A 54,601-nucleotide genomic window follows, 5' to 3' on the forward strand; every position below is an offset into this window, starting at 1 on the left:
AAAAAGAAAAGCCGCGTAGCTTTCGCCACGCGGCCCGGCAAAACGCCGATTTCAGTGAGGGACAGGCAGACAGGCATCCGGTCCATGGCAGGCCCGGTTGCAAGCGGGGAGGGGGCGGACATCCGCCCCGAAATTCTTGGAGTGACCGCAAGAAGATGCGGTCATGTATGCTGCGAAGCGCTCAGAGCTTCGGCGGCTGATAGGGTTTCGGCAGGTGCTTCGGGCGCGCCGTCGGCGTGACCGTGCCGGTGATGACAGGCTCCTCGGCTTCGATGTTCGCCAGCTGCGGGATCTCGACTTGCGGCTTGACGATCTCGATGGCGCCGCGTGTCGTTGCCGTATTCTCGTCGGCCACGGTCGTCGTGCCGCCGTCGGTGAACTGCTTGTCGAGCAATTGGTAGGCGACGAGTGCACCTTCGCGGGCCCGCTGGCCGAGCGCCTGGAAGGTTGCCGCGCCCTTGTCGCAGACCTCAGGCTTCTCGACGCAGAGCGAGGTCACATAGTCATAGGCACCGCTGGCTGCGGTCATGGCTGCACCCATGTCGAAGCCGGCGCCGTCTCTCTCCTCGGCGGGCGGTGCCGCAAGGAAGGACAATGCGACCAGTGTCGCGGTGCAGTAGATTGATCCTTTGATCAGAAACCACATTGTCTTCACCAAAATCCCTGTTGCCGGTCTTTGCCGGAACGGTCCGGGTTACGCCCCGAACTCATGGAAGCGACCCTAGGTTCGATTCGCGAAAATCGTTTTTCGAAAGCCGGTCGGCTTTGATGTGAATTCGACTAAAATTTGAGTGATCTCTCCGTTTCGGGACGCTTGCCTAGAAGTTTAGCGATCCGCGTTAAGCATAAATGTGGCTGCGACCCGACAATCCACCGCTTCTGGCGGGGCCAGGCCACCACAAGTCTTAACGGCCATTCGAAAAGTTGAATGATATCAGCGCTTACGCACCGTTAACCATGTTTGGGAATGCCTCATCCCGATGTCCCGTTTCGGGTCGGATCGGCCCGGTAAGACCCGTTGCAGGCCTCTGCCTTATCTATTCCTTAAGCGCGTCCGGCCTATCTTCAGGCCGATAAATCAGATGAACCGGTTGCGGATTTCTGGCGTGGTTGTAATGCGTAATATGTCGGATGCACTGACGGTAACGATGGACGGGCTCCTTGCCCGCCTCCTGTCGCGTCATGCTGCCGGCCGCCCCGCCGAACGGTCTGAGATCGTCGCCCTGCGCAATTTGACGCTCGCCATGTCGCCGGCCTTCGTCGCCCTTCCCGCAGGCTTCACCTTTCTCCTCGGCCCCGCCACCGGGCTGCCGATCGGTTTTGCCCTGGCGACAGCGCTCCATCTTCTCGCAGCCGTCGCGCTCGTCTGTGGCCGTCGCCTCGGCGCACGCAGCGCGGAAGCCCGTCTGCCGGCGGGCGAGCAGATCGTGGGTGACCCTTACGAATTCTGCCCGGGCCTCTTCCTGACGCTCGATCCGGCCGGCATCGTCACGAGTGCAGGTGGTCGCGACCGCCAGATGTTTCTCTCCTTCCTGCGCGAACCGCTGTCGCGGCCCTTCGTCGAGCAGGTCCATGTTTCCGATCGGCTGGCGTTCGCCCAGGCGCTCGACGAACTGCGCCTCGGCGCCGATGTCGTCGTCACGGATCTGCGCCTCGATCGCCCGGTGATCGGCCTCGACCAGGCCCAGTTTCTCAATGTCCGCCTCGACATGACGGCCGTGCGCGCCGATGATGGATCGCTTGCAGCCGTGCGCGCCCAGATGCTCGACATCGCAGGCGAAATGGCGATACGCGATGCCGTCACCCGCAAGGAAGAAGAGGCGACTGCCGCCCACGAGATCAAGAGCCGCTTTCTGGCGGCCGTCAGCCACGAGATGCGCACCCCGCTCAATGCCATCCTCGGCTTTTCCGACATTCTGATCGGTGAATATTTCGGCAAGCTCGAAAACGACCGTCAGCGGGAATATGTTCAACTGATCCGCCAGTCGGGCGCTCATCTCCTGTCCGTCGTCAATACGATGCTCGACATGTCGAAGATCGAGGCCGGCCGCTACGAACTCATGCTCGAGGATGTCGATCTCGCCGCATCGCTGACGGAATGTGAACGCATGCTGTCGCTGCAGGCCCAGACCAAGGGTCTGAAGCTCACCAGCCGCCTCCCCAAGGGCCTGGGCGGAATCACCGCCGATGGACGGGCGCTCCGCCAGATCGTCATCAATCTGCTTGGCAACGCCATCAAGTTCACCGATGCCGGCGGCGCCGTGACCATCGATGCGGTCCGGAGCGGCAACGAGGTGACCGTCAGCGTCAGCGATACCGGCATCGGGATTGCACCGGAAAAGATGGCGCTGATCGGCCGCCCCTTCACACAAGTGCAGAACGATCTCAATCGCAACTACGAGGGTTCCGGCCTGGGGCTTTCGCTGGTAAAGGGATTGACGGCCCTGCATGGCGGCACTTTCCGGATCGAAAGCCGGCCGGGCGAGGGCACCGTGGTCATGGTGAGCCTGCCGGTCGACGGCTCGGGCGCCAGGGCCGCAGACGAAACAAACATGGTCGAATTCCCGCCACGCCTGGCGGCTGCGGGGAACGAGAACAAGACGGGTGGGATTGCGCCGGGGCATGACGAAGCGAAAGCGAAAATCGCCTGAGAAGAAGAAGGCGGGCAACACGGCTCTCCGCGTTCTTTCCAGGGGGGGAGGTGCGCTGGTGCGCTTGGCCGGCCGCTATCCGCGTGCCGTCGGCGGCGCCTTCTGCTTCTCGCTGATCTTCGGCACCATCGCCGCCAACGCCCTCTGGTATCAGCCCGGCCAGCATCCATCGCCCTTCCTGCGCACCCGCAACGCCGAGGACTTCACCGCACTCGCGGGCGTGCCGCGCGCGCCGCTGCTGAGCGAGCAGGATCCCGAAACCGTCACCACCTTCCGCATCGAACGGGAGAAGACGGCTGCCGATGGCGCTCCGGTCGAGACGACTGCCGTTCAAGATCCAGCCGTGGAGGCCGCCACCGCCGCGCGCCCTGCCGGCCTGCCGGCCAATGCCGAAGAAGCGGCCGGTCTGATCCGCCGGGTTCAGGGAGAACTCCTGCGCCGGGGTCTTTATGACGGCGAGGCCGACGGTGTCATCGGTCCGCGCACTGAAACCGCGATCGCCGTCTTCCAGAAGACCGTCGGCATGGAAGCGAATGGCCTTGTAACCCCGGAGCTTCTGGCCGCCCTGACCCTGGATCGCGGCGTCACAGCCGCCGTGCCCGCCCAGCGTCCGGTCATGGATATCGATGCCGGGGGCGAGGACCCGGTCGCCGCCGCGATCCGCAGCGCCGAAACCAGGCTCGTCACCGCGCCGCGCCGCCCTGTTGTCCCGGTCCAGGCCCTGCCGCCCAAGGCCGTCGAACCGGCCGTTCCGCCTGTCGTCCAGCAGGCGAATTTCGATCCCGGCCTCGTCATGGAAATCCAGCGTGGCCTGTCCAACATGGCCTACAGGAACATCACCATCGACGGCATTCCCGGCGACGACACCCGCGCCGCCATCCGCCGCTTCGAACGCCATTACCAGCTGCCGGAAACCGGCGAACCGAGCGCTGCGGTCCTGAAGAAACTCAAGGCCATCGGCGCGCTCTGATAGCCTGGCAGGGCCACCTTACTCGTTCCAGGGCAAAATGACCTTGCCAGCGCTCGCCCGGGCTGTGAAGCCTGCGGCGTGCAGGCTCTCACCCGCCTCGATACGCTCATAGAGACCCAGGTAGCGCCGGGCCATCACATCTGCGGTGAAGTTTTCGCGAAAATGCTGATGAATGGCGGGCCCGTCGTACCGATCGAGGTCGCCGATCGCCTCCACCAGAGCCTCGCCACTGTCGGACAGGCAGCCCGCAAATTCGGGAACGATTTCGGGGATCGCTCCATAAGGCGTGGCGAAGATCGGCAGGCCGAAATACATGCCCTCGATAATGGCCAATCCAAAGGGCTCATGCCATCGCACAGGAAAAAGAAGTCCGGCAGATCGCCCCAGCACAGCCGCCTTCTTCGCGTCGTCCACCATCCCGTGAAAGCGCGCATTGGCATCCAGGGTCAGGCGGAAGCCCATCTTCAGGTTTAGCCGGTGGCCGCCGAGAACCTCCAGCGGTCGACCCGCCCGGCGTGCAATACGGATGGCCCTGCGCACATTCTTAACCTTCCAGGCGGCCTTGGCCAGAAAGGCGACTGAACGGCCACGGCTGGAAAAGTCCGGCTCTGGATAGACGCTTGGATCGAGGCCGTTATGCACAAAGGTCATGCCCCCGTGGCGCAGAGCATGATTGGTCGAGATGAAGATGGAGTTGCGGTGGAAATGCGTGCCTCCCGCATTGCCGTGCACGGTCTGGCAGGCCTTGCCGTCGAATTCAGGATCAAGCCCCATATGGCTGTGAAGCACATCCGCATCTTTTGGGATTTGACCCTCGAGGGGGCGTTGGGGATTGAGGACGGAAACCGGTCCGTAATTCCACGACGAACCCGCCGGCGCCAGCAGGTGAACGGTATGGCCCATTTGTGAAAGTGCCCGACCGAGACCTTGGATGACTCGTTCTATGCCGCCATAACGACGCGCCGGGATGTGATTATGCGTAGCAAGGACAATATGCATGGAAGCCTGCGGTGTAAGCACCAAGGTCTACCATGCTGATCGCCCTGTCCGCAATCACCGCAAGGCGCCCGCCCGCGGGCCAAGGGCCCTATGAGCCTTTCGTCTAGGCGAATTTTCATAAGCCCTAAAGTAATCCAACATTAATCATACCAGCGCTATTCTTCTCCGATTGGAGGAGGAAGATCCATGACCGCTGCGATGTCCGCGCATCTTGACGACGACCCGTATTCGGCAGGGGCGGCGCCTGCACCGCGACCGGAGGCCGACGCCGCGCTTCTGCGCGGCATTGTCCAGCGCCTGGCCGAAGAGGCCTCCACGCTGGGTGTCGACCTTGTCGATATCGCTGGCGCCATCCAGGATGTGGCCGGCATTTCCAAACGCCATGCCGTCACCTTCGACGGCATCACCCGCACGGCGCTGTCGATCGCCGAAACCAACCGGGACGTCGCCGTCACCCTGCGCGAGACCGACCAGACGGCCGGGGAGGCGCGTCGCATGCTGACCGACAGCGCCACGCGGCTGACCGGTGCCGTGGACAAGATCGATCACATGGTGTCGACGTCAGAGGAGATCGGCACCGAGATCGGCAGCTTTTCGCAGTCGCTGGCCGAGGTCGACAAGGTGGCCGAGGAGATCGGCACGATCGCCCGCCAGACCAACCTTCTTGCGCTGAACGCTGCCATCGAGGCCGCCCGCGCAGGCGAGGCCGGCAAGGGCTTCGCCGTGGTCGCGGCAGAAGTCCGTGCTCTGGCGCTGCAGACCTCGCAGGCAACGGGCGCCATCCAGGAAACATTGAACCAGATCCGCGTGAAGATCGTCCGCCTCACCGAAGCCGGGCGTGGTGCAACCGCCAGCGCCCGCGACGTGCGCGAGACTTCCCAGGCGATGAACGCGTCCTTTACCTCCATGGAACAGGTCATCACCCGCATCCTTGACGGCTCCTCCGCCATGGCCCAGACGACCGATCAGGTCGACCGCCAGTGCTCGGAATTCGTCGCCACCTTGAGCGACATGTCGGCCGAAGTCCGCCAGTCCGACCATCACCTCCAGCAGACCGCCGGCCGCGTCGACAAGGTCGTGGCGCTCTCGGAAACACTGATCCAGCTGACGGCGAGCGCCGGCATCCGCACGGCAGACAGCGAGTGGATCGACACTGCAGTTGATGTCGCCGCCCGCATCTCGCAGGCGTTCCAGCAGTCCGTGGACAGCGGCCGCATCCGCCAGTCCGACCTCTTCGACCGCAACTACCGCCCGATCCCGGGCACCGATCCCGTGCAGATGATGACCGCGTTCACCGAATTCACCGATCAGGTCCTGCCGGCCATTCTGGAGCCGATCGCCGGGTCTTCGGAGCGTATCGGTTTTTGTGCGCCAGTGGATGAAAACGGCTACCTGCCGACCCACAACAAGAAGTTTTCCGCCCCGCAGCGTCCGGGCGACACGGTGTGGAACACGGCCAATTGCCGCAACCGCCGCATCTTCAACGACCGCGTCGGCCTCGCCGCCGGCCGCTCCACGGCGCCCTTCCTCGTCCAGACCTACCGACGCGACATGGGCGGCGGCAATTTCGTCCTGATGAAGGACATTTCCGCCCCGATATTCGTCGCAGGGCGCCATTGGGGTGGCCTGAGACTGGCTGTGAAGGTTTAAAGCCTCCGCCAAGTCCAGGGGACGACGCGGCACGCGCCCTGAAGCGCTCCGGCAATGCCGGGGCGTCGACGGATCGAAACGAGCCCTCGACGCTGTCCACCCAATCGCCTAAACCGCTGCCATGCGTATCCGCTCCGACATCTTCGTCTCCGCACTCACGCGCCGCGTCTTCTCCGACGGCGGTTATGCCGCTGTCATGCGCAAGGGTTCGGAGGCCTCAGGCGCCATCTTCGTTCGCCAGCGGTTCCGGGATGGACTGGAGACGCTCTATGGCCCCGCACCCCAGGCCATGATCGATGACGAGACACGCGACGACCGCATCTTCGAGCCGCGTCTCCTGCGTGCCGAACCCGAGGCGATCGAGGCCGTGATTGCCCGCGAGCAGAAATTCGACAGTGATTTGTGGCTGGTCGAAATCGAGGTCGAGGATCTCGGAACCTATCTGACACTTGCAGATCCGGCACGTTGAGCGATCCTGCCGGTCGTTCAGGGGCAAGGTAGGTACAAGGCCGGCTGAGGCGCCGACCCGGCACAGAAGCGGCCGTACGACCGTCTTCTGCTGTCGACTGTCCGATTCCTAGGCCTTGCGCACCCTCGGCATCTGGCGCCCGTAGTCGTCAACCACAGGCTGATGCTTGGCCGAGGCCTGGTTTGCGGCCGTAAGGCCCATTGCCGGCTGAGCTGCCGGCTGGCCCGGTGCTTCCGGGCTGAGGTCCTCGCCGGCAAACGTATAGCGATCGGCGCGGATCCAGCTGTCGATCCGGGCTTCCGCCTGATCGGGGTCGATACTGAAGAGCAGGTGTTCCGCGCGGCTTTCGCCATTTTCCCGGCGGGCGAGATGCGGATAGATATGTTCGAGGACAAAGATCGCTTCCCGATCATCCATCGCCACGCCCGAAAGTGTCGTCGCGAGCTGTCGGCCGGAAATGTCGAGCAGGATGCGCTCGGCCAGCCAGCGGCTGGAGGAAAGCAGATCGGCAAGCGTGGTGGCGAAGAAACCGCCGTCATGCGACCGCGCGAAGCGCACGAGAAGCGCCGTCTGCAGCGGTGTCGCCTGGCGCCGGCCCAGCCGGTCGCTGGCGGCCGGACGCTGCTGATAGGCCATGCGCTTGATCGTCTGGCGCAGTGCCTCTTCACGGCTGTGATCGCCGGGCGTGGCCGCCTCGGGCATGGCTGGCTCGACCTTGGCGACAATCGTCTCGCTCAAAGCTGCCGTGCCGGCTTTGGCGCCCGGCAGATCGGCCATGGTGAGATCCGTCATCACCCTGTCGAAGCTCGACGGCTTGGCCGGTTCTTGCGGTGTAGCCTTCGTCTCGTCGGTCCGGGCTTTCTCCGGGCGCGGCGGCAGCGCGTGGCGCAAGGATACGAGCGCGTCGATCACGGTCGGCGACAGCCGCTCGCGCTTGACGATGGCGCGCGCATGGTCGGCGCCTTGCGTGCGGGCGATCATGATCAGCATGTCGTCGGACAGCGCAGGGGAGGCGGCGAGGAAGGGAGCGGCGATCGCGATCGGTTGGCTGGCGATGAAAGCGGCGATCGAGAGCGGCAGGCTCGGGCTCTGCGAGAGCGCAGCGACCGCTTCGCGGCGAGCCTCCACCGACGAGCCGGCAAAGAGCGGCTGGAACAGTTCGGCAAATTGTCGGAGTTCGGACCTGCCGGGGAAGGAGAGCGCCTGGAAACTCGTGACCGTGGCCATCAGAACGACATCCTTGTTCCGCGCGCCGGCCGGCTTCTCAAGCTCCCTGAACTGTTCGCTCACCACAAACCCACTCCAACGCAATACAGATGTGTGTGAGAATAGAACGAATTTGTTAGCAAGCTGTTAACTAACCTATGGCTTCTTGTGAGCAGGCGGATGGTCGAGGTTGATGATTCGCCGCATGTTTCCGATATTAGGCATATGCGTACCCCGGCCGTGGGGTGAACCGCGACAGGGGCACGCGTCTGAGAAAGGCGCAGATGATCCCGGTGCGTGTGAGACTTTCCGCTGCATGAACCGGATGTGCCGGCCCTCTTGAACAGAGGGCAGGGCGAGATGACGTCTCGACCCTCTCGATCTTTCTTCTCGAAAGGAGACGAGCATGGCGGATATCATCAGGATTTCGGATCGGCTGAACGACTCGCGCCGGCCGACCCGTTCGGGCGATCAGAAGGCCGAGATCCTCTTCTTCACTGGCATCCGCTACGAGCGGCTGGACCAAAACTCCATATGGCCGCGGGTGGAACTGCCAACCTTGCCCGTATTGCCCGCGCCGCAGGGACCCGTCTTCGGCCCCGGCCGTCGCCCCGGCTGACGGGGGGCTTGCCGCCGCGTCTGAATGCGGCCGCACGGCTGCCGATTTCGGCCGCGACCAGGCATGGGGTGCGCCGCCAATTGCTGCGCTGTTTCCCCCAGACGATGCTGCGCTGGCTTGGCCGCACGGCTTGTGTGCAATCTGCCGACATCGGAGCCGGCGTTCATAAAGTCTAAATTACCAATATTTTATAGAATAAATTGCGGAGCCGCATCAGGTCCGCGGGCGATGCCTCCAGGCCTTGTCTCGAAGCATCTCTGATGTGGAGCCGCGTTGAAGTGCCATGCTGGTAAAAGTTGCCAAGGACCGAATCCGCAAAGGCATGTTCGTGGAAAGCGTTGCCTGTCCCAGCCTCGAATTTGCGCGCCGCCGGTTCCTCGTCAAGACCGACGCCGAACTTGCCGCCATCCGCGCAACCTCCGCACTTGATGTGTCGATCAATGTGCAGCTCGGCCTCGATCCGGACGGGCGCAGGCCAAAGACCGGCAAATCGACGCCGCCGGCGGATATGGTGCGGATCGAGGCGGTCCGCAGCGAAACCTCCCAATCGGCGATGGCCTTGCGGGCGAGTCTCGGCAGTCTCGCGGTCGGCGGCTCGCTGGACATGGCGGACCTCTCGCAGGCGGCGGAGATCAATGCCGGCATCTGGTCCGACAACACGGTCATCGCGCTGGAAGTCACCCGATTGAAGAGCAAGGACGAGACGACCTATGTCCATTCGCTTGCGGTGAGTGGCTTGATGACGCTTCTCGCCCGATCGCTCGGGATGGACGAGGAAACGACCGGCATCCTGGGCGTCGCCGGCATGCTGCACGACATCGGCAAGCTGCTCATTCCAAACGAGATCCTGACCAAGCCCGGCAAGCTCACGGATCAGGAACGCCGCCTCATCCGCAATCATCCCGAAGCCGGTTATCACCTGCTCAGGTCCCATCCGGACCTGCCTCCCGTCGTGCTCGACATATGCCGCCTGCACCACGAGGCGCTGGATGGCTCCGGCTATCCGCTGGGCCTGAAGAAGGAGGATCTGAGCCTGCCCGTGCGTTTGAGCACGGTCTGCGATGTCTTCGAGGCGCTCACGGCGGTCCGGCCCTACAAGCGCCCCTGGACGTCCACGGAAGCGCTGGACTGGATGTTCGAAAGGCCCCAGATATTCGATCGCAAGCTGGTCATACGGCTTGGCAGCGTGCTCACCGATGCGCCACTCCAGTGAGCCGGCATGCCCTCAGCGGCCCGTGAAGGGGAGGCATTCCGCTTCGGCGAGAAAGGCCTCGGCTTCCGGCTCGTAGCTTGCCTGCGGGGCAAGCACCCGCAGCACAACATAACCCTCCGTGCCCGGATGTTCGACGAGGATCGTCTCGGCCAGTGCGGCAATCGGTGTTTTCCTGAGCTGCGCGACCTGGACCGGCGTGGCCACCAGAACGTCGAGATCGCCCGCCACCGAGGTGCGGTCATTCATCGAAAAGACCTCGTTGGCATCCCGGTCGTAGATCGCGACCGACCAGAAATCGACGTCGCCACCCAGCGCCACCAGCGAGAGCGGCTGGCGCTCGATGTCGAAATGGCAGACGGCGACGCGCAGATAGGGATCGATGCTCGAGAGCCCGACGCTGTCTGGGCTCGCCGAAAGTGCATGGAAGACGAAGGGCACGCCCTCCGAGGTCACCCGCGTATAGGCGTCGCGACCGGTGAAATGCGGCACGCCGAGAATGATGATGATGTGCAGCAGGATAGCGCCGAACAGGCCCGTCACGGCAGCATAGAGAAGCTTGTTCATTGGCCGCACCCGATCTGCTCGATCACCGGCATGGACAGCCCGGAAAGCCCCGTGGAGGCGGCAGCCGGGGTGTCGAGCAGCGTCAGCACGAGCTGGAAGGCACCCGTATCGGGAATGGCGAGCCAGTTGCCGGCCTTCGCCGTGCGCGAGATCACGATGTCGAACGAGCCGTCGCGGCGTCTCAGAACCGTCTGCGAATTCTTCGCCGTCGGAAGCTCGGGCCCGGCATTCAGCGGATTGCCCTCGGCATCCGCCGCATAGAGCGTCCAGAGCCTGGTTGTCGGCGTACGCCCGCTCATCCGGTAGGAACAGGTGCCCGTCAGCGTCAGGCCCTCGGCATCGCGCAAGGCCGTGAATTGCAGCCCCTCCGCCGACCCGTAGAGCAATCGTCCGCCCTTGGCCCGATGCGCCTTGGCATAAGGATCCGCCGATGCCATCTGCGCCGCCGGAAAAGCCCGCCAGCCGGCCACCTCGATCGCTCCGAAACCAACAGAGGCATTCAGCATCGAAAGCGCCGAAAGCACCCCGCCCGCAAAGGCGATGATGAGGGCGATGGCGATGATGAGCGGAGCACGAAACACGGGCGGGACGAAACCTCGGGAAGCGGGCGCCAGGCGCCATGCGATGGAGCCCGAGGCGTATCACTGATTCGGGGGTGAGGGAAGTTTGGGGGCGTGGAGTGAATGGAAAGCAAAGGTAGGGCAATAGCCCCTCATCCGCCTGCCGGCACCTTCTCCCCGCGAGCGGGGAGAAGGCCGAGACCGAGACCGCTTGCTCCATCCTCTCCCCGCCTGCGGGGAGAGGGCAGGGTGAGGGGCTTTTACCCCACTGAGTGCGGCCTGACGGAACCTTCGCTCCGAATGTCCTAACGCAAAACCCCCGCCGCCAGCGCCCGCTGGATCCCGCGCACATCCGTGCCCTTCTTCAGCGTCTTGGTCACCGGCGCCTCTGCGCCCGAAACCCAGATCTTCAACTCGCTGTCGAGATCGAACGTACCGGCGGTCTCGACGGAAAAACGGGTGATCGCCCGGTAGGGCACCGACATATAGTCCACTTTCGAGCCGGTGATGCCCTGCACGTCGATCAGGATCAGTCGCTTGTCGGTGAAGACGAAGACATCGCGGATAACACGGAAGGCGAGCCCGACCTGCTCGCCATCGATCAGGACGCCGTCGAGGCGTTGAGCGAGATCGGTCGGATCGACGCTCGATTCATGGCCAAGCAATCCGTCGAACAGTCCCATCATCATCCTCCACTTGTGTCGGAGCGGAAATGGGGAGGCGCGACGGAGCCGTCAAGTTCGATGCCGCCGCGCTTTCGCCTACACCTTCTCGCAGAAGGCGATTCGGTTGCTGAACGGATCGGTGACCGTCATCTGCAATCCCCAGGGCGCCTCTTCCAACCCCGGTTTCAGATAGCGATAGTCCTTGGCCGTAAGTTCCGCATGAAAGACCTTCACACCGCGCATCCAGGTGAAGGCCTTGGCGCCGGGCGATGCGTCTCCCGCATGTTCCGACAGATGTAGGATGCAATCGCCCCGCGAAACCTGGCAATACAGCGGAAAGTTCTCGCCGAAGCGGTGCTCGAAATCGACGGAAAAACCGAGATAGTCCCTGTAGAATTCCATCGCCTTGTCGACGTCGAAAATGCGGAAGATCGGGATCGGCGGCTGGAAGGCCGCTTCCGTGTCTTGTTGCTCGTCCGCCTCGATCCGCGCGGCGAGAATGTTCCATTGGTCGACACCCAACTGCTTTGCAACAAGTTCCAGAGCGAGGGAGTAACTGACGTCGAGCTTGGATTTCGCCAGTTCAGCCTTGAGCGTTCTGGCCATCAGTTTTGCGTCACGAAAGTCGCGCATGGTCTTTCCGTCCTCGGTGGCAACAGTCAAACCAGTGTCCGCGTCTGCTGATCCGTCGCCAGTTTCCGGAGAGGGAAAGGATGAGAATGCCGTCTGGTGATGCGTTCACCATAGCGTTCGCAAGGGAACGCCGCGGAGCGGCAGGCTGCATCGGCCTTTCGCACAAGCTAGGCCGCATCTGGCCCGGACGCAAGATGCAAAATCGGATAGCCGGCCTTCACCCGCCCGCCGCCATGCGCTATCTGGTCATCCGACAACCAATCTTGAGGAGGATCATCATGGGCAAGCGGATCGTATTCACCGGCGGCAGTGGCAAGGCAGGGCGCCATGTCGTGCCCTATCTCCTGGACAAGGGCCACAAGGTGCTCAACGTCGACCGCGCCGTGCTCGACGTGGCAGGCGTACATACGCTTCTGACCGACGTGACGGATGCCGGCCAGGTCTACAACGCGCTGTCCTGCCATTTCGGCTATGACGGCTATGAAGAGGCCGGCGGGCCGAAGCCGGTCGATGCCGTCGTGCATTTCGCCGCCGTCCCCCGCATCCTCATGCATCCCGACAACACGACTTTCGCCGACAACACGGTCTCGACCTATAATGTCATCGAGGCCGCTGCCAAGCTCGGCATCCGGAAGGTCATCATCGCCTCGTCGGAAACCACCTATGGCGTCTGCTTTGCCGAAGGCGACAAGGACTACCACGAGTTTCCGCTCACCGAGGACTACGACACCGACCCGATGGACAGCTACGGTCTCTCCAAGGTGGTCAACGAAAAGACCGCCCGCGCCTTTGCCATGCGCTATGGCATCGACGTCTATGCGCTCCGCATCGGCAATGTCATCGCCCCCGAGGAATATTCGGCATTTCCGGGCTATCTCGCCGACCCGCCGTGCCGCAAGCGCAATGCCTGGTCCTATATCGACGCCCGCGATCTCGGCCAGATTGTCGATCTCTGCGTGAAGAAGGATGGCCTGGGCTTCCAGGTTTTCAACGCGGTCAACGACACGATCACCGCGACGATCCCCACCCGGGAATTTCTCGCCAAATATGCGCCGAACACGCCGATCACGGGCGATCTCGACGGCTTTGCGGCGCCGCTTTCCAACGCCAAGATCCGCGAAGTGCTGGGCTTCAGGGAAGAGCACGACTGGCGCAAATACGTCAACGTCTGACGGCTGGAACCCGTTGCGGCCGGTCGGCCCTCCGATGCGGAGGGCCCGGCCGATGACGGCGGAGTTGGCGGGGGCGCAGCCTAAAAAAAGTCCCCCCGAATCGGGAGGTCTTTTGTATATGAGGAATATAGAAAACCCCTCGATCCATGGGGGGTGCAGCCGCGGCGCCAGAAGGTGACGTCTTGCCCGAGAAACGCATGGAAATCGCCAACATCGCGCAGACGGAGATCTGCGGGCGAAACTACGTTTCCTTCGATGTCGCGATGAACGGCCATGTCATCTCGACGGTCGATGCGCCGCTGCTGTCGGGGCGCATTCTCTGGTCCCATGCCGCCATTCACGGTTTCGGTGATTTCGATCGCTGCGAAAGGACGATGCTGGAGGCCGAGATCGACCGGGCGCTCGGCGACGAGGCCCCGCGCGCCGAGGACCACCTCTTGAAGCACTGATCCGTTACGGCCTCAAGCGATCCGGCGGGGTGAAGTCATCAGCGGATTGAGCCAAGGTGGCGGCAACCCGCCGATTGCGGCAGGCATCAGCCCTTCAGAAAGGCCAGTCGCTCATCTGTGCGTCCCGGCTGCACTTCATGGATCTCTGCGTCGACGACAGCTTCCGCGACGAAAGGGTCCTGTTCGACAATAGCCTTGATCTCGGCATGATCGGCGCCATGAGCGAGGATCATGCCTCCCGCCTGAGGTTGCAGGCTGCCGGCCACGAGAAAAAGCCCGCGTTCGAAGCCTTGCTGGAGCCAGGCATTGTGGGCGGCCATGAGTTCGCCGGCCTTCGCCCTGTTCGTGGAAAAGCGCAGGAAAATGATGAACATGCGAACCTCCTGAAAAGTGCCGGGTTATTGCGGCGTTGAATGCGCAGCCTCGGTGGTGGCGACGTCCCGCAGCCAGAATTTCATCGCCGCAACCTCGCGCTCGAGGAAATCCCTATCCTGGAAGGCGTTGTAGAGGGTTGCTGCCCCCTGGCTGCGCGACAGCAATTCCAGCGCCAGTTGATCCGCCTTCTCGACCTGGCCGAGGGCGCTGAACTGAATGGCGAGCCATTCCCGAAACAGGGTAAAAAGCCGGACGGCATCGGGCTGGGCAGGGTGGGCGAGCTTGGCCAGTTCACTGGTAAGCGTCCCGATCGGACAGCCATGCTCGCGGATCTTCTCGCCATTGACCAGCAACAGGTGGATGAAGCTTTCGATACGGCCAGCGGGGTCCGGTGCCTGGCGCTCCCAGCGGGCCGTCATGCCTGCCCTGTCGGCGAGCCGCTTCATGATCACCGCTTCCAGGATGTCGTCCTTGCTTTTGAAATGGTGATAGAAATTGCCGCGGGATATGCCGACCGCTGTCGCGATATCGGCAAAGGATGTGTGATCGAACCCCCGTCGGTAAAACAGGTCGTCGGCCGTGGCCACGATCATCTCGCGTGTCGCTCTTTGTGTCATCGTTTTGCCGATCGTCCCTGATCGCTAGGTCGCTTGTCCTAGTCAGAGAATTAGGACGAATGACCTAATTCGTCAAGTGCCTTGAGAATCACCCCACCCCCTGCCAGTGTCCGTCATTGCCATGCCATGGGAGGCCCGATGCTCGTACTCTTTCGCAAGACGCCGATCCTGGGCGCGCTTCTGGCGCAGGTCGTCGCCCTGCCAATCGTCGCGGCCGCCACGGCGCCGCTCTCCACCATGGTCGAACGTCTGCCATTGATCGGGCTTGCGCTGCTTTTGCAGGGGCTGGTCGCTGCGGGCATCACCCGTGTGCTGGGACTGGCGCGCTGGTGGCTGGTCATCGCCTTTCTTTTTCCGCTCGCCATGGGCACAGCACTTCTCGTCGGCAATCTGCCCGCCTGGCCCTTCGGCCTTGCCTTCCTTCTGCTGGCACTCGTTTTTTCCAACACGACCCGTGGTCGCATACCGCTCTATCTGACCAATACCGAGACGGCCTCCGTCCTCAGGGACGTGATGAAGGATCGCGAGGCGACGCGCATGCTCGACCTTGGTTGTGGCCTCGGCGGCGTCGTGCGCGCGCTGGACGGCGAGGGAAGGACCGCCCGCGGTGTGGAGAATGCGCCGGCCGTCTATCTCACGGCAAGGCTGCTCTCCGCCGTGACCGGTCGGGGTGAGATCCGACGCGGCGACCTCTGGAAGACGGATGTTGCGCAGGAAGACATGGTCTACGCCTTCCTCTCGCCAGCCCCGATGGCCGCCCTCTGGCAGAAGCTCAAGACGGAGATGAAACCCGGCAGCCTCTTCGTCTCCAACAGTTTTCCCGTGCCCGATGTAGAACCGGACGAGATCTGGGAACTGCAGGACGCCCGCAAGACGAAGCTCTTTTTCTATCCGATCTCGGCAGCCGTCACTCCCATGGAGTGATGACGCAAGCGCTGGAGGCGGGCTTGGATTTTGCCTCGATCCAACTGATCCGGTCGCCCTCTCACGCCACCACGCGCTCCGCCTCGTTCTCGAGGCTGACGCGCCAGGCGTTGCGGCCATCGGCCTTGGCGGCGTAGAGCGCGCGGTCGGCGATATCCAGGAGTCGGTCGAAGTCGCCTTCGGCCTCGACTGCGCCACAGGCGGCGCCGACGCTGATCGTCACATGTTTGTTGCGGTCGCCGGTGAAACCATGCGCGATGCCGAGCTGGCGCACCGCACGGCGCAGGCTTTCGGCAAGGGCCGGTGCCATGTCGGCGTCGGCGTCTGCCAGGATGGCCAGGAACTCCTCGCCGCCATGGCGGGCGAGATGGGCCTCGATCGGCAGCGAGCGGCGCATGGCGCGCGCCACGCGCTTCAGGCAGTCGTCGCCGGCCCCATGGCCATAGGCGTCGTTGAAGGCCTTGAAGTGATCGACATCGGCGACAAGCAGCACGACGCGCTGCGCCATCTGCGGGCTCTCGGTCCTCAGCCGCGCCAGTTCCATCTCGGTGCCGCGACGGTTGGCGAGCCGGGTCAGCGGGTCGGTGACGGAGAGCCGCGCAAGGTCCTTGTTCTGCCGCGACAATTCCCGTTTCAGCGCCTCGTTCTCCTGCACCTTCACATGGCTCGTCATCGCCTCCACTTCGAGCTGGTAGGAGGCGAAAAGCGTCATGATCACGGTCGGCATGTAGACGGCCAGATGCTGGATCACGTAAGCCGGCGTCGAGCCCTCCAGGAACCAGATGGCCGAATAGTTGAGGCAGAAGGTAAAGAGGGTGGCGCGCAGCGCGGGACGGAAGGGCGAGGCGGCGGCAATGGTAACCGCCATCTGGAAGCTGGCGGCGGCATAATAATAGGTGAGCACGCCGGGGCTCGAGCTCGAAACCAGGATCACGCACCAGGAGATGTTGGCGAGCAGGGCCACCAGAATGGCAGCGACTTCCTTGCGTTCGATGGGGTGCCGGCCATTGATGTAGAACAGCAGCCCGATCGCGATCGGCAGCATCACGCCGAAGCGCAGTATTGCCGACAGAAGCGTGACATCGCCCAGCAACCAGAGGTCGAACAGGAAGCAGGCGAGATAGAAACCCAGCACGCAGATCACGGCCGCACGCAGCATGCGGCTGCGCACTGGCGCACGATCTTCCAAAAAGGCCAGATATTCGTCCGCCGTCATGCGGGACCTTGCGGAAAGTCCGAGCCATCTCATCATGGATGTCCAATCACCGATTGAAATAAGTCACCTTCGAAAACGCGGTGAAGCTAGCCTCGACCCCCTTAATTTGGGGTGAAGGCAATGTGCCAATACGAGAAATCATCGATGAACAAAGGTGGGATGATGAATCCGCAGTAAACAATCGGCCTTGGTTCCGCCGTGATGCGGCAAAACCTGTTTCAATTCAGGATGGTATCGCAGCTTCGCTCGCGGATCGCCCGGTCAAGGGCCGAATCGGCCGCATGCAGGTGGCGACCGCAGGCCGTGTTCTCGACCGTTCGTTAACTTGCAATTATCTTAACGTGTGGTTGCGCCGGTGCTTTCTGGCTCGGCCACGACCTGTGCCGTGCCGGCGGCGGGAAGGGAGAGCGCATCTGCCGCTTTCAGCCGAAGGGCCAGATCGCGGATGAGACGCGTCGACTGGGCCGAGAGCGAGCGCGGGCGTATCATCGGCGGCAGGGCATCCGGATTGGCGGCATCGGCGACCTGCGGTTGAGCCTGCTTTTCCGGCATGGGCTGGTCGACGCCCGGAATGGCTTTCAGATCGATGCCCTGATGGGCGTAGTCCATCAGCTTCTTGAAGGTCATGGCCGGCAGGGAGCCGCCCGTCATGTTGTTCGTGGAGGTGTAGTCGTCATTGCCGAACCAGACGGCGGCCGTGTAGTTGCCGGTATAGCCGACGAACCAGGCATCGCGATAGGCCTGGGTCGTGCCGGTCTTGCCGCCGGTCAAAACCCCATCGACCGCGGCGCGCCGCGCCGTGCCGATATAGGGGATCTTGGTCATCATCTGGTTCATGTAGGTCGCAGCCTGTTCGCTGAGGATCTGGGCTGCCTCCGGGGTGTCGCGTTCGAATTCGTAGAGCACTTCGCCGGCATAATTGCTGATCTGCGCGATGCCGTGGCGTCGTGAGGCCTTGCCCCCGGCCGGCAACACGGCATAGGCCGTCGCCTGATCCATGACGGTGACTTCCGCCGTGCCGAGCGGGATCGTCACGTCCTTCTTGATCGGCGTTTCGACGCCCAGGGCCTTGGTGGTCTGGATGATCGCGTCGATGCCGAATTTTTCCTTGGCGAGGCGCACGGGGATCGTGTTGATCGATTTCGCCAGTGCCGTTTCCATGGTCACGCGGCCGGCATAGCTGCGGCCGTAATTCTGCGGGCTCCAGTTGCCCCAGGAGATCGGCCCGTCGACGACGATGGTCTGCGGCGTATAGCCATTCTCCATGGCCAGCGCGTAGGTATACATCTTGAAGGAGGAGCCCGGCTGGCGCAGTGCGCGCGTCGCGCGGTTGAACTGGCTTTCGCCATAGTCCCGCCCGCCGACCATGGCGCGCACCGCCCCGCCGTTTTCGATCATCACGACCGCACCCTGGCGCACATTGTAGCTCTCGCCATACTCGCGCAACGACGAGGCGACGGCCTCTTCCGCTGCCTGCTGCAGGCCGAGATCGATCGTGGTGCGCACGACCAGCGTGTGGTCCTTGAAGGTCGCGGCGATGCGCTGCACCTCCTCGAAGGCCCAGTCGAGGAAGAAGTCCGGCGCTTCCTTTTCGTTGCGGTCGATGACACTGGCCGGATTGCGCCGCGCAGCGACCACCTGGCCCTCGGTCATCAGCCCGCTCTGCACCATGTTGCTCAACACGTCGTTGGCGCGTGCACGCGCCGCCGGCAGGTTGACATGCGGCGCATATTTCGCCGGCGCCTTGAACAGGCCGGCAAGCATCGCCGCTTCCGCAAGCGTTACTTCGGTGAGGTTCTTGCCGAAATAGAACTGCGAGGCAGCCGCCGCGCCGAAGGTGCCGCCGCCCATATAGGCGCGGTCGAGATAGAGCGACAGGATCTCCTTCTTGGAGAGGTTCGCTTCGAGCCAGAGCGCGAGATAGGCTTCCTTGATCTTGCGCTCGATGGAGCGCTCATTGGTGAGGAAGAGATTCTTGGCGAGCTGCTGCGTTAGCGTCGAGCCGCCCTGGACCACTTCGCCGGCCTTGGCATTTTCGCTCATGGCGCGGGCAAGCCCGACGAAATCGATCCCGAAATGCTCGAAGAAGCGCCGGTCCTCGGTCGCGAGCACGGCCTTGATCAGATGATCGGGCAGTTCGTCGACCGGTACGGAGTTTTCATGAATGATGCCGCGATGTCCGATCGTATTGCCGTAGCGATCGAGAAAGGTGACGGCGAAATTGTCGTGATTGTGCCAGTCCTGCTTGGTTTCCTCGAAGGCGGGCTGGGCGAGCGCCAGAAGCAGGACCATGCCGGCCGTGCCGAGCGTCATGGCTTCGCCGGCGATTTCGAAGCCGAGTTTCTTCAGGCCCCGCACCCGGAAACGGCGAAAGAAAATCGTGATCTCTTCCCAGGCCTCTGTCAGGTCATAGCCCGCATTCCACAGGGTGGAATCGAGCCAGCTGTCGATCTTGAGGAAGACATGGCGCTTGAGCTTCGGCGCCCGGTCGCGTTTGCCGGCCGTGTCATCACGGTCCGTCCTGGCGTCCTGATCGGCAGCGCCGAGGCGCTCCATGGGCTCCAGATCGTCAGGCTTGTCGCTGTCGGCCACCGTGGCTTTTCCCGAAAACTTGTTGTCCGCTCCTTGACGTGCCCGCCGATAAGGATCAGGACCCATGCGGATTGCGGGCAGGTCGTCTTATCTGAGTGATGGGCGATTTGTCGCGAAAGGACAAGCGGTTTCGCGGGCCATGGTGAACCGGCACCGCCCGGGCCTGAGCTTTTGGCCAGGGACGTTGCAAGCCTGCACCGGCGATAGCAGGCCAGCCGCCTCGACCGCAGAAGACACCGGCGCCGGCCACATGACAGAGCCGCGCGAAACGACAGTCAGTTGAACGAGACGATGACAGAAAAACCCTTCTGGAAGACCAAGACGCTCGCCGAAATGAGCAATGCGGAGTGGGAAAGCCTGTGTGACGGCTGTGGCCTCTGTTGTCTCAACAAGCTGGAGGACTGGGAAACCGGCGAGGTTGTCTTCACCTCGGTTGCCTGCAAGCTGCTCGACGGTGACAGCTGCCGCTGCTCCGACTATGAAAACCGTCAGGCGACCGTGCCGGACTGCATCCAGCTGACGCTGCAGGGCCTGCGCGAAATCCAGTGGCTGCCTCCCACCTGCGGCTACCGCCTGGTTGATGAAGGCCTCGACCTCTACTGGTGGCACCCTCTGGTCTCGGGCGATCCGGAAACCGTGCACCAGGCCGGCATCTCGGCCCGCGGCCGCACGATCTCGGAAGAGGGGCTCGATGTCGAGGATCTCGAGGATTACGTGGTCGATTGGCCCATGCGGGTTGGCGAGGAGCGGCGGTAGGGATCGGTCGCCCAGGCTTCTTGAAGGCTCTTTTCCACCAAACCCGGACGTCGAGGCTTCTCGGATGGTCCTCAGAGTTGCAGTATTCCGGCCTTGTCGCCATGGTTGCTCAACAAGACGAAAGATAAACAAAAAAAATTTGATGTTTTTATATGTTTAGCCGCCGAGCTGCTCTTATTTAGAAAGTGTAAACTGCTTACCGCCAGAATCTACACTGTCAAGATTGGGGGGTAAAAGTGCCTTGCCATGTCTGTGACCTTTATCGCGAGATTTGGAGGGGACAATGTTGGGTTTCGGAACTGGCGCGGATGCGAAGGCCGTACTTGAAGCAATGAGCAAGTCACAGGCGATCATAGAGTTCAAGCTGGACGGCACAATCCTGTCGGCCAATCAGAGCTTTTGCCAGGCGCTTGGCTACCAGCTGTCGGAGATTGTTGGCCAGCATCACCGGTTGTTTGTCGATCCGAAAGAGGTAGCTTCTGCAGAATACCGGGAATTTTGGGCGCGGCTCGGCCGCGGCGAATTCGATCGCCGCCAGTACAAGCGTATCGGCAAGGGCGGCAAAGAAGTCTGGATCGAGGCCTCCTACAATCCGGTGACTCGCGGCGGGAAGCCTTACAAGGTGGTCAAGTTCGCGACCGACATCACCGAGCAGAAGCTGAAGAGCGCCGAGGAAGCCGGCAAGCTGGATGCGATCTCACGCACTCAGGCGGTCATCGAATTCACGCCCACAGGCGAGATCCTGACCGCCAACGAGAATTTCCTATCGACGCTCGGCTACCAGCTTCCAGAGATCCAGGGCAAGCACCATTCCATGTTCTGTGATGAGAGCTACACAAACAGTGACGACTATCGCAAGTTTTGGCCGAAGCTTGCCGCAGGGGAAGCTGTCGCCGACGAGTTCATGCGCATTGGTAAGGGCGGCAAGCGTGTCTTCATCCAGGCCTCCTACAACCCGATCTTCGACATGAACGGTCTTGTCTTCAAGGTGGTCAAGTTCGCCACCGATGTGACCACCCGCGTGCAGAATGTTGATCAACTGGCCGGTGCGCTGAACGCCATGTCGGAAGGCGACATGACACTGACATTAGACAAGCCCTTCCTGCCGACGCTGGAAAAATTGCGCGTCGATTTCAACGGGACCTCATCGAAGCTCCGTAGCACGTTGCAGACGATTTCGCAGAACGCTGGCGCGATTGCCGCCGCCTCACAGGAGATCCAGTCGGCCTCGAATGATCTGTCTAAACGCACGGAACAGCAGGCCGCCTCCGTCGAAGAGACGGCGGCAGCGCTTGAGCAAATCACCACGACAGTATCCGACTCCAGCCATAGGGCGCAGGAAGCCGGCAGTCTGGTCCGCAAGACCAAGATCAATGCCGAGAGTTCTGGTAAAGTCGTCGGCCAGGCTGTCGATGCCATGAGCCGGATCGAGAAGTCGTCGTCGGAAATCTCCAACATCATAGGCGTGATCGACGAGATCGCCTTCCAGACCAATCTTCTGGCGCTCAATGCCGGGGTTGAGGCCGCCCGTGCTGGGGACGCCGGCAAAGGTTTTGCTGTCGTCGCCCAGGAAGTGCGCGAACTCGCACAGCGCTCGGCGAAGGCTGCAAAGGAGATCAAGGAACTTATCAATGCCTCGAACGAGCATGTGGAGAGCGGCGTTTCACTGGTCGGCGACACCGGCAAGGCGCTGCAGGAGATCGTCAGCCAGGTGGTCCAGGTCGATGGCAATGTCGGCGCAATCGTCGAGGCATCAAAGGAACAGGCGACGGGCCTGAAGGAGATTAACACCGCGGTCAACACCATGGACCAGGGAACGCAGCAAAATGCCGCTATGGTCGAGCAGACCACGGCAGCCGCCCACAGTCTGGCGCGCGAGGCCGAACAGCTGTTTCAGCTTCTCAGCCAGTTCAGAATCGGCGCCGGTTCTACTCAGTCCAGAGGCGTACCCGCTGCCGCCAACACCCAGTCGCGCCCGCATCCCGCTCCGGCCCGCCAAATGACTGCCAAGGTCGCCAAGGCATTCAACGGCAACGCCGCATTGAAGGCCGGAGACAGCTGGGAAGAGTTCTGAGCGTTTGCTGTCGCGTGCCAGGTGCACAAGGGTTGGACCTTCGCCCGTCTTGGTCAAGTCGTTGGCGGGTCCTACCCCCACAACTCCGCCCGCATCCACGGTGCCGGTAGCATCAGCCGCCCGGCAAGATCGGCCTCTGACCCGTCCAGCCGCTGCCATTGCCAGGCTTGTCCCCATTCGGCGGGCAGGGGATAGGGCGGGACGACACGGCTTTCCGGCCGGAAGCCGCAGCGGCTGTAATAGGACGGGTCACCGAGCACCAGGACCTGCGCCACGCCCTCGGCCTTGAGGCGCGCGAGACCTTCGGTGATCAGCCCCTGGCCGATCCCCGTTCGCTGGTGCTGCGGATGCACGGCAATCGGCCCGAGAAGGGCGACGTGTTCGGCCGCGCCCTCCAGTCGGCCGCGGGTGAAGAGCGCGTGACCGACGAGTGTCTCCCCGGCAACGGCCGAGAGGGAAAGAACGGCAGGGTCAGCGAGCAGCGCTTCGACAAGGGCTGCGAGATCTTCCTCCGGGAAGGCCGCGGCATAGAGGCCGGGGATCTGCGGTCTATCGGCAGGCTGGGTTTCCTGCAAACGGAGGGTGTCGGTCATGGAATGTCCTCCTGGGAAATGGCGGGTTTACTGCCTAGGCCGGCTTCCGCCGTGTTGCAAGTCGAAGTGGCGAAGCGGCCATCCGGTCAGTCCGGCTGTGCCGAGGCGGACACGGCGTTCAGAATGGCGGCAGATAGAATGGACACCAGCCGGTGAAGCGGCCCTGGTCATCTCCGGCTCTTGTTGATCGCATGGCGATATCCGACGTCCAGACAGGAGATCAGTAGCCGGGATCCGGGACCTTGTGCTCTCGGGCGCGCCTTGCATCGCCGCCTTCTGATCGCCCGGAGACCGGATTTGCGCCTGCGCCGCGGCGCCCGGGGGTTGGCCGGAGCCGCCCTTGAGGCGGCATGTCCGAAAATCTTCAGCCCTACCCCTTGACCCTCCCATGATGGGAAGGTCCATGTATGGTGGCAGGGGTGACCATCATGAACATGCAATCCAGGCCGGATACGGCCAAGACGACAGTCGAAACGATCCTTGTGCCCGTCGAGGGCATGACCTGCGCATCCTGTGTGCGACGGGTGGAAAAGGCCGTGGCGTCAGTACCCGGCGTCGAAGAGAGCGCTGTGAATTTCGCCAGCGAAACCCTCTCCGTCACGCCGGGTGCCGGCTTTTCCGCCGGAGCGCTCATCGCGGCGATCGAAAAGGCGGGCTATGAAGCCAAGACCGAGACACTGGTGCTCGAGGTCGAGGACATGACCTGCGCCTCGTGTGTCTCGCGGGTCGAGAAGGCGTTGAAGTCCGTGCCGTCAGTCGAGACGGCGAGTGTCAACCTGGCCACGGGTGAGGCCGTGGTCACGGTGCTGGGCGGGATCTCGGCGATGCCGGCTCTCGCCGCTGCCGTCACGAAGGTGGGATATGTCGTGCGGCTGTCGGGTGGCGCGGAAACCGCGTCTTCCAGGAGCGATGCCGCTACGGACGATCCGCGCCATCCGGCTGGCTCCGCCAGTGCAGCCGGCGATGGCCGCGAGGCGCGGCGCGAGAGGGAAGTATCAGGGCTGAAACGCGATTTCCTTATTGCGCTTGTGCTGACCCTGCCGCTTTTCGTCATGGAAATGGGGGCACATCTCTATCCGCCACTGCATCACGTGCTGATGGGCCTTTTTCCCGGCAACACGCTGTATTTACTGCAATTTGCCTTGGCCACCGCAGTGCTCGCCGGCCCCGGCCGGCGCTTCTATGTGAAGGGCATTCCGGCACTCCTGAGGTTGGCGCCCGACATGAATGCCCTGGTCGCGATGGGAACGGGGGCCGCCTATCTCTATTCGCTGGTGACGACCTTCGCGCCGGGCCTGCTGCCATCAGATGCGCGGCATGTCTATTACGAGGCGGCGACCGTCATCGTCACGCTGATCCTGCTGGGTCGGCTGCTGGAGGCCCGTGCCAAGGGTCGAACGGGCGCCGCGATCCGCAAGCTGGCCGGATTGCAGGCGAAGTCGGCGCGCGTGGAGCGGGACGGTGAGACACGCGACATTGCGCTGTCCGAGGTGGCGCTCGGCGATGTCGTCGTGGTGCGGCCGGGCGAGCGCATTCCGGTCGACGGGCGTGTGATCGACGGGGCAAGCTCGGTCGACGAGGCAATGATATCGGGGGAACCCATACCGGTCGAAAAGGGCCCCGACGCCACCGTCATTGGCGGCACGGTCAATGGCTCCGGCTCCTTCCGCTTCGAGGCGACGGGCGTCGGCGCCGACATGATGCTCTCGCGCATCATCCGCATGGTGCAGGAGGCGCAAGGGGCAAAATTGCCGATCCAGAAGCTGGTCGACGAGGTCACGGCCTGGTTCGTGCCTGCCGTCATCGGCATTGCCATCGTGACCTTCCTCATCTGGCTGATCCTCGGACCGGAGCCTGCCTATACCCATGGGCTCGTTGCGGCCGTGGCCGTGCTGATCATTGCCTGCCCTTGCGCCATGGGGCTCGCCACGCCGACATCGATCATGGTCGGGACGGGCAGGGCGGCCGAACTCGGCGTACTCTTCCGCAAGGGGGAGGCGCTGCAGAGCCTTGCGCAGGTCGACTGGGTCGTGATGGACAAGACGGGCACGATCACCGCTGGAAAGCCTGAGGTGAGCGAGATTGTCACGGCGGAAGGCTTCGGCGAAACCGAGGTGCTGAGACTCACGGCAAGTCTCGAAGCGCGGTCCGAACACCCGCTGGCCGATGCCATCGTGCGCGCGGCCGAGGCGCGCGGAATTGTCCTGTCTGCCGTGGAGAGCGTCGAGGCTGTGGCGGGCTTCGGGGTCACGGGGATCGTGGAGGGGCGGCGAATTGCAGCCGGCGCCGACCGGTTCATGGTGAAGCTGGGCGTGATGCAGGAAGCCGGCCCCAATTCCTCCCCACAAGGGGGAGGTGCGATCACGGCCGACCTCACGGCCGCCGTGAGCCGCTTGGCCGATGAAGGCGCAAGCCCGCTCTATGTCGCTGTCGATGGCAAGCTGGCGGCGGCAATTGCGGTCGCCGATCCGATCAAGGAAACCAGTGCACGGGCGATCGCGGCGCTGAAAGCCCGTGGCCTGAAGCTGATGATGGTGACCGGCGACAACAGGCGCACGGCTGAGGCGGTGGCAAAAAGGGCCGGCATCGATGCTATCGTGGCGGAAGTGCTGCCGGCGGGAAAGGTGAGTGCGATCAGGGACCTGCAGGCAAAGGGTGGCAAGGTCGCCTTTGTCGGCGACGGCATCAACGATGCCCCGGCGCTGGCGACGGCCGACACCGGCATCGCCATCGGCACGGGCACGGATGTGGCGATCGAAAGCGCCGATGTGGTGCTGGTCAATGGCGATCTGATGGGCGCGCTGCATGCCATCGAACTTTCAGACCGGGTCATGGGCAATATCCGCCAGAATCTGTTCTGGGCCTTCGGCTACAATGTCGCGCTGATCCCGGTTGCCGCGGGCCTGCTCTATCCGCTGTTCGGCGTGACCTTTTCGCCTGTTCTCGGGGCGGCGGCCATGGGGCTGTCGAGCGTGTTCGTGCTGACGAATGCCCTGCGGCTGAGGACGGCGAAGGTGACGGGGTGAGAAGGCCCACTCGCCTCCACAAGGGGGAGAGTGGTCTCGGGAGCGTTTGTGCCGTCTCGGGGAGGGCCGCGATATGGAGACAGGACCATGACGATGAACATCGGTGAAGCCTCCGCAGCGTCAGGCGTTTCGGCCAAGATGATCCGCTATTACGAGGAAATCGGGCTGATCGCGCCAGCCGGGCGGACGGCCTCCAACTACCGGATCTACGACGCCGACAGCGTCAACCGGCTGCGCTTCGTGCGCCGGTCGCGCAGCCTCGGCTTCTCGCTGGAGGAGACGGAGCGGCTGTTGAAGCTCTGGGACGACAAGGCGCGGGCGAGCGCTGAGGTGAAGGCCCTGGCGCTGAGCCATGTCGAGGAGCTGGAGGCGAAGATCGCCGAGATGCAGGCCATGCGGGACACGCTCGCCCATCTGGCCGAGCGCTGCCAGGGCAATGAGCGGCCGAGCTGCCCCATTCTTGCCGATCTCGAAGGGCGGCCGCTGCGGCAAAGCACCGCCGCAAACACGGCGGACAAGGACTGCTGCGGGGATTGACCTTGCCCCTGTGGGAAGGCTGACAATCAACAGCACACGAGATGCGCGACGCGCGGAAAGGAAAAGACCGTCATGATTGGACAAACCATCTTCAAGATCGAGGACATGACCTGCGGCCATTGCGAAAAGACCGTGGTGAAGGCACTGGCGGAAGTCCTGCCGGGCAAGGCGGTGAGCATCGATCTCGCCGCCCGCAAGGCCTTTGTCGAGGGCGATGCCTTGCTCGCCGAACAGGCGATCCGCGAGGCGGGCTATACGCCGGTGCGGGAGGTGTGACGCGGGAGGTCGTGGGATCTAGGCCGTGCAATTGGGCCGTCGCCAGGAGCTGCTAGCCCGTCGGAAACAGGGAAGACTGCCGGCAGCCCCATGTTGCAACGGCCGCAACGGCCGATATTGCGCCGATCCTCTGTCGCCTTCTGCCCAGCTTGCGTTGCTGCTGAATCTCAATATATATGTATAGACGTATATATTTCAGGGGAGCTGTCATGAGCAAGGACTACGTCGCCATCACGAAACAAATCTCGAATGGGATCAGGACCTTGCGCAAGGATATCCCCGAGGTGATGCAGGGCTTCTCGGCCATGGCAGGGGCGGCGACCAAGGATGGGGCACTCTCGAAGAAGGTGAAGGAACTGGTCGCGCTCGGCATTGCGATCTCGACCCGCTGCGACGGTTGCATCGGCTTCCACACGGAAGCGCTGATCAAGCTCGGCTGCACCAAGGCCGAATTCGAGGAGACGCTGGGTCTGGCAGTCTATATGGGCGGCGGGCCTTCGCTGATGTATGCGAGCGATGCGATGACGGCCTGGGAGCAGTTCGGCGGGCCGGAAGACTGAGAGAAGGACGGGTGGCGGCCAGGGTGACCGCGGCAGACCTCGGCGGAATTCTGGCCGGTCGCGTCATTTTTACATGCTAAATTAGGGAAATTTTCGCACGCCTCGCGGATGAGTGTTCCCGGCGCCGATGTGGGGTCGGCACCGGACCGGGAATGACATGCGTGAGTGAAGCAGAGACGACAGCCGACCAGACGAGCGCGAGCGCCAAGCGCGCCGGGCAGGGCGGCTCCAAGGGGCGGCTGGACTGGCTGTTGCGCATGCCATCCGAGGTGGAACGCGCCCATGAACGGGACTTCGGCGCCGGGCGGGTGAAGCACTTGCGTCACGCCATCATCGTCGGCCTGATCGTCTACAATATCTTCAACCTGACCAGTCTTCATCTGATGGCGGATATCCATCCGTTCACCGTAATGATGCGCCTTTTCGTGCTCATGCCGGGATCGCTGGTCATCTTTGTGCTGGTGCCGCGCGTGCCGCCGGCCTTGCGCGAATTGCTGCTCCTGGGCGGCATGTTCGTCGCGAGCCTTCTGCCGCTTTACCTGTTCTACATCTCGCAATCCGACCATGCGAGCTACACGCTCGGCGAATTGCCGCTCGTCCTGCTCTTCGGCAACATGCTGCTGGTGCTCCGGTATCGCTGGGCGCTGCTCTTCACCACCGTCACCTGCCTGACGGCGCTCTGGGTCCTACACGCCAAGCCGGGTCTCGATCAGAATCTCGTCTTTCCGCTGACCGTTCAGGTGGTGACCGGGCTCTTCTTCACGCTCTATGGCAACTGGCTTTTCGAGAGGCAGCGATGTCTCGGCTATCTCGCACAATATGACGCGCGGAACCGGGCCGACAGGGCCGAGCGCCGCGGCGACGCATTGCGCGACCTGACCCTGACCGACATGCTGACCGGTATCGCCAATCGCCGGCACCTGGACGAGACGCTCGACGTCTGGCTCACCGACCGGCGCGACGTCTTGCTGATGATGGTCGATGTCGACCACTTCAAAGCCTTCAACGACCGCTTTGGCCATGTCGCGGGCGACGACTGCCTGCGCCGCATAGCCTCGGCCATGCAGGCCTTTGCCGCCCGGCACGACGGATTTGCCGCGCGCTATGGCGGCGAGGAATTCACCCTGCTCTTTGTCGTGGATACGCAGACCGACGGCGCCATCCTTGCCGATCGGCTGGTGCGCCTGGTGCGCGACCTCTCCATCCCGCATCCGGCCCGCCCCGACGGGATTGTGCACATCACCGTCTCGGTCGGCTATGCCGATACGAGGGAGGGCGGTGTGCGCGATCCGCGCGATCTGGTGACCCGGGCGGATCTGGCGCTGTATGAGGCGAAGCGTGCGGGGCGCAACAGGTCGAAGGCGCGGTGAGGGGGGTGTTGTTCAGCAAACGGAGGTACTGCTAACGTTGCCGTCTCACCGGGAGGACAGCATGGGTTCGCTTCAATTCGAGGGTGTGTTTGCCAAGTTGGCACGAGCGAGCGAGCTAACTGCCATTCTGGAAGGCGAGTTCGACAAACACACTTCGATGTCTTCGGTCAAAACAGAATCAGATTTTGAGCTTGACGGTCGGCGATGGGTGCTGAGGGCAAGCAGTGATGGAGAGTTGCCTGCAATATTCGCCGTTATGACTGGTGAAATTGTCCATCATTTAGCGTCGAGCCTCGACCATTTATTCGCGGCTTTAGTAAGTTCCAGTGGCCGGGAGATCAGGCGGGATCACTATTTTCCGGTATACGTAAATCATGCGGACTATCTTGCCCGAGTTGATAAGCGCTCACTTTTAGACGGACTGCCAGAACACGTCGTCTCGAAAATAAAAGAAGTTCAGCCATTCACATCGGATACGCCAAAAGATACGGTCTTGGCGGCTGTCAAGGAGCTAAACAATCAAGACAAGCATCGCCTGTTGGTCGTTCTGCATGCGGCCGCCACAATAGCAGACAACCTTGAACTCGGCCACGACGAGCCCTCTAACCGAACTCCAAAGATAACCGGTTTCTGGACGCCACCCCAGTTGGTACCCCTCACGCCTCGGATGCAGAAAATCTTTGCTGTGGATCTTGCAGATCCAGCGCCGTCGTTTTGGGCTAAGCCAAACATTCGCCGTTACCTCATACTTGCAAACTGCGGCGAAGCTAAAAATGTACCAGCCATCAGAACCTTGCGCGCGCTGATTGCTGGAGTAACCCATACCGTTGAGATGTTCACCAACTAGATCAGGCAGAATAGGAAAATAATCCTTGACACCGTGGCGGTCGTCGGGTAGGTTTGTTGCATGATCGGAAAGCTGTGGCCGCGGGCCCTTGGAGCGGTTCGGCAGAGGTTTTCGAAGGTCCGCTGTGCGGGCCTTTTTTCGTTTCGGAGGGCGCCATGCTGGAATGCGATCCTGATATGGTCGAGGCACTGCCTGATGTCATCGAGGTGAAGGCGGCAGGGGCGGGGGATCTCGAAACGCTGCTGTCCGAATTTACCACCGAGATGCGCGCCCAGTTCGATCTCTTCCGCCGGTTGCGGGCCGGAGCCGAGAGCCTGCTCGACGGGGCCGACGAGGGGCTGGCGAAGCAGGCGCGGGCCGATATCAAGGCGGCGACCGATGCGATGGCGCTGATCGTGCGCACGCTGGAAAAGATCGATACGCTGTTGCGCCAGCTCGAGCGCGACCGGCTGGATGCCGAGGAGCGGCTGCTGGAGGCGCGCGATCCGGAGGTTTTGCGCCGTGAGGTCGAGGCGCTGATTGCAGCACGGGTCGAACAGGCCGTGGCCGGGCGACTGGATGCGGCGGTCGCGGTGCGGCTGGCGCAGGTTGCCGGATTGGCCGAGGGGCGGGGGCCGCCGCTTTAAATTGATCGCATCTCTCTGCGTCATGGCGATGGATTGCCTGGCCAGACTTCGGATTTCGCACGTAAGGGGATCGATTCTGTTGCCACACGGCCAGCGGATGCTTCCAGGAGACTGCCGATGACGCCGAAGTCCCCGGGAAGGCTGGAGCGGGATCGGGAGGCGAAGGGAATGGCGGCGGCAGCCGCTCTGGCCGGCGGTCTGGCCGATCAAGTTGAAGCCCTCGTGAATGACGTCGACAGGGCGAGGTCGGGCCTTGCGCAGCTGGCCGACCACATTGCGCCGCTGACGCAGACGCTGGCGGCGGCCGATGGAGGCCAAGCCTTCCCGACCGGTTTCGCCGGGCCCTCTGGCCTGGCGGCTACCGCTTTATCCAGACTGACGCCATCAGATCTCGCATTCCTCGCGCGGGACTGGCACCTTCTGGCACGGCCCGAGCAATGGCCGCCTGATGGCGTCTGGCGCAACTGGCTGATCCTTGGCGGGCGCGGATCGGGCAAGACGCGGGCTGGGGCCGAATGGGTGCAGGCCAAGGTTTTGGCCGCCGGCAAGCGAACGGATTTGCGGATTGCGCTGGTGGCGGAAACCCTGGGCGATGCGCGCGAGGTGATGATCGACGGCGCCTCGGGACTGGCAAGGATCGCACGGCGGATGCGGCCGCAGCTGGAGATTTCTCGGCGTCGGCTGGTCTGGCCGAACGGGGCGATCGCGCAGATCTTCTCGTCGGAAGACCCGGAAAGCCTGCGCGGGCCGCAGTTTCATCTCGCCTGGTGCGACGAGCTCGCCAAATGGAAACATGCCGACGAGACCTATGACATGCTGCAGTTTGCCCTGCGGCTGGGCGATGACCCACGCCAGGTGGTGACGACGACGCCAAGACCGGTGCCGTTATTGAAGCGGTTGATGGCGGATGAGGCAACGGTGCTGACGCGCATGGCGACTTCGGCCAATGCGGCGCATCTGGCGCCGGGCTTTCTGGCAGCACTCTCGGCCCGTTATGGGGGCACGCGGCTGGGGCGGCAGGAGCTGGACGGCGAGCTGATCGAGGACCGGGCGGACGCCTTGTGGAAGCGGGCGCGGCTCGACGAGATCGTGGTGAAGCTGTCGGAACCGTTGCGAAGGATCGTGGTCGCGGTCGATCCGCCGGCAGGCGGTGCCCAGGCGTGTTGCGGTATCGTCGTGGCGGGCCTGAAGGAGAATGGCCAGGCGGTGGTGCTATCAGATTGTTCGGTGGAGGGGACAGGGCCGGCCGGCTGGGCGCGGGCCGTGGTCTCGGCCTACAGGCGTTTCGAGGCGGACCGGGTTGTGGCCGAGGTGAACCAGGGCGGCGACATGGTGCGCGCCGTGCTGGAGGGGGTCGAGGCGCGGCTGCCGGTGACGACGGTCAGGGCGACGCGCGGCAAGTTCCTGCGCGCCGAACCGGTGGCGGCTTTATATGAGCAGGGTCGCGTGCTGCATGCGGGCCGGTTTCAAGCGCTTGAGGACCAGATGTGCGACTTCGGTCCGGAGGGATTGTCGACCGGGCGGTCGCCGGATCGGCTCGACGCGCTGGTCTGGGCGCTGACGGCACTGATGCTGGAGGGGGGCGGGGAGCCGCGGATCAGGGGCGTATGATGGATATCAGCTGACCCGGTCGGCGGAATGGCGATGCCCCTTGAGCCGGTCCGCTCGACAACAAAAAACCGGCGCCTTTCGGACGCCGGTCTCACGATGCAATGCGGTGGATCGTTTTACTTGGCAGAAGCCGTCGGCTGGCCGGGCTGACCGGACTGGCCGGGCTGACGGACCTGGCGCCATTCGTTTTCGAGGCGCTGCAGGATGTGAGCCGGGATCGTTGCCGGTGCGGCGGTCTTCTGGCTCGTCGAAGTGGTCGTCTCCATCTCTTCCCTCCTCGGGTTTGGGCGTCTGGGCTCCAAACGTTGATGTGGGGCGAAAGTTCCACAGCGTTAAACCTTTGTAAATGTGAACGGACCGAGCTCTAAACGATTGAAATTTCTTCAATCGTTTTAATTCCGAAGATTTTTTTGCGGTGGCCGTGCCCCAGGGCGCAACGCGGGCCGCTCCCTTCCCGACATCAAGGATTTCACCATGCGGATCGACCGGCGAATCGTCTTCGCGGGACTGCGCAATGCCGTGTTCGGCGGGCGCTTGTCTCAGGCGCAGGTGGAGGGCGTGGAGGCGGTGCTGACACGATTTTCCGCGCGTGGCTGGGCCGATCCACGCTGGCTGGCTTACATGCTGGCGACCGCACATCACGAGACGGGTGGCAGCATGCAGGCCGTGCGCGAGACCTTCGCGGCAACCGACGAGGCGGCGGTGGAGAGGCTCGAACGGGCCTTCCGCGCCGGCAGGCTGCCGACGGTCAAGACGCCCTATTGGCGGCGGGATGCGCAGGGGCGAAGCTATTATGGCCGCGGGCTGGTGCAGATCACCCATCGTGAGAATTACCAGACGATGAGCCGGGTGACCGGGCTCGACCTGGTGGCCGAGCCGGATCTGGCGTTGAGGCTCGACGTGGCGGCGACAATCCTGGTGGTCGGCATGACCGAGGGGCTGTTTTCGGGCGCACGCCTGGCGGATTTCTTCTGCGGCATGAAGGCCGACTGGACCGGGGCGCGGAAGATCGTCAACGGGACGGACCGGGCAGGCAAGATCGCGGTGACGGCGAGGACCTTCGATGCCGCGATCCGGGCGGGGCTTGTGGTGTGAATGGCGGTGTGCGTGGTGATGTGGGCGCATTGAGCGGGGGGCCGTGCGGTGCTATCGGCTTTTGCGCTGCAACAGATTTCAAGAGTGTCCCATGATCCGCCACATCGTCTTCTTCACCGTGAAGCCAGAGCATGTCGAGGCTGTCCGGGCGGGGCTGTCGATCCTGACCGAGATCCCGCATGCGGATCGGCTCGAGATCGGCACCAATGTGAAAACCGACGGTTTTCACCAGAGCATCGATCTCGTGGTCTATGGTGAATTCGCGGATGAAGCCGCGCTGGCCGCCTACAAGGCGCATCCGCTGTACGAGGAGAGCATCCGGCGCGTGAGGCCGCTGCGCGAGGAGCGGTTTGCCGCGGATTACGTGATGGAAGAGGCGGTGCGGGAACGGCTGTGATTAGGGTGGGAGGAAACCAGGCTGCAGCATCACAAGGACACCGCAGCCGTTGACGCGGCTCAGCTTGCCCTCAGGTCCACGCGGCCGAGATCGGCCGCCTGGGTGTTTAACGCGTCCAGGGCGACCGGCCAGCTGGTCTCGTCGATCTCAAGCGCGGTCCTGAGCCAGGCAAGTGTCATGTGCTGGGTGACAGCGAGGCGTTCGGGATCTTCGTCATCGGTTTCCTTGGCGTCGTAGCCGGCAATGCCGCCAAGGCCATGTTTGCCGCCGAAGAGCGTGAGCAAAGCATCGGCACCCGGGGCATGGCGATAGGGATCGACATGCCAATCGGCGCCGCGGGGCGTCAGATGCGGATTGTCGTCAGCGTCGCCAACGACGACCAGGGTGCGGGTGGTGAGCGTCGAGAAATCCGGATTGAGCGTGGTGTAGTTCTGGCGGGCGTGATCGCTGAGGCTGTCGCCGCCGAGGCCGGGGGCGGCGAGAAGCACGCCGGCCCTGATGCGCGGCTCCGGCTGGCGGACGCGGGTGACGGCGGGATCGGCGGTGTCGGTGAGGCCGGCGCCGAGTAGCATGCCCACCGTCTGGCCGCCGAGGGAATGACCGACCGCCGCGATGCGGTCATGGTCGAGCCGCCCGGCGAGCATGGGGGCTGCCTGTTCGATGGCCGTGAGCCTGTCGAGGATCAGCGTCATGTCATCAAGGCGCGACTGCCAGAAGAAGGGATAGCCGGGTGCATCCGGACCGAGGCCGGCGACCTTGGAATTGGCATGGGTCGGCTGGATGACGACGAAACCATGGGCGGCGTAGAAATCGACCAGCGGGCCGTAACCGTCCTTGGACGGGATGTAGAGCGAAGGGCCGTGGCCATGCGACAGAAGGATGATCGGGAGATCGTCTCCGGTCATGGGTGCCGTGATGCGCAGCGCGAGCGGACGGCTGCGGCCTGACGCAGACAAGGTGACCGGGTTGATGGTGATGGTGGTTCGGGGCCTGGGCGTGGGGATGACGCGCGCTTTGGTGACGAGATCGTTCATGGGGAGCCTCCGGGGACTGGATCTTGGGTGGCGATGGGTCTAGAGAGTTAATCGGAACGGCGTTCCGTATGCGGAATTCATATACGGAACAGTGTTCCGTTTAGCAAGGGCTGGCCGCGATTTTTCGCGTCAGCAGGAGACGGCGCATGAGCGCAGGCATTGAAAACGACGAAAGCGATGGCCCTGATGCAGGCGCCCCCCGGGTGCGCGCCGATGCGCGGCGCAATGAAGACGCGGTGCTCGAGGCGGCCAAGGCAATCTTTTCGACGAGCGGTGTGGATGCACCGGCGCGCGAGATTGCAGGCCGTGCCGGCGTCGGCGTCGGCACGCTTTATCGGCGTTTTGCCACGCGCGCCGATCTGGTGATCGCGGTGTTCAAACGCGAGGTCGACGATTGCACGGCGCAGGCGGCCGTGCTTGCCGCAAGCCACCCGGCCGGCGAGGCTCTGGCGCTCTGGCTGCGCCGCTACACGAAATTCATTGCCACCAAGCGGGGTCTCGCCCAGGCCCTGCATTCCGGCGATCCGGCCTTTCAGGGCCTGCCCGACTATTTCCGTCAGAACTTCGAGCCGGCGCTGACAGGGCTCCTGGACGCTGCCGTCGAAGCGGGTGCGGTCCGACCGGGCATCGAGCCCTATGAACTGCTGCGCGCCATCGGCAATCTCGCCTCGGTCAAGGGCGCCGAACCGGACGGCGAGACGCCCGTGATGGTCGAGCTGCTGATCGACGGTTTGCGGTTTGGCGCGCCGAAGGCCGGTGCTGCGCAAAAGGCGTAGGCGGTGCTGGCGGCCTTGCCGTCGCCGATGACGGGCGGCGCTGAACGGTGGCGGACAAACCTGCCGGCACATGCCGCGTGATCGATGATCCAATGAAGGCGGTGGAGCCCCCTCTGCCGCCGGCTGACCCCATCCTCGTCTGAAGGACAATCCGATGAGACTTCCCTTCCGTATGCCCTGGGCGCAGGTCCGGGATCGAACCACTGTGCCAGTCGAAAAGGCGCTGCATCCGCGTCCCGGAACGGCGCTGTCGCTGATTGCGGGCGAGGGCGAGGCGCGGTGGACCGGGCGGAGCTACGCGGCGCTGGCCCGCGAGGGCTTCATGAAGAACCCGGTGGCGCATCGCTGCGTGCGTCTGGTGTCGGAAGCGGCAGCCAGTATCGGCTTTCTCGCCTATCAGCGCGACGGCGAGCGGCCGGATCACGCGGCGCTTGCCCTTCTGGCGCGGCCGAACGGGGCAATGACCGGGGCGGATTTTCTCGAAGCGCTCTATGGCCAGCTGCTGCTCTCGGGCAATGCCTATGTCGAGGCGGTGGCCGTGGGGGCTGGCGGGGCGGCGGAATTGCATTTGCTTCGGCCGGACCGGGTGAACGTGGTGACCGGCGCGGACGGCTGGCCCTCGGCCTATGACTACCGCGCGGGAACGCGCGCCCGGAGGATCGCACTCGACGGTCTCCTGCATCTGAAGCTGTTTCACCCGCTCGACGATCACGAGGGCTTTGCGCCGCTGGCCGCAGCCCAGGTGGCGCTCGATCTCCACAATGCGGCAGGCCGCTGGAACAAGGCGCTGCTCGACAATTCGGCAAGGCCTTCGGGTGCGCTGGTCTATCAGCCCAAGGAGGGCGGCAATCTGTCGACCGACCAGTATCAGCGGCTGAAGGTGGAGCTCGACGAGGGTTATTCGGGACCCATGCGGGCGGGCCGGCCCCTGCTGCTCGAAGGCGGGCTCGACTGGAAATCGATGGGGCTCTCGCCCAAGGACATGGATTTCGTCGAGGCGAAGAACGGGGCAGCGCGCGACATCGCGCTCGCCTTTGGCGTGCCGCCGATGCTGCTCGGCATTCCCGGCGACAACACCTATGCCAATTACCAGGAGGCCAACCGCGCCTTCTATCGCCTGACGGTGCTGCCACTGGTCACCCGGACGGGGGCGTCGCTCTCGGTGTTTCTGGGCGACCTGACCGGCGAGGGGCTGAGGCTGGTGCCGGATCTCGACACGGTGGCGGGGCTTTCTGCCGAGCGCGATGCGCTCTGGGCAAGGGTCGGGGCAGCGGGGTTCTTGACGGAGGAGGAGAAGCGCGAGGCGGTGGGCTATTGAGCGCCCCTTCTCCTCTCCCCTCTGTGGGCGCGGTTGCAAGATCGAGGTCTGAGCCCGATCAGGGCCAGACTTCGGCAGCGCTCGTCGCCCTGTTCGACGCCGGTGCCTGGAAAGGGGAGTTCCGGCGGCGGCTGCCGCTGACGCGGACGTTTCGCACCATGCAGTTTGGACAGCGGCCGCCAAGCCTCTCAGCGCGGACTGAGGCGTTGGCGAAGCGCGAGCCTTCAGGCCTTGCCGTTCTCACCGGTCGACGGCGCCGGGGCAAGGAACATCGGTGCCAGCGACAGCCGGCGGCGCACGGCGGTGATCCCTTCGCGCCGCACTGCATGCAGCCTGTGGCCGAACTCGGTCATGGCGGCTTCGAGCTTGATGTCGCAGGCTTGCGAGCCCGAGCGGCCATAGAAGAGATAGGCGAGCCCGATCGAGAGCATGGCCATCAGGCCGGCGGCGATCAGGACGTCGGAGAGGAAATGCGCGCCGAACGCGATGCGGTTGAGCGCGGTCAAGGCGGCAAACAGGCTGAGCAGGACGAAGACGCAGCGGCGCCAGACAACAGGCACGAAGAAGGCGAGCGGGATCAAGCAGACGACCACGGCGGCCTCGCCCGACACGAAGGAGCGGTCGTCGAAGAAATCGCCACCGAGAGCCCAGGCATGGATGAACGGATCCTGGCCGCCGAATTCGAGGGTATTGCGGGGCCGGGGTCGGTCGAAGAAGGGCTTGAAGAGGCCGTTCACCAGGAGCGCCGGGCCGAGCAGGAAGAGGCTGGCGAAATAGAGCGTGAAGCGCGGCGGGAAGAGGGATGGGCGCGACGGATAGATGAGCTTCAGCACCAGGCCGAAGACAAGCACGATGGTGAGCGTCAGCGGGAAATACTGGCCGAAGGCGCGGAAGGTGTTGAGTTCGCCCATCCGGCTGGCCGGAAAATCCTCGCCCTCGACATAGAAGATCCGGCTGATGGCGATGTCGATCTGCGGAAAGGTGACGAAGACCGCCGACAGCGTCAGCGTCACGAGCAGGGCGAAGAGAAGCGGCTTTTCCTGAACCGTACCGCGCGGCGCGCGCGCATCCTGTGTGACGAAAACCATGACCATCCCCCGATGTGTTTTACCCAGGCGATAGATGGCCCGGCTCGGTGAAGGCCGTGTGACGGAACGATTGTCGTTTTGTGGCAAATGCCCGCCTGGGAGGTCATGCACGCCCATGATCGACGGGTGTCTGCAAACGGCTCATGGCGGACAGATGCCGGTGGAATCGACCTCCGGATTGGCGGGGCCGGCCGCACTTGAAGCACTGGTTGAAGAGGCGGAATCACCGTCTGAACGTCGGCCGCCAAGGGATTCAACGGATTCGACAATCGTGGATCGGAGCCAGAGCGACCAGCTGTTCTGATTGGAGAGGAGGCGCCGGCCGCAGCCTTGTGGGCGGGATCGTTCCGGCCGGCGCCGCATCAAAAGCTAACTGCGAAAGATGAACAAATGACTGATCTCGGCCATGACGGCGGCGTGACTTCCGCGCGTCTGATCGGTGCCGTCGCGGGCTCCGCGATTTCGCTGGTCTACCTGCTTCCCAAACATCGACGCGAGGCGGCCGTGCGCTTCCTCACCGGGGTCGCCTGCGGGCTGATCTTCGGCGGTCCGGCGGGGATCTGGGGCGCGGCGCGGCTCGGTCTCGAGGGGCGGTTGTCGCCGTCGGAGACCATGCTCGCCGGTGCCACGCTGGCCTCGTTTACGGCCTGGTGGGGGCTGGGTCTGCTGGTACGGCTGACCGGACGGGCAGGGGACAAGGTGGGCGGTTGATGCGTTTGCCGCGCTCACCCTGAGGAAGCCCCTGCGCACAAAGCCCGCTGCCGCTTCTCCACCTTCCCGCCGGCGCCGACAAACAATCAACATTACGAGGAGACGAGCCATGCAGGTGACGGAAGCGGCAGAGGCGCCGCGGTTTCGCTATGCCGGATTGACGCTCAAGGGCGTTGGCGGGGACGGACGGTTTTCGGGCTATGCGAGCCTGTTCGGCGAGGTGGATCTTGGCCGCGACGCGATCGAGCCCGGGGCATTTTCCGCCTCGCTGGAGACGCGGGGGGCAGGCGGCGTGCGCATGCTCTTCCAGCATGATCCGGCTGAGGTGATCGGCCGCTGGACCGTCATCCGCGAAGACGAACGGGGGCTTTATGTCGAGGGCAAGCTCGCAACCGACGTGGAGCGTGCCCGCGAGGTGCATGCGCTGATGAAGGCGGGCGCGCTCGACGGGCTGTCGATCGGCTTTCGCGCGGTGAAGGCGAGGAGCGACCGCAAGACCGGTGTCCGGCGCATTCTGGAGGCTGATCTCTGGGAAATCTCGGTGGTGACCTTCCCCATGCTGCCGACGGCAAGGGTCTCGAATGTCAAGCATCAGCGGTTCTACCGCGACAGGGAAACCGAGCTCGTCCGGCTGATGCGCCGGGCGGCACGGTCGATGGCGAACAATCACTTCACGAAAGGATGAGCGAGATGGAAGACGCGATGATTGCAGGCGAAGGCATGATGGGAGCGGCGGGCAAAGATGCCGTCGCCGCGGGCGGGGCAGGCGGCAGGCGCGGCAAAGGCGGGCCGGCCAGGCTGGCACCGGAGGTGAAGGCGGCACCCGATACGGTGACATCGGCCTTTGCCGAATTCATGACGGCCTTCGAGGCCTTCAAGGAGGCCAATGACGAGCGGCTTGGCGAGATCGAGGAGAAGCTGACAAGCGACGTCGTCACCCGCGACAAGGTGGAACGGATCAACAAGGCGATCGACGATCAGAGCCGGCTCATCGACGAACTGGTGCTGAAGAAGCGCCGCCCGCCGCTCGCCCGCCCCGGCCGGGACGAGGCCGGGCTTTCCGAACACAAGGCAGCGTTTGAGGCCTATGTGCGCCGCGGCGATGATGCAGCATTGCGCGATCTCGACCAGAAAGCCCTGTCGGCGGGCGTTGCCGGCGATGGCGGCTATCTGGTGCCGCCGCAGGTGGATGAGGAGATTGGCCGCAGGCTGCGCGTCATCTCGCCGATCAGGGCGCTGGCGACGGTGCGCCAGGTTTCGGGCTCGGTCTTGAAGAAGCCCTTTGCGGCGACGGGCTTTGCCTCCGGCTGGGTGGCGGAGACGGCGGCGCGCCCGCAGACTGGCACACCGGAACTGGCCGAACTCGCCTTCCCGACCATGGAGCTCTATGCCATGCCGGCAGCGACACAGGCGCTGCTCGATGATGCGGCCGTCGACATCGAGGCCTGGATCGCAGCCGAAGTCGACATCGCCTTTGCCGAACAGGAAGGCCAGGCCTTCGTCTCGGGCGACGGGGTGCTGAAGCCGAAGGGTTTCCTCGCCTATGACAAGGTCGACGATGGTGCCTGGGAATGGGGCAAGATCGGCACCATCCCGACCGGTGCGGCCGGGGCTTTCGCCGCAAGCGGCGCCTCCGACGTGCTGATCAACACGGTCTATGCGCTGAGGGCAGGACACCGCCAGAACGGCACCTTCGTGATGAGCCGGCGCAGCCAGGGCGCGGTGCGCAAGCTGAAGGACGCAGACGGCAACTATCTCTGGGCGCCGCCGGCACGGGCCGGGGATCCCGCCTCGCTGATGGGCTTTCCGGTCGCCGAATCCGAGGACATGCCGGAGATCGCGGCCAATGCGACGGCCATCGCCTTTGGTGACTTCCGCGCCGGCTATCTGGTGGTCGACCGGGTGGGCGTGCGGGTGCTGCGCGATCCCTATTCGGCCAAGCCTTACGTGCTGTTCTACACGACCAAACGCGTCGGCGGCGGCATTCAGGACTTCGAGGCGATCAAGCTGGTGAAGTTTTCGGCGTAAGGGTTTTACCCTCCCCTTGAGGGGGAGGTGGGGGCTGCGGCGACGACCAACTTGCACAGTTGAAGCTTGCCCCTCATCCGCCTGCCGGCACCTTCTCCCCGCTGGCGGGGAGAAGAGCGTGTTCGGCTGGCGGCGGTGCCTCCTTCTCCCCGTTAACGGGGAGACGGTGCCCGAAGGGCGGATGAGGGGCCTGTGTTCTCTGCAGGCATCCACCTTTCCCAGTTTCAAAGGACATCTCATGACCATCATCGAACTTACTCCACCCGCGCTGGAGCCGCTGACGCTTGCCGAGATCAGGGCGCATCTCAGGCTCGAAGGCGAGGAGGAGGACGCGTTGCTCCTGGCGCTTGCCACCGTGGCGCGCGAGCATCTGGAGCGGGAAACCGGGCTGGTGCTGGCGGCGCGCGAGTTCCGGCTTTGCCTCGACGACTGGCCGGAAGACGGGATCGTGACGATCCCGCGCGGGCCTGTGCAGGCGGTGACGTCGGTGACGGTCTATGACGGCGACGGTGTGCCGCAGGCTGTCGATCTCGACGGGCATCTGCTTGACGGGCAGGCGCGACCGGCAAGGCTTTGGCTGAGGCACCTTCCGCAGCCGGACCGGGCCATGAACGGGATCGAGGTGGAGTTTTCGGCCGGCTTCGGCGAGAGCGGCGCGGACGTGCCGGAGACGCTGAAGCGGGCCATGCTCTTGCATGTGGCGGCGATGTTTGCAGCCCGGGGCGTCGTGGCGCCGGACGCCCAGCCGGCGGTGGTGCCGCCGGGTTATGACCGGTTGATTGCGCCCTTCTGCCGGCGGGGGCTCTGATCATGGCGATGATGGATATCGATGCCGGGCGACTGACGGCGCGGCTGGTGCTGGAACGGCCTGAAGTGGTCGAGGACGGTCAGGGAGGGGCGGTGACGGCTTTCGCCGAACTCGCCCGTGTCTGGGCGCTGATCGAGCCGCGCGGCTTTGCCGAGGAGGAGAAGGGGCCAGGGCTTGCCGCGACCGTGACGCATCATGTGACCGTGAGGGCGCGCGGGGATCTCAACCCGGGGCAACGGTTCCGCAAGGGCGCGCGGGTCTTCGAGATCCTGGCGGTGCGTGATCCGGACGAGACCGGGCGATACCAGCGGGCGCTTTGCCGCGAGGTGACGGGATGAGCGGAGCGCGCAAGGAAACGGCACTGGAGGCGACGGGTGCGCGGCTTGCCGAAATGCTGCGCCGGGCGCTGGCGGATCGGCTGGCGCGGCGGATGGATGGGCTGTCATTGGGCGTGGCCGAACGGGTGAATGGGGCTCGGCAGGTTGATGAGCCAGGGTCGACCGGGGAAGAGGGAGCGCGCAGATGACGAATGCGGTCAATGCCTTGCTGGCAGCACTTCAACAGGCGGTGAAGGGCGATGCGGCGCTGATGACGGCGCTCGGACCCCAGGGCTTGTCCGACCGCACGGTCCGGCCGCAGCGCTTTCCGGCGCTAGCGGTCGCCACGGTCGAGGCGCGGGATTTTTCGACCGGCGAGGCGGAGGGGGAGGAGATCCTGCTGACGCTCGAGGCCTGGAGCGCCGTCTCGCGCCGCGAGGCCGAAGGCCTGGTGATGGCGGTCCGGCGGGTGACGGACGGATTGCCGGAGGGACTAGAGGACTTCCGGCTGGTGAACCTCCGGCATCGGCGCACGGTGAGCCGGCGCGAGGTGAAGGCGGGCCTCTTCGTCGCGGAGGCGAGTTTTCGGGCGGTGCTGGAGTGAGGTGGCAGGGCCGCCCAGGGTCCTTGGAGGCCAGGCCCCGCACCTCATGATGAGGGGCTGATCGCCGCCGGGCCCTTGCGTGCTCGTCTTGCAATCACCGCCAATGCCAGGATTGCGGCAAAACCCGTTGCGGCAAAGAGGGTGGCCAGCAGAAGGCCGGTATCGATGCCGGCGCGGTCGATGACGGCTGTCATCAGAACGGGGGCGGTGGCATTGGCCAGATTTTGCGGCAGGGACAGACGCGCCGACTGACGGGCAAAACGGCTTGCGGAGAAGAAGGCGAGCGGCAGGGTGGCGCGGGCGAGGGTCGCGACGCCCGAGCCGAAGCCGTAAAGCGCGGTGAACAGGAGAAGGCTGGACGGTGTGCCCGGGGAGAAGATCAGGAGCACGGTCGAAGCCGTGAGCATGGCGGTGCCGGCAAGGCCGGTGGTGATCGGCGAGGAGTGTTTGCCGAGCACGAGATCGAAGGCGCGGGCGGCAATGCCGAAGACGGCGCGCAGCGAGCCGAGTTGCAGCGCCAGCGCCGGGGTTGCGCCCGACAGCTCCAGAATGTGCAGGAGCTGCGGCGACAGGCCGAAGGTCATCAGGCTGGCAAGCGACGTCGAGAGTGCGATCAGGAGAAAGGTGACGGTGGCCATGCGGCGGCTCAGGTTCAGCGGTTCCATCGCGTCGGTGGCGCGGTCCTGTTCCGAGCGGGCAATCGCGATCCGGCCGATGCCGAGATGCACGGGCAGCGCGATGACGAGTTGCGCGCCGGCTGCAGCGAGAAGCGCGCCGCGCCAGCCGAAGGCCTCGCCGGCGAGTGTCAGGAGTGGCCAGCAGACGGCCGAAGAGAGGCCGGTAAAGATCATGAGGATGCCGATGGCGCGGCGCGCCTCGCGCCCTTCGCGTTCGACGACGGCGGCAAAGGCCGGCACGGTCAGCGCAAAGGAGCCGCCGGCGCCGAGGATCAGCCAGGCGATTGCATAGGTGAGAAGGCCGGTGGAGAGGGCAAGAAAGACGAGGCCTGATGCCATGAGGATGGAGCCCATGGCGAGCACGCGGGATGCTCCGTGGCGGGCGATCATCCGGCCGGTCCAGGGACCGAGAAAGGCCATGGTCAGCATCATCACGGTGAGGCCGGCAAAGGCCATTTCGTTGGCGAGCCCGAGATCGGCGGCCATGGCGCGGCCAAAGACGGCCGGCATTTCATATGTCGTGCCCCAGCCGAGGATCTGCGAAACCGCGAGCGCTGCGACGAGGGTGGTGCGGGGGACGTTCATGACGAGACTCAAGGAGAGGTGGCATGTCGGCGGGCTGTTTCTTCTAGGCCGGTTGTGGGGCGGGCGATAGGGCGAAATCGTCGGGCGGGCTGTGTTGGGGCAGGCCGCGTATTGTCGCCCTTCATGCCGAGGCGCCTGATCAAGGCGAGGACCTCCAAGCATCCGTCTGATCGGAGACCAGGGCCCTTCGAGGCCCGCCGAAGCCTTCGATTTTCCGCGCTCCCGCAAGCGGGGACATGGGCCGCCCCACGGGCCTCGCCCCGACAAGCAATCACACACATCATCAAGGAGAAACGCCATGGGCGCGCAGAAGGGCAAGGATCTGTTGCTGAAGGTCGAGGATGGGGCGGGGTTTGCGACAGTCGCGGGCCTGAGGGCCAGGCGGCTGGCATTCAATGCGCAATCGGTCGATGTGACCGATAGCGAGAGCGCCGGGCGCTGGCGGGAGCTGCTGGAAGGCGCCGGTGTCAGGCGGGCCGGCTTGACCGGTTCCGGCCTGTTCAAGGACGCGGCTTCGGACGCGCTCGTGAGGGCGGCCTTCTTTGCCGGATCGATCCTGACCTTTCAGGTGGTGATCCCTGATTTCGGCACGGTGACGGCGCCCTTCCAGGTGACGGCGCTTGATTATGCCGGAAATCACGACGGCGAGGTGACCTTCGAGATCGCCCTGGAATCGGCCGGCGCCGTTTCCTTCGCGGCGCTGTGAGGCAGTGATGCGGGGCTATGGAGCGGACGATCTGTGCGAGCCGGTGACGGTGAACCGCGCCAACCGCCATCGCGGCGAGGTGGAGGCGACAATCGACGGCGAGCGGCGCATCTTGTGTTTGACACTGGGTGCGCTTGCCGAACTGGAGACGGCCTTCGGGGCAGACAGCCTGGCCGATCTCGCGGCGCGGTTCTCGAGCGGCAGGCTGAGGAGTGCCGATCTCACGCGGATTCTCGCTTGCGGATTGCGCGGCGGAGGCAACCGGCTGTCGGATGCCGATGTGGCCGAGATGGCGGTCGACGGTGGGGTCGCGGGTGCGGCCAGCGTGGTCGGCGACTTGCTGGCGGTGACCTTTGGCGTGGCGGCGGATGCGGCCGGGCCGGAGCGGCACCGACGCGGCGAGGGCGCCACCTCCCCTTGAGGGCCGCAGGCGGGGCGGAGGTGCAGCCGTTTCCCTGGGACGCGGCGATGACGCTCGGCCTCTCCCGTCTGCGGCTTTCTCCGGAGGCATTCTGGCGGCTGAGCCTGCCGGAACTTTCGGCCATGGCAGGAGCCTTCGGACAGCCGGCGGGCCTGTCGCGCGGTGACGTGGCGGCCTTGATGCGACGATTTCCGGATTGAGGCCGAGAGGAAAAGACCGGGTGCCCGCCAGCGACGGGTGGCCTCGCCCTTCGAGGCCATCGCGGAGTTGGCGCGCCGCCGGGTCTCCAAGAAAAGACAGGGATGCGGGCGAGCGCCATGTGCCGTCTTGAAAGGAAAATTCCATGACCGATGACGATATGCTGGCGCTTTCCGTCGATCTCGACGGCTCGCAAGCGCTGGCCGTGCTGGACGATCTGGAAAGCCGGTCGGCGAGTTTCGGCCGGGCGCTGACGTCTGCGCTGAAGGGCGCGACATCAGGGGGCAAGGGGTTGGAAGACGTGTTGCGCAGTGTCGGATCGAGGTTGACCGACATTGCGCTTTCGGCGGGATTGAAGCCGCTGGAGGGCCTGCTTGGTGATGCGGCGGGCAGTCTGATCGGCAGTCTCACTTCGGGGCTGGGATCGGCGCTCGGCACGGGCCTGACCGCCTATGCAGCGGGTGGCGTGCCCGGGCGGGTGATGCCCTTTGCAGAGGGCGGCGTGGTCGCATCGCCGACCTATTTTCCGCTGGCCGGCGGAGCCGGGCTGATGGGCGAGGCAGGCGCGGAGGCCATACTGCCGCTGAAACGCGGCGCCGATGGCGCGCTGGGCGTGGCCGCCGAGGGGGCGGGCGCCGGTACGGTGATCCATTTTCAGGTGACGGCGAGTGATGCGGCGAGTTTTGCCAGGAGCGAGGGGCAAATCACGGCAATGCTGGCGCGCTCGGTCGGGCGCGGGCGGCGGGGGCTGTGACGGGCGGTCGCGGAAGGCAGCAGGAGTTTGGCGCGCATGCGGCCCTTCGGGTTGTCTCCTCGCGAGCGTGGGAGAAGGAGAGGTCGGCGGGGCGACGGCCCCGGCGCGCGCATTGGCGCCCTCCTTGCCAGCACCTGAATGACACGGATTCCAAGCATTTTTCTCATCAATCCATTGAACGGAGACAGGCATGGCCTTTCACGAACAGCGTTTTCCGCTGCGTCTGTCGCTGACAACGAGCGGCGGGCCGGGGCGGCAGACGGATATTGTTTCGCTCTCCAACGGACGCGAGGCGCGCAATCGGCGTTGGCGGTTTTCGAGGCGCCGGTATGATGTCGGGACTGCGATCCGGTCGGTCGCGGATCTCTACGCGGTGCTGGAATTCTTCGAGACGCGGGGCGGGCAATTGCATGGGTTTCGCTTTCGCGATCCGGTGGATTGTTCCTCCGCACGGCCGGGAGAGGGCGTAACGTCGCTCGATCAGTGGATCGGGACAGGCGACGGAGAAACGGCGACCTTCCAGCTCGTGAAGGCCTATGGCGACGGGGCGGCAATCGAGCGGCGGCCTGTGGCCAAGCCGGTGGCCGGTTCGGTGCGGATTGCGCTCGACGGGGTGGAGCAGACGGAGGGTTTCACCTGCGATGTGACGAGCGGCATCGTCGCCTTTGCAGGCGGACATGTGCCGACGGCGGGCACCGAAATCCGGGCGGGCTTCGACTATGACGTGCCTGTTCGTTTCGACACTGACCGGATCGAGATCGATCTCGAAGCCTTTCGCGCCGGCCGCATTCCCGCCATTCCGCTGATCGAGGTGATGCCATGAAACAGCTCCCGGACGCTCTGGCCGCGCATGTGGCGACGGGCGAGACGACGCTCTGCCGGGCATGGAGTGTGACCTGCCGCGACGGTTTTCAGCTTGGCTTTACCGAGCACGACCAGGTGCTTTCCTTTGACGGCACGGTGTTCGAACCGGGTACGGGCTTTGCGGCGACGGAGGCGAGTGCGGGACGTGGGTTGGCGGCACCCGGTGCCGAAGTGCGAGGCGGGTTTTCGAGCGATGCGATCACGGAAGAGGATCTCGCCGCCGGGCGGTATGACGGGGCGCGGGTCGAAGTCTTTCTCGTTAACTGGCAGGCGGCGGAAAACCAGCATGCGCTCCTCGCGATGCAGGAGATCGGCGAGGTAAGCCGGGCGGGGCCGGGATTTTCGGCGGAGCTCAGAAGCTTTGCCCATCGCCTGCAGCAGCCGGAGGGGCGGATCTACAACCGCCGCTGCGATGCCGATCTGGGCGATGGCCGCTGCCGGGTGGATATGGCTGTGGAGAACCGGCAGGTGACGGGGGTCGTGGCGCAGGTGCTGTCGGCCGATCGGCTGACGGTATCGGGTCTGCCGGCTTTGGCGGAGGGGCATTTCCGGCTGGGGGGCGTGCGCTTCCATGCGGGACTGCTTTCGGGCAGGCGTCTGGCGATCGAGGAGAGCGAAGCGGTGGCAGGTGGCATGGCGACGCTCCGGCTCTGGCTGCCGCTTGAGGCAAGGCCGTCGCCGGGAGACGCGGTGACGCTGACAGTGGGCTGCGACAAGAGTTTTTCCACCTGTCGAATGAAATTTGCCAATCAGTTGAATTTTCGTGGGTTTCCGCACATGCCGGGCAGCGATTTCGCCTATTCCTATGTGAGCGGCGACAGCACCCATGACGGCGGCGTGCTGTATGCATGAGGCAGGCCCTTTCTGCCGCCCTGAACTCCCTTGCCCGATCCCTGCGGCGTCAATTCCAAACCCGTCGCTCCGCAATCGTCACCTCCGCACCGGAGCACGCCCATGTCCGTCAATGCAGAGGTCCTGGCGATCGCCCGGACATGGATCGGCACGCCCTATCGGCACCAAGGGGCGGTGCGGGGCGTGGGCTGCGATTGTTTGGGACTGATCCGTGGGGTCTGGCGGGAGCTTTATGGGCAAGAACCGGAATCCGTGCCGGCCTATGCGCCTGATTGGGCCGAGCGCGCCGGCGAGGAGCGGCTGGTTCGCGCGGCGGAACGGCATTTCTCCAGTGTGCCGTCATTCGCCGAGAGCGTGTCCGGCGATCTGGTGCTGTTCCGGTTTCGGCCGCATCTGGCGGCGAAACATGCGGGAATTCTGGCGTTGACGCCGGCTGAACGACCGAGCGGCGTCTCGCATCACGAGCGGATTGGCGCAGGCCCGGGCCTCGATGGGCATGATGCGCGGCCCGACGCATTCATCCATGCCTATGAGCAATCGGCAGTCACGCTTTCGGCGCTGGTGCCGGGATGGCGGCGCCGGATTGCCGGCATCTATCGATTTCCGGAGAGGACCAGCTGATGGCAACCATTGTTCTGCAGGCGGCAGGGGCGGCACTCGGCTCGGTCTTCGGGCCGGTGGGAGCAATCCTCGGGCGGGCGGCGGGGGCGCTTGCCGGGAGCATGATCGACCGCAGCCTTCTGGGGGGCACCCGTGAGGTCAACGGGGCGCGGCTCTCTTCGGCGCGGCTTGCCGGTGCGACCGAGGGGACCGCGATCCCCAAGCTCTATGGCACGGCGAGGCTTGGCGGCACGCTGATCTGGGCAACGCGTTTCGAAGAGGAGACCGTGACCGAACGGACGGGCGGAAAATCCTCCGGCGGCACGCGCAAGACGACCTATCGCTATTATGCCAATCTGGCGCTTGGGCTCTGCGAGGGGCCGATTGCGGGCGTGCGGCGCGTCTGGGTCGACGGGCGCGAGCTCGACACGACCGAAATCGAGATGCGCGTCTATCGCGGCACGGAGAGCCAGCCGCTCGACCCGCTGATCGCGGCCAAGCATGGCGCAGGCCGGACGCCGGCCTATCGCGGGCTGGCCTATGTGGTCTTCGAGCGGCTGCCACTCGACGATTTCGGCAATCGCATTCCGCTGTTGCAGTTCGAGGTGATCCGGCCGGTGGGGACGCTGGAGGAGAAGATCAGGGCGGTGACGATCATTCCCGGCGCGACCGAGCATGGCTATGCCACCGCGCGCGTCTCGGATGCCCCGCGCGAGGGTGAGAAGCGCTGGCTCAATCGCAACACGCTGATGGCGACGACCGACTGGCAGGCCTCGCTGGACGAGTTGCAGGCGCTCTGCCCCAATCTGGAGAGCGTGGCACTTGTCGTCGCCTGGTTCGGTACGGATCTGAGGGCCGGCAATTGCCGGGTGCTGCCCGGTGTCGAGGTGGGGTATCGTCGCGAGGAGAGCCGGCCCTGGAGCGTGGCGGGAATGTCGCGCGGGGAGGCTTACCTCGTATCGCGCCATGCCGGCGGGCCGGCCTATGGCGGATCGCCTGATGATCAAAGCGTGACCGAGGCCATCCGGGATTTGCGGGCGCGCGGCTTGAAGGTGACGCTCTATCCCTTTGTTCTGATGGATATTCCTGCAGGCAATGGCCTGCCCGATCCCCATGGAGGTGAGGAACAGGCGGCCTATCCGTGGCGGGGGCGGATCACCGCTTATCCGGCCAGTGCCGACAAGACGGCCTCGGCGCGGGCGCAGATCTCGACATTCGTCACGCGCAGCGAGGGCTACCGGCGATTCGTCCGCCATTACGCGACGCTGGCGGCGTCGGCCGGCGGGGTGGACGGGTTTCTGCTGGGTTCGGAACTCAAGGGGCTGACGACGCTGCGCGACGGGATGAACGCCTTCCCCTTCGTCGAGGCGCTGGTGTCACTGGCGGGCGAGGTCCGCGGCATTCTGGGGTCATCCACGGCGATTTCCTATGGGGCAGACTGGAGCGAATATTTCGGCCATCAACCGGCGGATGGATCGGGGGATGTGTTCTTCCATCTCGACCCGCTCTGGTCGAGCCCTGATATCTCGGCCGTGGGTATCGACAACTACATGCCGCTGGCCGATTGGCGCGATGAGGATCTGGAGGTGACGAGCCCTGACGGGTTCGCCGGGACCGATGACGCCTCCGGTTTTGGTCGCATGCTGACGGCGGGAGAAGGCTTCGACTGGTTCTATGCCAGTGAGGCAGACCGGCAGGCGCGACTTCGGACGCCGATCACCGACGGCGCCTATGGCAAACCCTGGATCTATCGCTTCAAGGATCTCGAAAGCTGGTGGGGTAACCACCACTACAACAGGGTTGGCGGGGTCGAGCAGGCGAGCCCGACGGGGTGGATCCCTTTCCTGAAACCATTCTGGTTCACCGAACTCGGATGCGGGGCGGTCGACAAGGGGGCGAACCAGCCGAATGTCTTCGCCGATGCGAAATCGGTCGAGAGCGGCAGGCCGCACTTCTCGGCGGGCGCGCGCAGCGACAGCCAGCAGCGGCGCTTTCTCGAGACGCATCTCGACCACTGGAACGGAGGGGAGGCGCCCCACGGCATGGTCGATCCGGCCGGCATCTTCGTCTGGACCTGGGATGCGCGGCCCTATCCGGCCTTTCCGCAGAATTCGGGGCTCTGGGCAGACGGGCTGAACTGGCGCACCGGGCATTGGCTGAACGGGCGGCTGGGCACGGCGACACTGGCCGACACCATCGCCGCGATCCTAAGGGATCACGACTTTGAGGATTTCGATGTCTCGGAAGTGGCGGGCGATCTGGGCGGCTACGTCAAGGGGGATCTCACCTCGGCGCGCGATCTGCTCGAGCCGCTGATCGAGCTGTTCCAGATCGACGTGATCGAGGATGGCGGGCGGCTGAAATTTCGCACACGACCGACGGCGAGCCTGCCGGCCCGCGAGATCACGGTTCTGGCCGACCTGCCCGATCAGGCTCTCTGGAGCGAGACGCGCGGTCATGACAGCGATTTCGCCTCGGAAGCACTGGTGACCTTCTACGATCCGGCTGCTGATTATGTCGAGGCGAGCGTGCGTTCGCGCAGGGTCGAGGCGGCGACCGAACGCCAGCTTGCCCGTGATCTGCCGGCCGCGATGCCGGAGGAGACGGCACTGGCTGCTGCCGAAGGCTGGCTGCGCGACAACCGGCTGGCACGGCGGACCTTGCAACTGGCGCTGGGGCCACAGGAGATTGCGGTCGAGCCGGGGGATGTGCTGCGGTTTCCGGACGGGCCGGAAGGGCGGTTTCTGGTGCAAGGGATAGACGAGGGTTTCGAGCGGAGGCTGACGCTGCGGGCCTTTGCCGGCAAGGTGTCGGCACCCGTGGCGGTGGTCGAGCCGGAGCGTTTGCCGGATGGTGGCGGCGCGGCGGGCTTTGCGCCCGTTGTCAGCTTCCTCGATCTGCCGCGGCTGGAGGGCACGAACCATGCCGGCGATGCCAGCGTCGCGGCCTTTGGCCGGCCGTGGCGCAGGCTTGCTGTGTCGAGTTCGCCGGAGGCTGAGGGTTATCGTCTGCGGCTGACGCTGGACCGGCCGGCAACGATCGGGCGGCTTGCGGAGGCGCTAATGCCGGGCCCGGTGGGGCGTTTCGATCCTGCCCATGCCGTGGTGGTCGATCTTCTGGGCGGGGCCTTCGCCGCGGCAAGCCGGATGGCGGTACTGTCGGGCAGGAATCGGCTGGCCGTGCAGGTGCAGAATGGCGGCTGGGAAGTGGTCGGTTTTGCCCAGGCTGAGGAAGTGGCCGTCGGGCGCTGGCGTCTGAGCGGCCTGTTGCGCGGGCTGGGCGGGACGGAGGATGCGACGGAGGCAGGAGCTGCTGTCGGCGCCGAAGTGGTGCTGCTCGATGAAGCGGTGCGGTCGCTGGGGCTGGTCAACGCCGAACGCGGAGCGGTGCAGAACTGGATTTTGGAACCGATGGGGCTGGTGACGGAGCTGTCCGGGCCGTTTGTCTTTGACGGTGGCATGCGGGCCGAGACGCCGCTTGCGCCGGTGCATGCGCGGGTGGTGCGGCAGGTCTCGGGAGATTTGCGGATTTCGTGGATCAGGCGCAGCCGGATCGAGGCTGATGCCTGGGCCGAAGGCGAGGTGCCGCTCGACGAAGCGCAGGAGCGCTACCGGCTGGAGATCCTGAACGGCAGTGCCGCGGTCCGCTTGGTCGAGGTGGGCGAGGCGGGGTTCACCTATGCCGCGGCCGATGAACTGGCCGATTTCGGGTCGGAGCAGGCGATGCTCGGCATTCGGGTGCGCCAGCTCGGGCGGCTTGTGGCAGGGCTGCCGCTTGCAGCGATGATTGCCATCGACGGATGATCAACGAAGAGGAGAGAAACATGCTGGATGTGAAACCCTGGTACCAGTCGAAAACCATCTGGGGCGCGCTGATCGCGATCGCCTCCCCGCTGCTCGGCCATGCCGGTCTGGACGTGGGCGGCGCGGAGCAGGCGGAGATTGCCGAGGCCATGACGACGCTTGCCGGCACGGTGGGCGGGCTGCTGGCCCTGTACGGGCGCCTCACCGCGACAAAGGGTGTGGGTGGGTGAGGTGATATGCAAGTGTATCCACGTCAGCCCTTTACGAAGTAAGGAATTTCCATTACCTTTCGCTGTGATCAATGAGGCAGGTGGCATGAACAAGATCTTGCGTAAGGTGAGCACGATCACCGAAAAGGGACAAACCACCATTCCGAAGCCCATTCGCGATGCGCTTGGCGTTGGCTATGGTGGACGGATTGCCTTCAGTCTGGACGAGAAGAATCGCGTTTCGGTCGAGCGCGACGATGTCGAAGACGATGATCCGGTATTGGACGGCTTTCTTGATTTTCTGGCCAGGGACATGGCGGCACGGCCGGGGGATGCTTTCATGGAGATCCCGCCCGGCCTGCGTGGCCGGATCGCTGCGTTGACTGAAGGCGCAGACATCGATCTCGACGCCCCGATCGACGGCGAGGTCGCGCTTTGAGATGGAAACGGTCAATGGCTGGATCATCCGGGCGCACCCGCTGTTTCTCGATCAACTGGAGCGCCTGACTGCAGCCGTTGAACGTGAAGCCAAAAGGAAGCCAGATACGTTTCGCAGCAGCGCAAATTTCAAGCTTCTGGTCGCGCTGCAGAAATTGATGGCTGAAGTCATACCGGCGGATCCGACCTCGTCCGCGTTTCGCCAGGGTGGGACGTTGGGTCCCGAGCGCAAGCACTGGTTTCGGGCAAAGTTCGGCAATGGGCGGTTTCGTCTTTTCTTCCGCTACAGTTTGACGGGCAAGGTCCTTGTCTTCGCCTGGGTCAACGACGCGGATACGCTGCGCAGTTACGGTTCGCGCAGCGATGCCTATGCCGTGTTCCGTGCGATGCTGGAGGATGGAAATCCGCCGGACAGCTGGACAGAGCTACTTGAGGCTGCGAGCGACGACACGGTAATACGGCGCCTGGACGCCATGACAGATCGTTCATCGAGGCTGGCGCGTGGCGATTGACGGAGGCTGGGCCCAAGCTCCTTCCCCACAAGATTACCGAGCATTCATTTGCCATTCAGACGCCTTGCGGTACATAATTTGGCAAGAGTGGACGTCATCCAAGAAGAAGCAGCAATGGCATCTTTCATGAAATACACGGGCCTGGCGCTGGCCATGACCGTGGCGACCTTGCCGACGCCCGGCAGCAATGCCATGGCAGCCGACTGCAGTGCGGCGGCGGAAAGGGTCGTGGCCGAGGTCGGCGGGCAGTTGCTTTCCGTCCGCGAATCGGGCGGTGAATGCGTCATCGTCGTGCTCGTTCCGGGCAGCGGCAACGAGCGGCCGCGCAAGGTCACCATGCGCGTCGCGCAGTGACCGGGGCGCAGTGACAGTGTCGATGGCCCGACTCTCCGCGATCAAGGGGTGAACCGCATGCGCATTCTCGTCGTCGAAGACGATGCCAACCTGAACCGCCAGCTCGTCGAAGCCCTGCAGGAAGCGGGTTATGTCGTCGACAAGGCCTTCGATGGTGAAGAGGGGCATTTCCTCGGCGACACCGAACCCTATGACGCGGTGATCCTCGACATCGGCCTGCCGGAAATGGACGGCATTACCGTGCTTGAAAAATGGCGGTCCGCGAGCCGGGTCATGCCGGTGCTGATCCTGACGGCACGCGACCGCTGGTCGGACAAGGTCGCGGGCATCGATGCCGGCGCCGACGACTATGTGACCAAGCCTTTCCATGTCGAGGAAGTCCTCGCCCGCATCCGGGCGCTGATTCGACGGGCGGCCGGTCATGCCTCCTCGGAAATCGTCTGCGGACCAGTGCGGCTCGATACCAAGAGTTCCAAGGCGACCGTCGAAGGCGTGACGCTGAAGCTCACCTCGCACGAATATCGCCTCCTCTCCTATCTGATGCACCACATGGGTGAGGTCGTATCCCGCACCGAACTGGTCGAGCATCTCTACGATCAGGATTTCGACCGGGACTCCAACACGATCGAGGTCTTTGTCGGACGCCTGCGCAAGAAGCTTGGCGTCGACATGATCGAGACGGTGCGCGGCCTCGGCTACCGAATGCAAGCCCCCGCGAAATGAGGATCCGCTCGCTCACCGCGCGCGTCCTGCTTTTGGCCACGCTCTGGTCGGCACTCGGTCTGGTGACCATCGCGGTGGCAATTTCCGCCCTCTATCGCCAGGGCGTCGAACGCGGCTTCAACAATCTCCTGCGTGCCCAGCTCTACAATGTCGTCAATTCCGTTTCGATCGGTGACGGCGACAGCCTGGCCGGCTCGCCGGCGCTCGGCGATCTGCGGTTTTCCCAACCGGCGACCGGTTGGTACTGGCTGGTCGAGCCGCTGGGCAATTATGCGACCGCACCGCTCGCCTCCGCGTCTCTGGGGGTTGCCAATCTCGCTGTGCCCGATGTCGAGCTGACACCCTTCGACCAGAATTACGAGCGCTACTACGAGATGACCGACGAGCTGGGCAACCAGATTCGCGTCGCCGAGACCGAGGTCGTGCTCGACGATCAGGGCCGTGCGGCGCGCTTTCGGGTCTCCGGCAATCTGCAGGTCATCGAGGACGAGATCAGCTTCTTCACCAGCCGGCTCTATACGGCGCTCGCCCTGGTCGGCATCGGCGGCCTGATCGTCAATGGTCTGGCCATTCTCTACGGTCTGAAGCCGCTCGACCGGGCCCGTCGGGCGCTGGAGCGCATCCGCCGTGGCGAAGCCGAACGCATCGAGGGTGAGTTTCCGAGCGAGATCCTGCCGCTCGCCAACGAGATCAACGCGCTGATCGACAGCAACAGGCGTATCGTCGAACGGGCGCGCATGCAGGTGGGCAATCTCGCCCATTCGCTGAAGACACCGATCGCCGTGCTGCTCAACGAGGCGCGCACGCTGAACAAGAGCCCTGCCGAGGTGATCGCCTCCCAGGCCGAGGCCATGCAGGCGCAGGTGAGCTCCTACCTCAACCGCGCCCGGATCGCTGCCCAGCGCGACA

60 protein-coding genes (1 of these 60 cut by a window edge) are annotated in these 54,601 nt (G+C 64.3%); 44 read left to right on the forward strand and 16 right to left on the reverse strand.

The genetic code is table 11. The features are described 5' to 3' along the window. Positions 1-181 precede the first annotated feature (181 nt). Positions 182-646 carry a DUF5330 domain-containing protein gene (locus tag QTL56_RS00900; protein ID WP_245137670.1) on the reverse strand — a complete coding sequence of 155 codons (465 nt, stop codon included), beginning with the start codon at positions 644-646 and terminating at the stop codon, positions 182-184. 469 nt (positions 647-1,115) lie between these two features. Between QTL56_RS00900 and QTL56_RS00905 the strand changes: the two genes are divergently transcribed. Further along, entirely contained in the window at positions 1,116-2,651 is a 1,536-nt protein-coding gene (locus tag QTL56_RS00905; RefSeq protein WP_229576625.1) for a sensor histidine kinase, read from the forward strand. Next, on the forward strand, positions 2,623-3,621 hold the full coding sequence (locus QTL56_RS00910) for a peptidoglycan-binding domain-containing protein (RefSeq protein WP_245137667.1): 999 nt from the start codon (positions 2,623-2,625) through the stop codon (positions 3,619-3,621). The genes QTL56_RS00905 and QTL56_RS00910 overlap by 29 nt, the downstream gene beginning before the upstream one ends. 18 nt (positions 3,622-3,639) lie before the next feature. On the opposite strand, the gene QTL56_RS00915 is transcribed toward QTL56_RS00910, so the two are convergent. Beyond that, entirely contained in the window at positions 3,640-4,410 is a 771-nt protein-coding gene (locus QTL56_RS00915) for a glycosyltransferase (protein ID WP_245137666.1), read from the reverse strand. Between the two features lie 396 nt (positions 4,411-4,806). Here QTL56_RS00915 and QTL56_RS00920 point away from each other — a divergent pair, with 396 nt between their 5' ends. Then, positions 4,807-6,270: a methyl-accepting chemotaxis protein gene (locus tag QTL56_RS00920; RefSeq protein WP_370660317.1), complete on the forward strand. Its 1,464-nt coding sequence runs from the start codon at positions 4,807-4,809 to the stop codon at positions 6,268-6,270. 121 nt (positions 6,271-6,391) lie between these two features. Continuing rightward, positions 6,392-6,739, forward strand: coding sequence for a DUF1491 family protein (locus QTL56_RS00925; RefSeq protein WP_245137664.1), 348 nt, complete (start codon positions 6,392-6,394; stop codon positions 6,737-6,739). Positions 6,740-6,847: 108 nt separating this feature from the next. On the opposite strand, the gene QTL56_RS00930 is transcribed toward QTL56_RS00925, so the two are convergent. After that, positions 6,848-8,029, reverse strand: coding sequence for a DUF2336 domain-containing protein (locus tag QTL56_RS00930; RefSeq protein WP_245137663.1), 1,182 nt, complete (start codon positions 8,027-8,029; stop codon positions 6,848-6,850). A 322-nt stretch (positions 8,030-8,351) separates the two neighbouring features. Here QTL56_RS00930 and QTL56_RS00935 point away from each other — a divergent pair, with 322 nt between their 5' ends. Beyond that, positions 8,352-8,564, forward strand: a complete 213-nt coding sequence (locus QTL56_RS00935; RefSeq protein ID WP_245137662.1) for a hypothetical protein — start codon at positions 8,352-8,354, stop codon at positions 8,562-8,564. Positions 8,565-8,847: 283 nt separating this feature from the next. Then, on the forward strand, positions 8,848-9,777 hold the full coding sequence (locus QTL56_RS00940; RefSeq protein WP_245137660.1) for an HD-GYP domain-containing protein: 930 nt from the start codon (positions 8,848-8,850) through the stop codon (positions 9,775-9,777). A gap of 12 nt (positions 9,778-9,789) precedes the next feature. On the opposite strand, the gene QTL56_RS00945 is transcribed toward QTL56_RS00940, so the two are convergent. The 4 genes from QTL56_RS00945 to QTL56_RS00960 all read right to left on the reverse strand — a co-directional run bounded on the left by QTL56_RS00945 (position 9,790) and on the right by QTL56_RS00960 (position 12,199). Next, entirely contained in the window at positions 9,790-10,341 is a 552-nt protein-coding gene (locus tag QTL56_RS00945) for a DUF1254 domain-containing protein (protein WP_229576614.1), read from the reverse strand. After that, positions 10,338-10,922 carry a DUF1214 domain-containing protein gene (locus QTL56_RS00950; protein ID WP_229576613.1) on the reverse strand — a complete coding sequence of 195 codons (585 nt, stop codon included), beginning with the start codon at positions 10,920-10,922 and terminating at the stop codon, positions 10,338-10,340. The genes QTL56_RS00945 and QTL56_RS00950 overlap by 4 nt, the downstream gene beginning before the upstream one ends. A 284-nt stretch (positions 10,923-11,206) precedes the next feature. Beyond that, entirely contained in the window at positions 11,207-11,584 is a 378-nt protein-coding gene (locus tag QTL56_RS00955) for a PH domain-containing protein (protein WP_245137659.1), read from the reverse strand. Positions 11,585-11,662: 78 nt separating this feature from the next. After that, a complete protein-coding gene (locus QTL56_RS00960) occupies positions 11,663-12,199 on the reverse strand; it encodes a glyoxalase superfamily protein (RefSeq protein ID WP_245137786.1) in 537 nt (178 codons plus the stop codon). A gap of 278 nt (positions 12,200-12,477) precedes the next feature. On the opposite strand from QTL56_RS00960, the gene QTL56_RS00965 reads away from it, so the two are divergent. Next, positions 12,478-13,371: an NAD-dependent epimerase/dehydratase family protein gene (locus QTL56_RS00965; RefSeq protein ID WP_229576610.1), complete on the forward strand. Its 894-nt coding sequence runs from the start codon at positions 12,478-12,480 to the stop codon at positions 13,369-13,371. A 182-nt stretch (positions 13,372-13,553) separates the two neighbouring features. Next, on the forward strand, positions 13,554-13,820 hold the full coding sequence (locus QTL56_RS00970) for a hypothetical protein (RefSeq protein WP_245137658.1): 267 nt from the start codon (positions 13,554-13,556) through the stop codon (positions 13,818-13,820). Between the two features lie 86 nt (positions 13,821-13,906). Here QTL56_RS00970 and QTL56_RS00975 read toward each other — a convergent pair whose 3' ends face one another. Together QTL56_RS00975 and QTL56_RS00980 are read right to left on the reverse strand one after the other, a co-directional pair. After that, positions 13,907-14,194, reverse strand: coding sequence for a YciI family protein (locus tag QTL56_RS00975; protein ID WP_229576607.1), 288 nt, complete (start codon positions 14,192-14,194; stop codon positions 13,907-13,909). A 24-nt stretch (positions 14,195-14,218) separates the two neighbouring features. Then, positions 14,219-14,812, reverse strand: coding sequence for a TetR/AcrR family transcriptional regulator (locus QTL56_RS00980; protein ID WP_245137656.1), 594 nt, complete (start codon positions 14,810-14,812; stop codon positions 14,219-14,221). Between the two features lie 138 nt (positions 14,813-14,950). Here QTL56_RS00980 and QTL56_RS00985 point away from each other — a divergent pair, with 138 nt between their 5' ends. Then, a complete protein-coding gene (locus tag QTL56_RS00985) occupies positions 14,951-15,736 on the forward strand; it encodes a class I SAM-dependent methyltransferase (RefSeq protein ID WP_245137654.1) in 786 nt (261 codons plus the stop codon). Positions 15,737-15,797: 61 nt separating this feature from the next. Here the strand turns inward: QTL56_RS00985 and QTL56_RS00990 are convergent, their stop codons facing one another. Together QTL56_RS00990 and QTL56_RS00995 are read right to left on the reverse strand one after the other, a co-directional pair. Continuing rightward, on the reverse strand, positions 15,798-16,952 hold the full coding sequence (locus QTL56_RS00990) for a GGDEF domain-containing protein (RefSeq protein ID WP_229576601.1): 1,155 nt from the start codon (positions 16,950-16,952) through the stop codon (positions 15,798-15,800). A 336-nt stretch (positions 16,953-17,288) separates the two neighbouring features. Further along, positions 17,289-19,508, reverse strand: a complete 2,220-nt coding sequence (locus QTL56_RS00995) for a transglycosylase domain-containing protein (protein ID WP_245137785.1) — start codon at positions 19,506-19,508, stop codon at positions 17,289-17,291. A 327-nt stretch (positions 19,509-19,835) separates the two neighbouring features. On the opposite strand from QTL56_RS00995, the gene QTL56_RS01000 reads away from it, so the two are divergent. Together QTL56_RS01000 and QTL56_RS01005 are read left to right on the forward strand one after the other, a co-directional pair. After that, entirely contained in the window at positions 19,836-20,300 is a 465-nt protein-coding gene (locus QTL56_RS01000; RefSeq protein ID WP_229576592.1) for a YcgN family cysteine cluster protein, read from the forward strand. 283 nt (positions 20,301-20,583) lie between these two features. After that, a complete protein-coding gene (locus tag QTL56_RS01005; RefSeq protein ID WP_245137650.1) occupies positions 20,584-22,374 on the forward strand; it encodes a methyl-accepting chemotaxis protein in 1,791 nt (596 codons plus the stop codon). Between the two features lie 71 nt (positions 22,375-22,445). Here the strand turns inward: QTL56_RS01005 and QTL56_RS01010 are convergent, their stop codons facing one another. Next, complete coding sequence (locus QTL56_RS01010; RefSeq protein WP_245137646.1) at positions 22,446-22,967, reverse strand: GNAT family N-acetyltransferase; 522 nt, start codon at positions 22,965-22,967, stop codon at positions 22,446-22,448. Between the two features lie 428 nt (positions 22,968-23,395). Between QTL56_RS01010 and QTL56_RS01015 the strand changes: the two genes are divergently transcribed. From QTL56_RS01015 to QTL56_RS01050, 8 genes are all read left to right on the forward strand, one after another. Then, on the forward strand, positions 23,396-25,993 hold the full coding sequence (locus tag QTL56_RS01015) for a heavy metal translocating P-type ATPase (RefSeq protein ID WP_245137645.1): 2,598 nt from the start codon (positions 23,396-23,398) through the stop codon (positions 25,991-25,993). Between the two features lie 93 nt (positions 25,994-26,086). After that, positions 26,087-26,530, forward strand: coding sequence for a Cu(I)-responsive transcriptional regulator (gene cueR, locus QTL56_RS01020; protein WP_245137784.1), 444 nt, complete (start codon positions 26,087-26,089; stop codon positions 26,528-26,530). A gap of 72 nt (positions 26,531-26,602) precedes the next feature. Next, positions 26,603-26,806 carry a heavy-metal-associated domain-containing protein gene (locus QTL56_RS01025; RefSeq protein ID WP_245137643.1) on the forward strand — a complete coding sequence of 68 codons (204 nt, stop codon included), beginning with the start codon at positions 26,603-26,605 and terminating at the stop codon, positions 26,804-26,806. A 209-nt stretch (positions 26,807-27,015) separates the two neighbouring features. Beyond that, positions 27,016-27,366, forward strand: a complete 351-nt coding sequence (locus QTL56_RS01030) for a carboxymuconolactone decarboxylase family protein (RefSeq protein ID WP_245137641.1) — start codon at positions 27,016-27,018, stop codon at positions 27,364-27,366. A gap of 161 nt (positions 27,367-27,527) precedes the next feature. Beyond that, complete coding sequence (locus tag QTL56_RS01035) at positions 27,528-28,736, forward strand: GGDEF domain-containing protein (RefSeq protein WP_245137639.1); 1,209 nt, start codon at positions 27,528-27,530, stop codon at positions 28,734-28,736. Positions 28,737-28,797: 61 nt separating this feature from the next. After that, the gene (locus QTL56_RS01040; RefSeq protein ID WP_245137637.1) at positions 28,798-29,583 is read left to right on the forward strand and encodes a hypothetical protein; all 786 of its coding nucleotides are present in this window, start codon (positions 28,798-28,800) and stop codon (positions 29,581-29,583) included. 155 nt (positions 29,584-29,738) lie between these two features. Next, positions 29,739-30,209, forward strand: coding sequence for a hypothetical protein (locus tag QTL56_RS01045; protein ID WP_245137636.1), 471 nt, complete (start codon positions 29,739-29,741; stop codon positions 30,207-30,209). Between the two features lie 117 nt (positions 30,210-30,326). Then, on the forward strand, positions 30,327-31,820 hold the full coding sequence (locus tag QTL56_RS01050; RefSeq protein WP_245137634.1) for a DNA-packaging protein: 1,494 nt from the start codon (positions 30,327-30,329) through the stop codon (positions 31,818-31,820). 116 nt (positions 31,821-31,936) lie between these two features. Here QTL56_RS01050 and QTL56_RS01055 read toward each other — a convergent pair whose 3' ends face one another. Next, on the reverse strand, positions 31,937-32,086 hold the full coding sequence (locus QTL56_RS01055) for a hypothetical protein (protein WP_245137632.1): 150 nt from the start codon (positions 32,084-32,086) through the stop codon (positions 31,937-31,939). A gap of 208 nt (positions 32,087-32,294) precedes the next feature. Between QTL56_RS01055 and QTL56_RS01060 the strand changes: the two genes are divergently transcribed. Both QTL56_RS01060 and QTL56_RS01065 read left to right on the forward strand, forming a co-directional pair. Beyond that, positions 32,295-32,915, forward strand: coding sequence for a glycoside hydrolase family 19 protein (locus QTL56_RS01060; RefSeq protein WP_229576580.1), 621 nt, complete (start codon positions 32,295-32,297; stop codon positions 32,913-32,915). A 91-nt stretch (positions 32,916-33,006) separates the two neighbouring features. Continuing rightward, positions 33,007-33,312: a Dabb family protein gene (locus QTL56_RS01065; RefSeq protein WP_229576578.1), complete on the forward strand. Its 306-nt coding sequence runs from the start codon at positions 33,007-33,009 to the stop codon at positions 33,310-33,312. A gap of 59 nt (positions 33,313-33,371) precedes the next feature. On the opposite strand, the gene QTL56_RS01070 is transcribed toward QTL56_RS01065, so the two are convergent. Beyond that, positions 33,372-34,346: an alpha/beta hydrolase family protein gene (locus QTL56_RS01070; RefSeq protein WP_245137630.1), complete on the reverse strand. Its 975-nt coding sequence runs from the start codon at positions 34,344-34,346 to the stop codon at positions 33,372-33,374. Between the two features lie 146 nt (positions 34,347-34,492). Between QTL56_RS01070 and QTL56_RS01075 the strand changes: the two genes are divergently transcribed. After that, a complete protein-coding gene (locus QTL56_RS01075) occupies positions 34,493-35,122 on the forward strand; it encodes a TetR/AcrR family transcriptional regulator (RefSeq protein ID WP_245137629.1) in 630 nt (209 codons plus the stop codon). A 154-nt stretch (positions 35,123-35,276) separates the two neighbouring features. Continuing rightward, entirely contained in the window at positions 35,277-36,440 is a 1,164-nt protein-coding gene (locus QTL56_RS01080; protein ID WP_245137627.1) for a phage portal protein, read from the forward strand. Positions 36,441-36,664: 224 nt separating this feature from the next. Here the strand turns inward: QTL56_RS01080 and QTL56_RS01085 are convergent, their stop codons facing one another. Continuing rightward, positions 36,665-37,528 (reverse strand): phosphatase PAP2 family protein, encoded by an 864-nt coding sequence (locus QTL56_RS01085; protein ID WP_245137626.1) that lies wholly within the window; start codon positions 37,526-37,528, stop codon positions 36,665-36,667. 390 nt (positions 37,529-37,918) lie between these two features. Between QTL56_RS01085 and QTL56_RS01090 the strand changes: the two genes are divergently transcribed. From QTL56_RS01090 to QTL56_RS01120, 7 genes are all read left to right on the forward strand, one after another. Continuing rightward, entirely contained in the window at positions 37,919-38,239 is a 321-nt protein-coding gene (locus QTL56_RS01090; protein ID WP_229576570.1) for a DUF6107 family protein, read from the forward strand. 109 nt (positions 38,240-38,348) lie between these two features. After that, the gene (locus tag QTL56_RS01095) at positions 38,349-38,924 is read left to right on the forward strand and encodes an HK97 family phage prohead protease (protein ID WP_229576569.1); all 576 of its coding nucleotides are present in this window, start codon (positions 38,349-38,351) and stop codon (positions 38,922-38,924) included. Between the two features lie 5 nt (positions 38,925-38,929). After that, positions 38,930-40,267: a phage major capsid protein gene (locus QTL56_RS01100; protein ID WP_245137624.1), complete on the forward strand. Its 1,338-nt coding sequence runs from the start codon at positions 38,930-38,932 to the stop codon at positions 40,265-40,267. A gap of 238 nt (positions 40,268-40,505) precedes the next feature. After that, entirely contained in the window at positions 40,506-41,075 is a 570-nt protein-coding gene (locus QTL56_RS01105) for a head-tail connector protein (protein ID WP_245137623.1), read from the forward strand. 2 nt (positions 41,076-41,077) lie between these two features. After that, positions 41,078-41,413: a phage head closure protein gene (locus QTL56_RS01110; protein WP_245137621.1), complete on the forward strand. Its 336-nt coding sequence runs from the start codon at positions 41,078-41,080 to the stop codon at positions 41,411-41,413. Next, positions 41,410-41,601, forward strand: a complete 192-nt coding sequence (locus tag QTL56_RS01115) for a hypothetical protein (protein WP_245137620.1) — start codon at positions 41,410-41,412, stop codon at positions 41,599-41,601. The genes QTL56_RS01110 and QTL56_RS01115 overlap by 4 nt, the downstream gene beginning before the upstream one ends. Beyond that, entirely contained in the window at positions 41,598-41,996 is a 399-nt protein-coding gene (locus QTL56_RS01120) for a DUF3168 domain-containing protein (protein ID WP_245137618.1), read from the forward strand. Before QTL56_RS01115 ends, QTL56_RS01120 begins: the two co-directional genes overlap by 4 nt. Positions 41,997-42,040: 44 nt before the next feature. Here QTL56_RS01120 and QTL56_RS01125 read toward each other — a convergent pair whose 3' ends face one another. Beyond that, positions 42,041-43,258: an MFS transporter gene (locus tag QTL56_RS01125; protein WP_245137617.1), complete on the reverse strand. Its 1,218-nt coding sequence runs from the start codon at positions 43,256-43,258 to the stop codon at positions 42,041-42,043. A 298-nt stretch (positions 43,259-43,556) separates the two neighbouring features. On the opposite strand from QTL56_RS01125, the gene QTL56_RS01130 reads away from it, so the two are divergent. From QTL56_RS01130 to QTL56_RS01195, 14 genes are all read left to right on the forward strand, one after another. After that, positions 43,557-43,964, forward strand: a complete 408-nt coding sequence (locus tag QTL56_RS01130; RefSeq protein ID WP_245137615.1) for a phage major tail protein, TP901-1 family — start codon at positions 43,557-43,559, stop codon at positions 43,962-43,964. A 7-nt stretch (positions 43,965-43,971) separates the two neighbouring features. Continuing rightward, the gene (locus QTL56_RS01135; RefSeq protein WP_245137613.1) at positions 43,972-44,385 is read left to right on the forward strand and encodes a gene transfer agent family protein; all 414 of its coding nucleotides are present in this window, start codon (positions 43,972-43,974) and stop codon (positions 44,383-44,385) included. Positions 44,386-44,405: 20 nt separating this feature from the next. Further along, positions 44,406-44,585: a rcc01693 family protein gene (locus QTL56_RS01140; protein WP_245137611.1), complete on the forward strand. Its 180-nt coding sequence runs from the start codon at positions 44,406-44,408 to the stop codon at positions 44,583-44,585. Between the two features lie 143 nt (positions 44,586-44,728). Next, positions 44,729-45,337, forward strand: a complete 609-nt coding sequence (locus QTL56_RS01145) for a phage tail tape measure protein (RefSeq protein WP_229576554.1) — start codon at positions 44,729-44,731, stop codon at positions 45,335-45,337. A gap of 190 nt (positions 45,338-45,527) precedes the next feature. Continuing rightward, a complete protein-coding gene (locus tag QTL56_RS01150) occupies positions 45,528-46,160 on the forward strand; it encodes a DUF2460 domain-containing protein (RefSeq protein ID WP_245137609.1) in 633 nt (210 codons plus the stop codon). Then, positions 46,157-47,053, forward strand: a complete 897-nt coding sequence (locus tag QTL56_RS01155; RefSeq protein WP_245137607.1) for a phage/gene transfer agent baseplate hub protein — start codon at positions 46,157-46,159, stop codon at positions 47,051-47,053. The genes QTL56_RS01150 and QTL56_RS01155 overlap by 4 nt, the downstream gene beginning before the upstream one ends. 102 nt (positions 47,054-47,155) lie before the next feature. Next, positions 47,156-47,674, forward strand: a complete 519-nt coding sequence (locus QTL56_RS01160; protein ID WP_245137605.1) for a C40 family peptidase — start codon at positions 47,156-47,158, stop codon at positions 47,672-47,674. Continuing rightward, positions 47,674-51,456: a baseplate multidomain protein megatron gene (locus QTL56_RS01165; RefSeq protein ID WP_245137603.1), complete on the forward strand. Its 3,783-nt coding sequence runs from the start codon at positions 47,674-47,676 to the stop codon at positions 51,454-51,456. Before QTL56_RS01160 ends, QTL56_RS01165 begins: the two co-directional genes overlap by 1 nt. 20 nt (positions 51,457-51,476) lie before the next feature. After that, positions 51,477-51,686 carry a hypothetical protein gene (locus QTL56_RS01170; protein ID WP_245137601.1) on the forward strand — a complete coding sequence of 70 codons (210 nt, stop codon included), beginning with the start codon at positions 51,477-51,479 and terminating at the stop codon, positions 51,684-51,686. An 85-nt stretch (positions 51,687-51,771) separates the two neighbouring features. Next, positions 51,772-52,104 carry a type II toxin-antitoxin system PrlF family antitoxin gene (locus tag QTL56_RS01175; protein ID WP_245137598.1) on the forward strand — a complete coding sequence of 111 codons (333 nt, stop codon included), beginning with the start codon at positions 51,772-51,774 and terminating at the stop codon, positions 52,102-52,104. A 1-nt stretch (position 52,105) separates the two neighbouring features. Next, positions 52,106-52,615: a type II toxin-antitoxin system YhaV family toxin gene (locus QTL56_RS01180; protein WP_245137597.1), complete on the forward strand. Its 510-nt coding sequence runs from the start codon at positions 52,106-52,108 to the stop codon at positions 52,613-52,615. A 114-nt stretch (positions 52,616-52,729) separates the two neighbouring features. Beyond that, on the forward strand, positions 52,730-52,969 hold the full coding sequence (locus QTL56_RS01185; protein ID WP_229576544.1) for a hypothetical protein: 240 nt from the start codon (positions 52,730-52,732) through the stop codon (positions 52,967-52,969). 57 nt (positions 52,970-53,026) lie between these two features. Then, the gene (locus QTL56_RS01190; protein ID WP_229576542.1) at positions 53,027-53,692 is read left to right on the forward strand and encodes a response regulator transcription factor; all 666 of its coding nucleotides are present in this window, start codon (positions 53,027-53,029) and stop codon (positions 53,690-53,692) included. Next, positions 53,689-54,601, forward strand: partial view of an ATP-binding protein gene (locus QTL56_RS01195; protein WP_245137595.1) — the 5' portion only. 482 nt of this gene lie beyond the right edge of the window; the window shows 913 of its 1,395 coding nt (coding positions 1-913); it begins with the start codon at positions 53,689-53,691; its stop codon lies off the right edge, out of view. Before QTL56_RS01190 ends, QTL56_RS01195 begins: the two co-directional genes overlap by 4 nt.

The sequence above is a fragment of the Peteryoungia algae genome (assembly GCF_030369675.1).
In the GTDB taxonomy this organism is placed as follows: domain Bacteria; phylum Pseudomonadota; class Alphaproteobacteria; order Rhizobiales; family Rhizobiaceae; genus Allorhizobium; species Allorhizobium algae.

Bases quoted from the DNA above. Each gene is read 5' to 3' on its own strand.
- QTL56_RS00900 (WP_245137670.1), bottom strand. From the start codon at position 646: ATGTGGTTTCTGATCAAAGGATCAATCTACTGCACCGCGACACTGGTC.
- QTL56_RS00905 (WP_229576625.1), top strand. From the start codon at position 1,116: ATGCGTAATATGTCGGATGCACTGACGGTAACGATGGACGGGCTCCTT.
- QTL56_RS00910 (WP_245137667.1), top strand. From the start codon at position 2,623: ATGACGAAGCGAAAGCGAAAATCGCCTGAGAAGAAGAAGGCGGGCAAC.
- QTL56_RS00920 (WP_370660317.1), top strand. From the start codon at position 4,807: ATGACCGCTGCGATGTCCGCGCATCTTGACGACGACCCGTATTCGGCA.
- QTL56_RS00925 (WP_245137664.1), top strand. From the start codon at position 6,392: ATGCGTATCCGCTCCGACATCTTCGTCTCCGCACTCACGCGCCGCGTC.
- QTL56_RS00935 (WP_245137662.1), top strand. From the start codon at position 8,352: ATGGCGGATATCATCAGGATTTCGGATCGGCTGAACGACTCGCGCCGG.
- QTL56_RS00940 (WP_245137660.1), top strand. From the start codon at position 8,848: ATGCTGGTAAAAGTTGCCAAGGACCGAATCCGCAAAGGCATGTTCGTG.
- QTL56_RS00945 (WP_229576614.1), bottom strand. From the start codon at position 10,341: ATGAACAAGCTTCTCTATGCTGCCGTGACGGGCCTGTTCGGCGCTATC.
- QTL56_RS00955 (WP_245137659.1), bottom strand. From the start codon at position 11,584: ATGGGACTGTTCGACGGATTGCTTGGCCATGAATCGAGCGTCGATCCG.
- QTL56_RS00960 (WP_245137786.1), bottom strand. From the start codon at position 12,199: ATGCGCGACTTTCGTGACGCAAAACTGATGGCCAGAACGCTCAAGGCT.
- QTL56_RS00965 (WP_229576610.1), top strand. From the start codon at position 12,478: ATGGGCAAGCGGATCGTATTCACCGGCGGCAGTGGCAAGGCAGGGCGC.
- QTL56_RS00975 (WP_229576607.1), bottom strand. From the start codon at position 14,194: ATGTTCATCATTTTCCTGCGCTTTTCCACGAACAGGGCGAAGGCCGGC.
- QTL56_RS00980 (WP_245137656.1), bottom strand. From the start codon at position 14,812: ATGACACAAAGAGCGACACGCGAGATGATCGTGGCCACGGCCGACGAC.
- QTL56_RS00985 (WP_245137654.1), top strand. From the start codon at position 14,951: ATGCTCGTACTCTTTCGCAAGACGCCGATCCTGGGCGCGCTTCTGGCG.
- QTL56_RS00990 (WP_229576601.1), bottom strand. From the start codon at position 16,952: ATGACGGCGGACGAATATCTGGCCTTTTTGGAAGATCGTGCGCCAGTG.
- QTL56_RS00995 (WP_245137785.1), bottom strand. From the start codon at position 19,508: ATGGAGCGCCTCGGCGCTGCCGATCAGGACGCCAGGACGGACCGTGAT.
- QTL56_RS01000 (WP_229576592.1), top strand. From the start codon at position 19,836: ATGACAGAAAAACCCTTCTGGAAGACCAAGACGCTCGCCGAAATGAGC.
- QTL56_RS01005 (WP_245137650.1), top strand. From the start codon at position 20,584: ATGTTGGGTTTCGGAACTGGCGCGGATGCGAAGGCCGTACTTGAAGCA.
- QTL56_RS01010 (WP_245137646.1), bottom strand. From the start codon at position 22,967: ATGACCGACACCCTCCGTTTGCAGGAAACCCAGCCTGCCGATAGACCG.
- QTL56_RS01015 (WP_245137645.1), top strand. From the start codon at position 23,396: ATGAACATGCAATCCAGGCCGGATACGGCCAAGACGACAGTCGAAACG.
- cueR (WP_245137784.1), top strand. From the start codon at position 26,087: ATGAACATCGGTGAAGCCTCCGCAGCGTCAGGCGTTTCGGCCAAGATG.
- QTL56_RS01025 (WP_245137643.1), top strand. From the start codon at position 26,603: ATGATTGGACAAACCATCTTCAAGATCGAGGACATGACCTGCGGCCAT.
- QTL56_RS01030 (WP_245137641.1), top strand. From the start codon at position 27,016: ATGAGCAAGGACTACGTCGCCATCACGAAACAAATCTCGAATGGGATC.
- QTL56_RS01040 (WP_245137637.1), top strand. From the start codon at position 28,798: ATGGGTTCGCTTCAATTCGAGGGTGTGTTTGCCAAGTTGGCACGAGCG.
- QTL56_RS01045 (WP_245137636.1), top strand. From the start codon at position 29,739: ATGCTGGAATGCGATCCTGATATGGTCGAGGCACTGCCTGATGTCATC.
- QTL56_RS01050 (WP_245137634.1), top strand. From the start codon at position 30,327: ATGACGCCGAAGTCCCCGGGAAGGCTGGAGCGGGATCGGGAGGCGAAG.
- QTL56_RS01055 (WP_245137632.1), bottom strand. From the start codon at position 32,086: ATGGAGACGACCACTTCGACGAGCCAGAAGACCGCCGCACCGGCAACG.
- QTL56_RS01060 (WP_229576580.1), top strand. From the start codon at position 32,295: ATGCGGATCGACCGGCGAATCGTCTTCGCGGGACTGCGCAATGCCGTG.
- QTL56_RS01065 (WP_229576578.1), top strand. From the start codon at position 33,007: ATGATCCGCCACATCGTCTTCTTCACCGTGAAGCCAGAGCATGTCGAG.
- QTL56_RS01070 (WP_245137630.1), bottom strand. From the start codon at position 34,346: ATGAACGATCTCGTCACCAAAGCGCGCGTCATCCCCACGCCCAGGCCC.
- QTL56_RS01075 (WP_245137629.1), top strand. From the start codon at position 34,493: ATGAGCGCAGGCATTGAAAACGACGAAAGCGATGGCCCTGATGCAGGC.
- QTL56_RS01080 (WP_245137627.1), top strand. From the start codon at position 35,277: ATGAGACTTCCCTTCCGTATGCCCTGGGCGCAGGTCCGGGATCGAACC.
- QTL56_RS01085 (WP_245137626.1), bottom strand. From the start codon at position 37,528: ATGGTTTTCGTCACACAGGATGCGCGCGCGCCGCGCGGTACGGTTCAG.
- QTL56_RS01090 (WP_229576570.1), top strand. From the start codon at position 37,919: ATGACTGATCTCGGCCATGACGGCGGCGTGACTTCCGCGCGTCTGATC.
- QTL56_RS01095 (WP_229576569.1), top strand. From the start codon at position 38,349: ATGCAGGTGACGGAAGCGGCAGAGGCGCCGCGGTTTCGCTATGCCGGA.
- QTL56_RS01100 (WP_245137624.1), top strand. From the start codon at position 38,930: ATGGAAGACGCGATGATTGCAGGCGAAGGCATGATGGGAGCGGCGGGC.
- QTL56_RS01105 (WP_245137623.1), top strand. From the start codon at position 40,506: ATGACCATCATCGAACTTACTCCACCCGCGCTGGAGCCGCTGACGCTT.
- QTL56_RS01110 (WP_245137621.1), top strand. From the start codon at position 41,078: ATGGCGATGATGGATATCGATGCCGGGCGACTGACGGCGCGGCTGGTG.
- QTL56_RS01115 (WP_245137620.1), top strand. From the start codon at position 41,410: ATGAGCGGAGCGCGCAAGGAAACGGCACTGGAGGCGACGGGTGCGCGG.
- QTL56_RS01120 (WP_245137618.1), top strand. From the start codon at position 41,598: ATGACGAATGCGGTCAATGCCTTGCTGGCAGCACTTCAACAGGCGGTG.
- QTL56_RS01125 (WP_245137617.1), bottom strand. From the start codon at position 43,258: ATGAACGTCCCCCGCACCACCCTCGTCGCAGCGCTCGCGGTTTCGCAG.
- QTL56_RS01130 (WP_245137615.1), top strand. From the start codon at position 43,557: ATGGGCGCGCAGAAGGGCAAGGATCTGTTGCTGAAGGTCGAGGATGGG.
- QTL56_RS01135 (WP_245137613.1), top strand. From the start codon at position 43,972: ATGCGGGGCTATGGAGCGGACGATCTGTGCGAGCCGGTGACGGTGAAC.
- QTL56_RS01145 (WP_229576554.1), top strand. From the start codon at position 44,729: ATGACCGATGACGATATGCTGGCGCTTTCCGTCGATCTCGACGGCTCG.
- QTL56_RS01150 (WP_245137609.1), top strand. From the start codon at position 45,528: ATGGCCTTTCACGAACAGCGTTTTCCGCTGCGTCTGTCGCTGACAACG.
- QTL56_RS01155 (WP_245137607.1), top strand. From the start codon at position 46,157: ATGAAACAGCTCCCGGACGCTCTGGCCGCGCATGTGGCGACGGGCGAG.
- QTL56_RS01160 (WP_245137605.1), top strand. From the start codon at position 47,156: ATGTCCGTCAATGCAGAGGTCCTGGCGATCGCCCGGACATGGATCGGC.
- QTL56_RS01165 (WP_245137603.1), top strand. From the start codon at position 47,674: ATGGCAACCATTGTTCTGCAGGCGGCAGGGGCGGCACTCGGCTCGGTC.
- QTL56_RS01170 (WP_245137601.1), top strand. From the start codon at position 51,477: ATGCTGGATGTGAAACCCTGGTACCAGTCGAAAACCATCTGGGGCGCG.
- QTL56_RS01175 (WP_245137598.1), top strand. From the start codon at position 51,772: ATGAACAAGATCTTGCGTAAGGTGAGCACGATCACCGAAAAGGGACAA.
- QTL56_RS01180 (WP_245137597.1), top strand. From the start codon at position 52,106: ATGGAAACGGTCAATGGCTGGATCATCCGGGCGCACCCGCTGTTTCTC.
- QTL56_RS01185 (WP_229576544.1), top strand. From the start codon at position 52,730: ATGGCATCTTTCATGAAATACACGGGCCTGGCGCTGGCCATGACCGTG.
- QTL56_RS01190 (WP_229576542.1), top strand. From the start codon at position 53,027: ATGCGCATTCTCGTCGTCGAAGACGATGCCAACCTGAACCGCCAGCTC.